Origin of the sequence: Bosea sp. ANAM02 (genome assembly GCF_011764485.1) — a bacterium.
Lineage (GTDB): Bacteria > Pseudomonadota > Alphaproteobacteria > Rhizobiales > Beijerinckiaceae > Allobosea.
Genome location: NZ_AP022848.1, coordinates 1 through 57099, shown reverse-complemented (window position 1 = coordinate 57099; position 57099 = coordinate 1). Strand labels below are relative to the sequence as shown.

Here is a 57099-nt window from a genome sequence, read left to right as displayed (position 1 = left end):
CTCCGGCAGGAAGAGCGGCAGCATGATCGAGGCGACGAAGAGGATCGAGAGCAGAGGCAGCCCGCGGACCGACTCGATCCCGACGACCGCGGCGATCCGGACGGCCGGCATCGTCGAGCGGCGGCCGAGTGCGAGCAGTATCCCGACCGGGAAAGCGATCCCGATCGCGACGACGGTGAGGATCAGCGTCACCGGCAGGCCGCCCCAAGCCGAGGTCGGCACCTCTTCGAAGCCGAGACCGCCACCCATCAGCCAGACGATCAGCGCCAGCGCCGCGATCCAGAGACCGAGCAGACGCGGCGTCCAGCTTGCCGGCCGGACCGACCAGCCAAGCAAGGCCAGGATCAGCAGGCAGACCAGGGCCGGCCGCCAGCGCTCGTCAACGGGGTAGATGCCGAACAGCAGCTGGCCCGATTTGGCGTAGATGAAGCTCCAGCAGGCTCCGGACGCGGCGCGGCAAGCGGCCGGGTCGGGGTTGAAGAGGACGGCGTCGAGCACCAGCCAGCGCAGCATCGGCGGCACGGCAACAGTGAGCATCGCGCCGAAAGCCAGCGTCAGGGCGGCATTCAAGCGCGACCCGAACAGGAGCCCGGCGGTCCTGTGCAGGGAGGCCAGGAGCGGTGCGGGCCAGGCCTGCGTCGGCACCGGAGCCTCGGAGAGAGGGAGCGAAATCGTCTTCACGGGTCAGCGTTCCACGATCGCGATGCGGCGGTTGTACCAATTGGCCGCGCTCGACAGGGTCAGGTTCAGGGCGAGGTAGACGCCCAGGATGATGAAGACGCCTTCGATCGAATGGCTGGACTTGCTGATGATGGTGTTCATCACGGCGAGGAAGTCCGGATAGCCGACCGCGATCGCCAACGTCGAATTCTTGACGACGTTGATGTACTGGCTGTTGAGCGGCGGCACGATCACCCGCAGCATTTGCGGGATCACGATCAGCCGCAGGATCTGCGCGCGGGATAGTCCGACCGAGCGACCGGCATCCAATTGCCCGGATCCGACTGATAGCACGCCGCCACGCACGATCTCGGCGATGAAGCCGGTTGTGTAGATCGTCAGGCCGATCAGGATCGTGCTGAGTTCTGGGGTCAGCTCCAGCCCGCCTCGGAAATTGGAACCGGCAAACACCGGCCAATCAATCGAGAAGCCGACATCAGCCATCCAAAGACCGAACAAAATCACGGCAGCCGCAGCCCAGCTGAGGGCGGAGCGAAATTTGCGCAGGCCACCTGCGAGCCGAGCAGCGAGGACGAGCAGGCCGGCAACGAGGATCAGGGCCACGCCCGCTGTTGCCATGCTGATGTGAAGGCTCGGGACCATGACGCCCCGCATCGAGGCGAAAACGCCGGGAACCGGGTTGAGCGCCTGCCCGACCGGCGGCAGGACCTTCCACCACAGCGAATAGAGGAAGATCAGCAGGACGATCGGCGGCGAGTTCCGCGCGATCTCGACCCAGACCCTGCATGTGCCGGCGGCGAGCGGATTGCTGCTCAGCCGGGTGACGCCGACGATCAGGCCCAGCACCGACGAGAAGACGATGACGAGCGCGGAAATGAAGACCGTGTTGGCGAGGCCGACGACGATGGCCCAGTAATACGGATCGCGCGATTTGTAGGAGAGGATCGCCTCGGAGATCACGATCCGGGACGGCATTGTCAGGAAGTCGAACCCGATCGGAATGCCGCGTGTCTGCAGATTCGTGAAGGTCGTGGTGACGAGCAGGCTCGCGGCGCCAATGACGGCCGCTACCAACAGGCATTGAATGACGATCGATCTCGTCCTGGCATCGCTGAGCATGCCGCTCTCCCCTTTCCGATTGGTCATCGAATGGGGGAGCGTTCGTCACACTCCCCCAGTAGCGCCTAATCCCAGGGGTATGGGTAATTCAGGCCGCCATCCTTCCAGAGCGCGTTCAGACCGCGATCAACCTTGAGGGGACTGCTCTTCCCGAGATTGTTGTCCCAGATCTCGGCGTAGTTCCCCATCTGCTTGACGACGTTGTAGACCCATTTGTCGTCGAGCCCGAGCGGCTTACCGAAGCCCGGCTCCTGGCCAAGCACCCGCTTGATCTCACTCGATCCGGATTTCAGCTTCTCGTCGATGTTCTTGGCGGTGATGCCGTGGAGCTCGGCCCAGAGCAGGGCATTGATTGTCCAGCGCGTGATGTCGAAGAGCTGATCGTCCCCGCGCCCGACCGCAACGCCGTTGGGCTCGGCGGCGTGTCCGACCTTGATGATGTCGAAGTCATCCGGGTTCTTGGCCACCGAGGCGCGTTGACCGGCGGCGGCCGTGCCATCGGTCACATAGGTGTCGCAGCGGCCGCCGAAGAAGGCGTCGCGCGCTTGGATCGTCGAGTCGAAGTAGACCTTCTTCATCGTGATCCCGTATTCTTCCTCGGTCTCTTCGATCGCCTTCTCGGTCAGGCTGCCGCCGCCTTGCAGGCACACCGTCTTGCCGGCGAGTTGCTTGGGATCGGTGATCTTGTCGGCCTTGCGCACGAGCAGGCCGTCGGTGTCGTAAAGCGTGATCCAGACGAAGCGCACCACCGTGTCGCGCGAGAGGGTGATGGTCGAGGTGCGCGAGAGCACGTCGATCTCGCCCGTCTGCAGCGCCGGGAAGCGCTGGCCGGCGTTGAGCGGGACGAAGCGGATCTTGTCCTTGTCGCCAAGGATCGCCGCCGCGAAGGTCCGGCAGATGTCGGAATCGAAGCCGCGATAATAGCCGTTCTCGTCGGGGCGTGAGAGGCCCGGCACGCCCTGGCTCGCACCGCAGCTCACATAACCGCGCTGCTTTATTTTGTTCACGACGCTCTGCGCGCCGGCATCGCCGACGCTCGCCGTCAGACCGGCGGCGGCGAGCGCCGCGCCGAGGAGCATTGTCAATCTTGTCATGGCTATCTTCGTTCCCCTGTTTGCAGTTCTTTTCAGTCATTCGGCCGCCGTTCGGCCCATCGACGCCGTTGCGAGTTCGGCAAACGGGAGGAAGGCCTGCTCCAAATCGCCGATCAGGTCGTCGAGCGCCTCCAACCCGATCGACAACCGCCAGACCGGCCCTGATGGCAGCCAGTCCAAGCTGGTCCGGCCCTTCCGCGGATCGTTGACCGCGATCAGCGAATGGACGCCGCCCCAGCTCGCACCGAGCTTGAACAGGCGCATCCTCTGGAGAACTTCGCGCTGCAGCGGCCCGAGCTCGGGTCTCAGCACAACCGAGAACACTGCAGCCGCCCCCGTAAAATCTCGCTTCCACACCGCATGCCCGGGGTGGTCCGACATGGCCGGGTGCAGGATCCGGACGACCTCCGGTCGCTGCGATAGCCAGGTCACGATTTCGGCTGCGCTCGCGGCGGCGTGACGCATGCGGACTGGCATGGTCATCAGGCCGCGCTCGCACAATGCACAATCTTCCGGTGAGACGCCGTAGCCCAGGAAGCGCGCGGTATCCTTCAGGCGCCGGAAGAGAGCTTCGTCGCGCACGGCTATCGAGCCCATCAGTAGGTCGCCATGACCGCCGGCATGCTTCGACAGCGCTTGCATGGCGATGTCGACGCCATGGGCCAGCGGCTTGAACAGCAGATGGGAAGCCCAGGTGTTGTCGGCTGCGACCAATGCGCCAGCCTTATGGGCAGTCGCCACGATCGCAGGCACATCCTGGACCTCGAACGTCGCAGATCCCGGCGACTCAACCCACACCAGCCGCGTCTGTTCGTCGAGCAGCTCCGCGATTCCGGCATCGAGCCGCGGATCATAGGATTGCGCCGTGATGCCAAGCGGCCCGAGGAAGCGCAGGATCATGTCCCGCGCCGGGCCATACAGCGTCTCCGGCATCAGGACCCGGTCACCGCTTTTGCAGACGCCCATGGTCGCCAGCGTCAGCGCCGCCATGCCAGATGGAACGACGAGCGCCCTCAATGCCCCTTCGAGCTGGGCGATATGGTCCTCGAGGAGCCGGCTCGTCGGCGTCCCGTAAAGCCCATAGCTAAAGCCGTCATAGACTCGCTCGGCACGGGTCTCGAACGCTTCGAGGTCGTCGAAGACAATCGTCGAGGCGCGCTCTACTGGCATTGCAACCGCCTGGAACGGCTGCTGCGAACGCGCGGGCGGATGGATGTGGGAGGTGTCGTCGGAATTCGTCATGGGCCGACGCTAGCTCGCCCAACATATTGCCATCTATGACCATTTCGATAGACTCGATCCGATTTTGATATGGTTTGCCGATGAATCTGCGCGACATCGACGTCTTCCACGCAATCATGACCAGCGGCGGAGCCGGAGCCGCAGCTGCCTTGCTGGATACGTCCCAGCCGGCGATCAGCCGCTCGCTCGCCAAGCTTGAGGCCGAGCTCGGCTTCAGCCTCTTCGACCGGATTCGAGGCCGACTGGTGCCGACCCGGGAAGCCCTGCTCTTCCACGCCGAGGTAAAGGCCAATTTGGTTGGCCTCGATCGCCTCAAGCTGCGGGCCGCCCAGATCAAGGAGGTCGGCGCCGGGACCATCCGCGTCGCGAGCCTCTCGGCGCTCGGACATGGCCTGGTCCCCCGAGCCATCACCGCGTTCTCGCGCAAGCACCCGCAGGTGCGGATCAGCTATCAGGTCCGCACCTCCAACGTCGTGCGCGACCTGGTGGCGTCCGGCAGCTTCGATATCGGCCTCGCGGCGGACGAGATCGACACCAACGGTGTCCTGCACAGCGTATTCACCACGCCGCGTGCCGTCTGCGTCATGCCGCAAGGACATCCGCTGGCGGGGCGGGACGTGATCACGCCAACCGATCTGAACGACGAGGGTTTCCTCGCGCTCGCGCCGGAGGATACGGCGCGGCTCGCCATGGACAGGATCTTCGCGGAACATGGTGTCCAGCCGCGGATCCTGGTTGAAACGCCCTATGGCGTAACCATCGCAATTCTGGCGGCGCAAGGGCTAGGACTTGGCCTTGTCAATCCCTTCATCATTGCCGACAAGATGATCCAGGGCATCACGGTTCGGCCGTTTGAGCCGGCAGTTCACTTTCGTGCGCTCCTGCTTAGACCGCCCGACGGCGTGAACTCTGGCCTCGTCTCGGAATTTATTTCTGAACTCTATGCAATCCGAAACGCATTCGGGGCCGATTAGGTCGACCCCCATCTCGTCGACGCGATAGTCGCACTCGCCGCGAAAAGCTCACCGCGAGAGCGCATTGAGAGCCCGCGTCGCCAAATCTAGCCAAGCCTGTTCTGCGAATTGGCCGGCATGCCATTCTCCAGAACAGCTCCCTTCATTTCTCGGGTGACATGGCGAAAACTCAACGCGAAAGCAAAAGCGATGAACATCAGCAGCAATAGCAGCACGAGACGATTTCGCCTGCGGACGGACGGATCGATCGCGACTGCCTGAGGACGTTGTTGTGGAGCTGGCATTTTGGGATCTCGGTGGGACTGGAAGCGATGGCTGATTAGCGAGTACCGATAGAACCGGTCGCAGAGGGCTCCGAAAGACTGCCGCCGTTGAATGGGTCCCTGAGAGCCGCTTCGGGCTGGCTAATCTCGACCCGTCCCGCGACCAGCGGCTGCATCCGCTCCGGCCCCATGTCCTTGAGCATCTTGCGGAAGCTCGAATGCATGCCGCCATCGAGATAGGCATAGCTCATGGCAGGTGCGCCACTCGCCACGAGCTCGGCCAGGCGTGATTTCTCACGGTCGAGGCGTTGGGAGACGAGCGGCTTGACGTCCGGGGCCAGTTCGTAAGGGGGGCAGCTTGCGCCAGGTTCGAATGGGCCAGCCCCATCATTCGGGTTGAAAACATAGCGCCGGCCGCAGAAGGCGAGGCTGGGCGGCTGGCGGGTGGCCTCGAAGTGGTCGTAACCTTCCTTGAGATTCTGCCAAAAGGCGAAATTCGGATCGGTACGATGGCGTGCCATGTTTTCGGCCGTCATACGAAAAGGCAGTGCCTGAACCTGGAAACTGCGCTGACCACCGGCAAAAGCCTCGCGAGCCAATCCAAATATCTCGGTCACCCCATCGTCGGTCATTGCGAAGCAGCCGGCCGAGGTGCAAGCCCCATGGACCATGAGCGCTGAGCCAGTGTAGCCCAGCGATCGTTCCAAGGCATTCGGATAACCGAGATCGAAGGAAAGGTAGTACTGCGAGCGCGGATTCATCAAATTCGCGGTCACGGCATAGAAGCCCTCGGGAGCCTGACGGTCGCCCTCGCGCTTCTTCGGTCCAAGCTTACCGGACCAGCGGCACATTGGATATGTCTTCAACAGGGCGTAGCGGCCACTTCGGTCGCGTTTCCAGACTTCGAGTTCGCTCTCCTGCTTGAAAATCCGGATCAGGATCGGGTCAGCCTGATTCATGCCCTTCGCGGACATCTCGGTAACGAGGCGCGCCGGAAGAGGCTGCAGATGGCGATTGTCCCCGCCTTCACCGACGACACAGCCGGACAGAAGTCCCATGGCCAATGCCGATACCAGCACGAAGCGAGATATGATCGATCGATGAAGGCAATGCATGCCGCGAACTCTGAAACCCGTTGGCTAATGAAAGCTGAAGAAGGCGATCGCCGCCTTCATACAACCTCTAGCCACATGAGGTTCAAGAGCCCGCCTTCAATGCCATCGGAAGCAGTATGGGCCTAGCTTCAAACTCACCGCTTCGAGGCTGCAGTAGCCGTCAACACCTCTGGCCGACCAACGACCCGGCCGAGGAACCGCCAGACATTCTGATCCTCTGCAGACTGGCGTCGGATGAACGTCAGACCCGAGCGTGACCAGGGCAGCACGTCATCGGTCTGATTGTCCAAAATGAATTCGCCGCGGTCGGTCACAACGGTCAAAACAGCGTGACCTCCTCCTTCCTTGTCGATCACGACAGTCGCGAGTAGCGCCGACATTGGCCATCCTCTGCGGATAAGATCGCGACGCTTCTCCAGGACATAGTCCTCGCAGTCGCCCTTGCCTGTCGTCGCATAGGTCCAGTTCTCGACGACGCCATATTGCTCCTGATCCGTCACCGGCGCGATCGCTTGATTGAACTGGAGGTTCACCGCCAAGAGTTCGCGCCAGCTACGTTCGTCCAATCGCTTGATGCTCTCCGCCGAGCGCGGAATGCGACAGTCGGTTGCATTGTCCCGACAGAACTGGGTCCATCCAATCGGTGCCTGAGAGCTTTCGCCAGCATGGAGATGCGCCAAACTGGTTCCGCTTGAAGCATTCGCGAATTTGGGAAGCCACGCCGCAGCGACGATCAAGCAAACAGAAAAGCTGAATTTCACCATCGACATGAGGCTCTCCTTACAGAGAACGCTCGTATCCGATGCGACTTGAATTCAGGAAAAATCCGAGTGCTGAATTACTGCAGTTTGATTCATCATCCGTTTATGGAAATCTCCACGTTGATAACCATAAACGGACCAACTATGCAGCCCTCGGGCGAACGATACAGGAGGCGTGCATGACGTCGAACGCAACGCGAAAATCACGAAACCGCGCGGTCGCGGCCGCGCTCATCACCTTGGCGGTGGTCTTTTACGCCGTCAGTCTGGTCCGAATGAACCAGACTGAAGATCGGCGCCATCGCGAGGATCCCAAGGCGCATTCGGCCGGCTCGCTTTAACCAACCCGTACGAGCGCGGATGTGAGGGGAACAGTGTGACGTTTTGCCCCTTCTTGCGGGATTGAACCTCAAGCGACTGGAGGTCCGATAGTCCCTGGTGGCGCCAGTTCCGGCGTCGATGATAGGGAACGAGGCAATGTCAGAGCCATCCCAGTCGGCACCCAAGCGAATGCTTTGCCCGACATGTCAGGTCAATCTCGTGATGAGCGAGCGGCAGGGCATCGAGATCGACTATTGCCCGCAATGCCGCGGTGTCTGGCTTGATCGCGGCGAGCTCGACAAGATTATCGAGCGGAGCGCGCGGGAATACACTCCGCCGCCGCAACCGGTACCGGATAACGTCGGAAGCCCAGGCGCATCTTTCCTTGCCCAACCTGGTAGCGGCCCATGGGGAGCCCTTTCTGGCGCGCCAACTCCTCCGCCATCCCATCCCGCTGGACAAAACTATCCGACAGGATACGGATCCGGCCACGGTGGATACGACGACCACGGCAGCGGTCATGGCGGACACGGCGGCGGCGGCTCACATGGCGGCCATGGTCGGCGCGGATTTCTCGGCCGGATATTCGACTGACCGGATAATCGTCTCGCTTCTGACGGTGTATCAAATGCCGGGCCGTGCGAGTTTTCGCACGGCCTCAAACGCGTTGGAGCATTGCGGTGCCAGCTTGGCGAGCATTGCTTCGGGCCCGACACCACCGGCCCAGTATTGCCAGAGCTGATCCAGGAGCCAGACCGGGTCTTGAACGGCCCGCCCTGCAAGTTGCGGGGCGGCGTTGGTCACACATTGCGTGACGTTTTGCGCGGCAGCCTGCGAGACACCCGCTGCCGTCAGCTTCCGCGTGATCGCGTCTTGCAGGGGGCTCAGCAGAAAAGTCGAGATCAGCAGCGCCAAGATCGATTGCAACGGCTACACTCCGCACTCTTTTTGGGTTCAAATTCGGCTGTCATGACCAGGTGCCTCGCGGTGCGCGCGGCTTTCGATCTGGATCGTCGTGTGCTGCAGGCCGAACTCACTGCCGAGCATCAGGCTGGCCGACGACAGGATCTCATCGGCTCGCTTCGTGTCCTCGGCGACCAGATGTCCACTCATGGCATCGAGGCCGGATGTCAGGGTCCAGACATGCAGATCGTGAACCTCAATCACGCCGGGTATCGACCGCAGTCGCTCCTCGAGGAGAGCGACATTCACTTCCGGGGGCGTCCCTTCCAGCAGGATGTGGATGGCCTGCCGCAGCAAGCCCCAGGTCCGAGGGACAATGAACAGGCCGATGCCCGCGCCAATGATCGGATCAATAAGGTTCCAACCCGTCACCATGACGACAGCGGCCGCAACGATAACGGCCAGAGAACCGAGCATATCGCTCAGCACCTCGAAATAGGCGCCCTTGACGTTGAGGCTTTCCGAGGAGCCGCCGGCGAGCAGCTTCATACTGATCAGATTGACGACAAGCCCGACCACGGCAACAGCGAGCATCGGTCCGCCGATGATCTGCGGCGGATTCCGGAAGCGCTCATAGGCCTCGAACAGGATGTAGACCGTAAGCAGAAGCAGCACGACCGCATTCAGCGTTGCGGAAAGCACCTCCGCGCGCACATAGCCGAAGGTTTTTTGCGGCGTCGCGGGACGCTCGGCGAAACGGATCGCGGTCAATGCCAGGGCAAGACCGCCGGCATCGGTCAGCATATGGGCCGCATCAGCGAGAAGCGCGAGACTTCCTGTCAGGAGGCCGCCGATCACTTCGGCTGCCATGAAGGCTGTCGTTAGGCCCAGAGCCAGAGCCAGACGCCGCTTGTGCCGGCCGGCCGCGGTTCCGGCAACTTGCGACCCGCCATGAGAATGTCCCGCGCCCATCCCGATCCCCAATATCCAAAACCAAGAACGATGAAGCTGCCGACCTAACGATCTTCGGTGGACTACGTTCTCTCTGTCGACGATTCACACCTGCATCCGAGTCAATTGTCGCGGTGCGGATGGATCAAGAATGATCGTCATGAGCAGGCTGACCGAAGTTTTCGACACGGACATCGGCTGTCACGCGCCCCGCACGAGCAAAGACGAACGAAACCGGGATCGTGCCGCCGGGTTCGATCTTCTGCTTCAACCCAACCAGTCTGATCTGGCGTTGATCGGGTTTCAGGCCCGTCTTGGTTTCGGGCGCCAGCACAATCTCGTCAATCTCGGTGTTCCGCGCTCTTGTGGCGCGATTGGCCACATTCTCAAACACTGCACTGGCCGCCACGGGCGTCTCGACAGCGATGAGCCGATCGATTGCCTTGCCGGTATTCTCGATGGTCACGTAGACCGGCAGCTCATCTCCGACGAGCGCCATCCCCCGCGTCCAGGGGTGGATGACCGATACGCCATTTGCCCGTGCTGCCGGTTCGATATGCGAGAGCCCTAGCAGCAAGAACGGACCGATGCCGATCAAGGCCAGGCCAACGGTTCGAGCGATGGCTTTGCCTGTGGGTGTTTCAACCCGCTCGGCATGCCCCAGGGCGCTGACGAACTGACGGATGGCAGCGCGGATCATTTCGCATGACCTTCCGCGCTCGATTTCGCGCGAACTCGATTTGACGCAGATAGCGACAGACTCGCCATCAAGATCAGCAAAACACCGCTGCTGATGGCGATGTCTGCCCCATTAAAGGTCGGCCAATGCCAATCGCCCCAGTGCAAATCGAGGAAATCCGTCACCGCGCCTTGGCGCCAGCGGTCCTGGGCGTTGCCCAGCGCGCCACCCGCAATCAAGGCCAGGCCGATCCGCTCGAAACGCGAGTGGCTCCGAACCGCCCAGACGAGCAAACCCACCGCCACCATGAGCTTGAAGGCGGCCAGGCCTGAGGGCCAAGCATCGAGCCAGTCGCTGCCAAAGCCAAAGCTGACACCGTAGTTGAAGCCCAGCCGCAGATTGAAGAATGGGGTCAACTCGATGATGCGCGGCGGCGTCATCACCTTTGTCAGAATCAGCCATTTGGTGAGCTGATCCAACGCTGCGGCGGCCGTCGCCCAGAACAGCACCTGGCCCAGACGTTTCGTTGTCGTCATCATCGGCCAGACTCCGATCGTGAAGAATAGGTACCAAGCCATCGCCGAACGCGGGCGCAATAGACCCGGTATGGCTCACCCAGGCTTTGAAGCAGGACCCGCTCCTCGATGCGGACCTGCAGCGTGATGGCCAAAAGGAGAGCAAGGGTGAGGATCGCCTGGATCAGGCTGGGCAAAACGAGGAATAGACCCAGAAAAAGCATCGCCTGTCCGAGAAAAACCGGATTGCGCGAGATGGCGAAGGGACCGCTATCGACAATGACACCGACCTCGCCTTCCGCCGCACCGATCCGCCATGAGTTCCCCATGTGGCGCTGCGCGATGATGGCAAGGCAAAAGCCGATAACGACCAGCATATGGCCAACGACATCGAACCACGTACCGCTGAGCCAGCTGGTCAATGGGTCGAGCCTGAACGGATTTCCGAGTGTCCCGAGCAATGGCCAGACGACTGCGCCGGCGAATGCGAGCTTGAACAACAGAGCTGGCACAGCCTGCGACTGCGCGCCCTTGCCGAACAGCCAGACCGATCGGTCTGATTTCCGCGCGAGCGTCGCAGAGAGCGCCAGCAAGCCGACGACGTAGGCAACGCCCATCAGATAACTGGCGATCTCCATGCCCGACATGGCGGATCAGGCCACGCGGCTCGCATTGAAGCGTAGAAGCCGAAGAGCATTGGCCGTCACGATCACCGTCGCGCCCGTATCCGCGAGAATTGCGACCCACAGTCCCGTGTAGCCGAGCACGCTGGTCACCAGAAAGACCGCTTTGAGCCCGAGCGCGATCGCGATATTGGTCCGGATATTCCCCATCGTCGCCCGCGCCAGGCGGATCATCGCTGGAACGTCACGCACCCGGCTTTTCAGGATCGCGCCGTCCGCGGTTTCAAGAGCGACATCGGTGCCCGAACCCATGGCGACGCCGAGGCTCGCAGCCGCGAGAGCAGGCGCGTCGTTGATTCCGTCGCCGACCATCATTACCGGCGTCTTGGCCGACAGCTCCCGGATCGCCGCGACCTTATCGTCTGGCATCAGCTCGGCTTTCGCTTCCATGCCGAGAGACGCAGCGATGGCATTGCCGGTCCGGGCGTTGTCACCAGTCAGCATGAGCGAACGAATTCCGAGTTCCTTGAGCTCTGCCACCGCCGCAGCGGCGTCGTCACGTGGCTCATCGCGTAACGCGATCAGTCCTGCGAGTGCTCCGTCGGCAATAACGGCCGCAACCGTCTTGCCGTCGCCTTCGAGGCTTTCGACTCTAGCTTTGGCTGTCTCGTCGAAGGCGGCACGGGAAACGGCGTGGCGCGGCGCCCCAACGAAGATGGAGACACCGTCAAGCGCACCCGTAACACCCTGGCCGGCGATCGCAGCTACGTCCTCAGCGGGACGAACGTTGATCGCATGCGCCTTTGCACGCTCAAGAATAGCCAGGGCCAGCGGGTGGCTCGACCCGGTCTCAACCGAGGCGGCCAATTCCACGACCCTGCGCTCTTCCTCGCCAATCGCGACGACTCCGGTCACCCGCGGAGTGCCGGCGGTCAAGGTACCCGTTTTGTCGAAGGCAACCACGCCCGTCTTGGCGGCGGCTTCGATGACGACGCCGCCTTTGAGCAGAAGCCCCTGCCGTGCCCCCGTGGACAGCGATGCGGCGATCGAGGCCGGCACTGAAATCACCAGCGCACAAGGGCACCCGATCAGCAGCAGCGCCAGCGCCCGATAGATCCACATGCCCCAATCGGCACCGAAGGCAAGCGGTGGCACGAGCGCGACCAGAACGGCGAGCCCGACGATGATGGGCATATAGACGCGGGAGAACCGGTCGATGAAGCGCTCCGTCGGCGCGCGTGCCTCCTGCGCCTCTTCCACGAGCCTGATGATACGGGCGATGGTATTGTCTTCAGCCGCCTTTGTGACGCGTACGCGCAGCGCCGCCTCGCGATTGACCGACCCCGCGAACACAGGTTCGCCGATACCCTTGGTCTTCGGCACCGATTCGCCGGTCACGGGGCTTTCGTCGATCCCGGAGACACCGTTGACGATCTCGCCATCGGCGGGAATGCGATCGCCCGGTCGGACGAGAACCGTCTGACCGATCGCAAGCGTCGCAGCATCGACCTGCCGCGTCCCACCATTCTCCTCGACAATTGCCGTCTTCGGCACCAGTTCGCCGAGCGCCCGGATCGAGTTGCGCGCCCGATCGGCTGCGACCCCCTCCAGGACCTCGCCGACGGCGAAGAGGAAGACGACGAGTGCAGCCTCCTCCGCCGCACCAATCAGCAACGCGCCTGTCGCTGCGATCGTCATCAACATCTCGATCGTGAAGGGCATTCCGGCCGCGACTGCTGCAAACGCGCGGCGCGCCACCGGAAGCAGGCCGATCACGCAGGCCGCGAAGAACAGCCAGTACGACGCATCGTGCCAGACGAGGCTCGCTCCCCAGGCTCCTGCCAGCAAGGCACCCGTCAGAAGGACCAAGCGGCCCTTGTTGGTCTGATACCAGGACATGCCCGCTGGCGTGACCTCGTGAACGTGGCCGGCCGCGCCATGCCCGTGATCGTGCCTCTCAGTCTGCCCTTTCTGATCGGCAAGGGCGGTCCCAGCGCGATCGTGTTGATGGGCGCCATGTGCATGGCCATGGCCCTTGCCGTGATCATGCGCGTGCTCATGTTTGTGGTCGTGCCCGCAGCAGGCCTGGCTCTGCGCCGGCAGGGAAGAGGTATCGGCTATCCTGGCCACCGAATAGCCAAGTCCCGCAACCCGCTTCTCGATCGCCTCGGCCTTCGTCTTCGTCTCGTCCAGCGTCAGTCTCAAGGTCTCAGACATCAGCGATAGATTGAGGCCGGTGACGCCCGGCATGTTCTCCACGGCGCCACGCACCTTGGCGACACAGCTCGCGCAATCCATGCCGCCGATCTTCCATGCGAGGGCATGGATCGATGTCGTATCGGCTGCAGGCGCCGTCTCCGCGGGGCGATGATCGTGATGATCATGCTGACGGTCGTGATCGTGGCCGCAGCCGCAATTTGCCGCCGCTTTACCTGCTTCCGCTTTCTCGCCTGGTGCGTTGGTCGCCATCGGGGAGGCCCCGAAACCGAGGCTCTTCACGCGCTTCTCGACCGTCTCGCGCGACGTGCGGGATTCATCGAGCGTCAGCTTCAGCGTCTCCGACATCAGCGAGAGGCTTACATCAGCAACCCCTGGCATCTTCTCGACGGCGCCACGCACCTTGGCCACGCAACTCGCGCAGTCCATGCCGCTGATCTTCCAGCTCAGCGGCTGACGCTTGCTCTCGCTGTTTGCGGCCATGAGTGCCTCCTACTGCTGCGGACAGAGAGAGCTCTCTGTACGACCTCTAGTGACTTCAGGTTCAAGCGAAATGTGAATCGATCTCGAAGAATTGCAGCACGGCCTGTTGGCGCGGTCGGGCGGTGTGGTGAGGCATGGCTTGTGAAATCCCCATCCTTGACACAAAGTGCCTTCATGCTATTGCAACTGAATTGCATTTACTTGGGGCGGTCGTTGTGAGTGGTTCAGAGATCACCGAATCCGGCTGGCGCAGGAAGCGCGGCGAGCCCTCAATGCTCGATGTGTTTCGCTCGATCACCGTCCATTCCGGCGCAACGCCCTGGCGCCGCTTTCTCGCCTTCCTCGGCCCGGGATATCTCGTCGCGGTTGGCTATATGGATCCCGGCAATTGGGCGACCTCGCTGGCGGGAGGGGCGCAGTTCGGCTACGCGCTGCTCGTCGTCGCGCTGATCTCCAACATCATGGCGATCATCCTGCAGTCTCTTTGCGCGCGGCTGGCCGTCTCGACCGGGCGCGACCTCGCCCAGGCTTGTCGTGATGCCTTTCCCCGCTCCGTTTCATGGCCGCTCTGGGCACTGGCGGAACTGGCGATCTGCGCCACCGATCTCGCCGAAGTGATCGGCACTGCTATAGCGCTCAACCTGCTGTTCGGCTTGCCGCTGGAAATCGGGGTCCTCGTCACGGCGCTCGACGTCTTCGTCATCCTGTGGTTGCAAACCAAGGGCTTTCGCTGGGTCGAAGCCTTCATCATCACGCTTCTCGGTGTCATCGCGATCAGCTTTGGCGTTCAAATCGGCCTTGCCGATCCAAACTGGGGCGAGGTGATCCGCGGTTTCGCGCCAACGACGGAGATCGTGAGCAACCCGCAGATGCTCTATCTTTCGCTCGGCATCATCGGCGCAACCGTAATGCCGCATAACCTCTATCTGCATTCTGGAATTGTGCAGACGCGCGCCTATGGCGAGAGCCTGCCGGAAAAGCGCGATGCATTGAAATGGGCTACGCTCGATTCGACGATTGCGCTGATGTTCGCGCTCACCATCAACGCCTCGATTCTGATCCTGGCGGCAGCCACCTTCCATAAGGGAGGTCAAACTGAAGTCGCCGAGTTGGGGCGCGCTCACGAACTGCTGGCACCGCTTCTTGGCGCGTCGATTGCTCCAGCTCTCTTTGCGATCGCCCTGCTGTGCTGCGGGCTGAACTCGACCGTGACGGCGACGATGGCCGGGCAGATCGTCATGGAGGGCTTTCTCGACATTAAGCTGCCAGCCTGGATGCGGCGGCTGGTGACACGGCTGGTGGCGATCGTTCCCGCGATCCTGGTTACCTGGCTCTACGGATCGGGCGAGACAGCGAAGCTTCTTATCCTGAGCCAGGTGATCCTTGGCCTTCAACTGCCATTCGCGATCGTCCCGCTCATCATGTTCACGGCCTCGAGAGCCAAGATGGGCGAACTGGTCGCCCCACGTTGGCTGACAATCGTCGCCAGTCTGGTCGCGGCCATCATTATCGTGCTCAATATCAAACTGCTGATCGACCTCGCGATCGGATGATCGCTGCTTATGGTCGCATTGCAGGAATGACGATCCATCGCTAGCCGAGGTATCGTGAGACGAAGAGCGATCCAGCACGTGACGCGAAGCCTGCTAGCGGTGGCGCTCGCCTATGCGCTGCTGCTGCAAGGCTCGCTCCTGCCAACGCAGGCAAGCGCCCGGCTCGCCATGGCGAGCGAGCTGCCCGCCGGCGTCCTGACGCTGTGCTCCGGCGAGCAGGTTCTCGGTGACGACACGCAGGACCCGCCCGCGCATCATCTTTCCGCGCAATCGTCCTGCTGCGCCTGGACGCTCTCCGTCGGACTCGACCCCTTCGCACCCCCTACCACCCCGGCGACAGGCGTCGTCTACCGAACCGAACGCTCGGCACGACTTGTCGGGGCCTTTGAGAAACTGCGCGAGCCTCCTTTCCGGGCGGTGACCGCACAGGGCTCACGCGCCCCGCCCCTCCTCGCTGCGTGATCCGCGCCGGCCCTGCCGGCATCTTCACCAATCGAGGACATGTTTCCATGAACCGTCTCGTCATGGGCGCCGTCGCGGCAGCCCTCTCATTCGCCCAGTTCCCCACCGTAGCATCCGCGCACGATTATGCAGTCGGCTCGCTCAAGATCGGACACCCCTGGGCCCGCGCGACGCCGCCTGCTGCTAAGGTCGGTGGCGGCTATCTGAAGATTGAGAACAGCGGCACGGCGCCGGATCGGCTGCTCGGCGGCACGACCGAAGCAGCGGCCCGCCTCGAAATTCATGAAAGTACCTTCACCGACGGCATCGCCCGGATGCGGGAAAAGACTGAGGGGGTTGCTGTTGGGCCCGGCGAAACCGTCGAGCTCAGGCCCAACGCCATCCACCTGATGTTGGTCGACCTGAAAGGACAGCTGAAGCAGGGCGACACGGTCAAGGCGAGCCTGCGCTTCGAGAGGGCCGGTCCGGTGGAGGTCGAATTCCAGGTCCAGGGCATCGGCGCGCAGCCTCAAGCCACTCCCGGCCACGCGACACATTGAGGCCCTCATGCCGATCCTGAAATGGGTTCGCTACGGCGCCTGGAGCGCGGTCGCCATCGTCTCATTCGTCTCGGCCGCCATTTTGCTTGGATGGTGGCGGGTGGAAGGCCCGGGACGGGCGGCTACGGTCGGGCAGAATGCGCCTGCAATCGGCGGACCGTTCACGCTGGTCAACCAGGCCGGCAAGACCGTGACCGACAGGGAATTCCGCGGCAAGCCGATGGCGGTGTTTTTTGGTTTCACGAATTGCCCTGAAGTCTGCCCGACGACTCTTGTCCAGATGGCCAATCTTACGAAGCAGATTGGCCCCAGCGCGGACCAGCTTCAGGTGCTATTGATCACCGTCGACCCCGAGCGTGATACGCCGGAACAACTCGCCTTGTATCTTCAGTCCTTCGATCCGCGCGTCGTTGGTTTGACCGGGTCGCGGGAGCAAGTTGATGCCGCGCTGAAGGCCTACAAGGGCTATGCAAAGAAAGTCCCGACAGACAACGGCTACACCATGGACCATTCGGCCTCGGTCTATCTGATGAGGGCGGACGGCAGCTTCCGAACCATGATCGACTATCACGAGGAGGACGCCTCGGCGCTGGCAAAGATCCGCATGGTGCTGGAATGAACGCTACCCGTCGCAGGTTGACCATCGCGGCCGTTCCGCTTTCGGTCGCAGTGGCTGCCGGCATGTTCCTGTTGTGGAGCCGGTCGGGCCCGACGATGACGTCCTCTGCCGCGATCGCGTTCGAGACGGCCGACGGGCGCAAACTGTCGTTGGCCGAGTTCCGTGGCCGTTTCGTTCTGCTCAACATCTGGGCCACATGGTGCCCGCCCTGCGTCAAGGAGATGCCGTCGCTCGATCGTCTGCAGGCGGCGATGGGCGCTGATACCTTCGAGGTCGTCGCCCTTTCGATCGACCGACAGGGCCTTGATGTGGTCCAGCCCTTCTTCAAGCGGACCGGCATCGCCAATCTCGCGATCTATCTCGATCGCGAGGCGCGCAGCATGTCGACGCTGAAGATCACCGGCCTGCCGACAACGCTGCTGATCGATCCTACCGGCCGCGAGATTGCGCGCTGGGCCGGGGCGAAGGAATGGGACCATGCGGCAAGCATCGCCGAAATTGAGGGCCACATCAAAAAGGTAACGCAGGCGGCGCAATGAGTGGGCTCGACTGCTTCTTGAACGGTCAACAGAGCGCGAGCAGGACCGGCCCGCATTGCCCGCTCGCGCGCTGCCGGGTTAGCGTCCCGCGATGATGTCCGCTCGCACATGGCAGGAGATGGGGCGCGGCCTGTTGGCCGCTGCTTGTGGTCTCGTGCTCCTCTTCCAGTTGATGGCGAGCGCTCTGGCCGGAAGCAGCCATCTCGCCGTGAAGTTCAATGCTGGCGAGATTTCGCTCACCGAGATCTGTGGCACGACGCCAGAGTCGAAAGGCGTTCCGGCGGCGGCCCACATCGAGGGCGTCAACACCTGCTGCGTCTGGGCCAAATCGGTTGCGCTGGCGCCGCTGATGCCGCCGAGCGTCTCCACAATGGTTGCTACGCGCACCGACGCTGCCACGGCTACCTTCATTCAGCGATCAGTTCCCTTCGCTGCGGCAGAGCCGGAAGGGCCGCCGAGGGCGACAGGACCGCCCCTTAACGGCTGAACGGTCAAGCCTCGCGCGAGGCTTGCGGCGACACGGCGCTCAATCCGTTCCGATCCGCCGATCCGGCCCTGCGCGACACCTCTCGCCCGGCCCAATCAGCGGCACGCGACCAGCTCATGTTTCGAGGTCCGAGCTTGATCGGCCCAACGACCAAATCCGGATGGCTCACGCTATCGACCGTCGTCATGGCGACGCTGGCCGCATCGACTGCCTATGTCGTGATTGGCGACGGGGCTCCGCGGGCCCGAAGTGGCAATACGCTTGCCATTCAACGGCTCGATGGCGGCCGCGAGACCCTCGCGGACTTTCGCGGTCGGGCCGTACTGCTGACGGTCTGGGCGACGTGGTGCTGGTCCTGCCGACAGGAGATGCCGGCGCTCGCGCGACTCCATCGTCAGTCGCAGGGGCGGCCTCTCGTGATCATCGCCCTCTCTGTCGACCGCGAGGGAGCGGAGATCGTCAAGCCGCTGATCGAGGAGCTCGGCGTTGCCGACCTCGCCGTTTATCTCGACCCGGAGGGCGGAGCGGTACGGCACTTCTCGATTTCCGGGCTTCCGACCACGATCCTGCTCGGGCCCGATGGCCTGGAGCGGCGTCGCTGGTACGGAGCCAGAGCCTGGGACGAAGCGGCCGCGACGCAGGAGATCGCGTCGCTGCTTGCGGACAAACCGGACAAGGTCGCCCCTTGATGGAAATCGCTAACATCAGCATCCTGGCAGCGTTCGCGGCCGGCGCGGTCTCGTTCCTGTCGCCTTGTGTGCTGCCGCTCGTTCCCGGCTATATCTCCTACATTGCCGGCGGCTCGGCAGCGATCGGCACGCGCTCGCGAGCCACGTCGCGGATCAACGCCCTCGCCATGAGTTTTTGGTTTGCGCTCGGCTTCTCGACGGTCTTCGTCATGCTCGGCGCAGGAGCAACGGCGCTCAGTCGGCTCCTGCTGGGCTACCGCTACGAAGCTGGTATCGTCGGCGGTGCGATCGTCGTCGTCTTCGGCATCTTCACAGCGGGGCTGGTGCGCCTTCCCTGGCTCGAACGGGAGCTGCGCTTCAATCCCTCGATCGCAGGCGGCCGGCCGATGGGAGCTTATCTGCTCGGCCTCGCCTTCGCCTTCGGGTGGACGCCCTGCATCGGTCCGGTTCTCGGCGCGATCCTGACAGTTGGCGCGACCGCTCCGACGCCGTCCACCGGCGTTGCGCTGCTGAGCATCTACTCGCTCGGCCTGGCACTACCCTTCCTCCTGACAGCCCTGTTCGCAGACGGCATCACGACTCAGCTGCGGCGGATGCGCGTCGCGGGGCGCCGCCTGCAGGTCGTCGCCGGAATCGCGATGATCCTGATGGGGCTCGCCATGATGTCCGGCCAGCTTTCCACGATGGCGTTCTGGCTTCTTGAAACCTTCCCAATTCTCGCAACGATCGGATGAAAGGAACAAATTTCCACATGACAAGCAGCGACATGGTCGCCAGCGGAAAGGACCGCTGGATCTATCTATTCATCGCCTGGATCCTTGCGGTCGTGGCGAGCCTCGGCGCACTCTTCATCGGCGAGGTCATCGGCCAGGCGCCTTGCAGCCTCTGCTGGCACCAGCGCGCCTTCATGTTTCCGCTGGCGGTTCTGCTCGCAGTGGCGAGTTTCCGTGGCGATACCGGCGCGTGGCGCTACGCACTGCCTCTCGCGGCCATCGGCATGCTGATCGCGGGATTCCACAGCCTGCTCTACGCCGGTCTGATTCCGGAAAACATCCAACCCTGTACCCAGGGACCGTCCTGCGCCAGCGCCGAGATGACGCTCTTCGGAACGCTGCCGTTGCCCGTTCTCTCGTTTGCGGCCTTCGTCGCGATCGCACTCGCGCTCATCGCCTCCAGAACAAGGGCCTCGTCATGAACCGCCGCGCTCTCGTCGTCTTCACCGGCATCGTCGCACTGGCGGTCTTTTCCGGCGCAACCGTCTTCTATCAGACCGAGCAAGCCAAACGCGCTCGCGTCATTGCTGCGACCCGCGCCGAGGCGCTGGTCCGGGATCACTCGCCCGTTATCGGCCCCGCTAATGCGCCTGTCACGATCGTCGAGTTCTTCGATCCGTCCTGCGAGGCTTGCCGTGCCTTCTATCCGCCGCTCAAGCAGATCCTGGCCCTGTTTCCCAACGACGCCCGGCTCGTCATCCGCTACGCGGCATTCCATGAAGGTTCGGACGTGGCGGTCAAGATCCTTGAGGCGGCGCGGCGTCAAGATAAGTTCGAGCCGGCCCTCCAGGCCCTCTTGGAATTCCAGCCTGAGTGGGCCGATCACGAAAAGCCCGATATCGAAAAGGCTTGGTCTCGGGTTCGGGAAGCTGGCCTTGATGTCGAGCGCGGCAAACGAGACGCCGCGCGGCCCGAGATCGATGCGACCCTTGAGAAGGATCTCGCCGACGTAAAGACCTTGGAGGTGACGCGGACACCGACCTTCTTTGTGAACGGCGAGCCTCTCACCGAGTTCGGCCCTCGACAGCTATACGAACTGGTCAAGCGCGAAGTCGAGAAAGCTCGAAAATAGACCTTCATAAATCGAAGACAGCACGGGATCGCGGAAACTGTCGCTGCGATCCCGCTTCTTTCGGGGTATGTTCTGAAAGAGCTGATGCATTCGGGCCGCTCAGCATCCCGCGTTTGCGGATCAGGCATAATACCGAAGCAGACCAAAAATTGGCATCAGCCGGTCTTCCCCTGGACCCATTTCTCACCGCTTGACGACGCGCGGATGCTTGTCTCGACGGGACGTGCCATTGCCACAGCCGGTTGCGCAGTTTTCATGACCTCGCTGAAGCGAGCCTTGGCATCCGACCAGTTCTGGATGAAGTCGAATAATTCTCGCAGCGCCGGCGCGATCTCGCGATAGGCTGCCAGAGCGGCAACGAGTGCGCCTAAGGACAATTGCCCTCTCACCACGAGGAAGCCGCCGATCGTGAAAAAGAAAAACGGCGTCAGGTTGGAGGTGTAATTGTAAAGGCCCTTGATGCGGCCCTTCAGATCGCTAATTTCGACCCGGATCGCCTCTAGCCTAGCGGTCATCAGCATTTGCCGACGCAAACGCGATCCGGCCGGCGAAGGCCGATTTTCAGCCAGTGAGACAACGGAGCCTGTCTCGGCATGATCGGTGACGAGAAGGCCCCCTAAAGCGCGCGTCGAGTGAACACGATCGCGCACCTTCCTGTTCAAGCGCTTCTGTAAGCGAGGAAGGAATGTGAGCTGAATCGGCAGCATCAGCAGGGCGGACAATGCCAATGCTGGATTCTGCATCATTAGGAACAGAATGCTGGTCAGAAGGGCGCCGCCCTGGATGACCGGCACAACAACAAGGCTTCCGCCGAAATAGCCAATCGGCTCAACTTCCTGAACAACGACCGCCGAGTAATGCGCGCGCTCCGCCGAGGTCGCGCCCATCTGCGCTGCAGTCCGCAAAACGCCAAGACGAAGCCGCCGCACCAACCGCTCGCTGACACGGCCCCGTATCCGCGTCGCCGTATACTTCACCAGGCCGTTCACCGACAAAGCCGCAAGGTAGCTCGCGCATAACGCAAACAGCAGGGTCATCCGATCCAGATGAACCCCGAAAAAGGTCATGGCCAGATGACCTTTTTCGTTGGGATCCGCCAACGCGTGATTGATGATGTGTTTGGGAATTTCGAGAAGCAACCAAGCGGTGGGTAACGTGAAAAGCGATATGATGACCAGCTTCAGCTGAGATCGCGCCGTGGAGCGCATGATATAGGCGTTCAAAGACGCATGCGCGCTCTCCGGCCGCGGATCGGCACCACGAATAGCGGCAGCGCGAAACCGGGCGCGGCGGCGGCGGAAACCGCGAAACCAGCGCAGGAGGCTGCTTATGGCAATCCAGATTGTCCACGCCGGCGCAATCACGAAAAGCAAAGTTGCAGCAATGTTGATCAGCCAATGCCCGTGAGGGTAATCGAGGCCGATCAACCGATGGACGAGATCATGCAGAAGGTTGAATGCGTATTGCACGCTGTCAGCAGCTCTAAAAGTGAACGCGCGGCATCATCCGAGGAAGCAGAGTCGCTCCTCGCCCCGGTCCGTTACAATGGACGCAGTGAGTTCCCGCCTCGTCAGCTGGGCGGAGCGCGCAACGTCTTGTAGAGTTCGATCACGCCGTCGCTGAAATCGGCGTCAGGATTCCGGTCGCAGAAATTCCGGAGGAATTCAGCCTGCTTAAGCAACGGCAGCAGCGCCGGCTCGAGGTCCAAATCTTCATCCTTGCCAGGAGGCGCCCGCAACAGGAGGCCGCTCATATAACCCTGAGCCCAGGCAAAGAAATTCTTCTCGACCTCTGGCTTGCCGTTCGTCTCTCGTGCGAAATATTGGCAACTGCTCGCGCCAATGCCGACGATCTTGACCATCTGAGCATTTGCCTGCCCCCACAGAAGGGGCAAAATCGAGACGCTCGTCAGAGCGATTGCCGTCAGCCCACGGCCAATAGAACGGCGCGCTACCATGTCGGTCTCTCCTGCCAGGCCGTCGTCTGCTTTATTCCGCACGCTTCGGACTGACCATGCAGCGGCTCTGAATGCAGACAACGCCGATAACCGTATTGGAGGCCGCGAGGCATTTGGCCTCGAAAGTGCGAACCTGCGGGTTCTCACCGGGCAGCTGGTTGACGGTCGCGCTTGGGCAACCTGCATCTAGAAGAACGCGCTGCAGCTCGCCATCACTTGCAACCGCTCCGGAGGAAAACTGGACTCCAGCAACGAAAGCCAGAGCCAAAGCGCCCCAGCAGCATCTTCTGAATTTGCTCGACAGCATCGAACTCAACCGAGCGGGCAAACGCCGGGGCGCTTGCCCGCTTCACGTCTTTACTTGGACTTCTGGAGCTTCGTGACGGTGAGTTGACCATTGACGCGATCGGCGTCGAACTTGATCTTGTCGCCCGCCTTCACCCCCTTAAGCATGGCCGCATCACCAGCACGGAACACCATGGTCATGCCATCCATATCGAGATTCTTGATGGGCCCGTGATTGATAGTGAGCTTGCCCTGGGCCTCGTCGACTTTGGTGATGGTGCCGTTGACCGACTGGGCGGCAGCCGGCAGCGCAACGATCAGGAAAGCCAGGGTGGCAGCAGTTTTCAGCATGGGAACACTCCTTTCGCTGAGTTATCGCCTACTTGACGATGATCTTGCCGGTCATGCCAGCTTCACGGTGACCGGGGATCAGACAGGAGAAATCGAACTCACCCGGCTTGGTGAAGGCCCAAACGATCTCGCCAGCCTTCTTCGGCGCGAGCCGCTTGGCGTTCGGATCATCGTGCTCCATGTCGGGGTTCTTCTGCATCTCGACGGCGTGCTTGAGGTTCTCCTCCAGGGTCGCCAGCACGAGTTCGTGGTCGAGCTCACCATTGTTGCGCAGCTGGAAACGGACCTGCTCGCCGCGACGGATCTCGATTCGGTCAGGAATGAAGGACATCTTCCCGTCCTTCTCGCTCATCACGACCTGAACGGGCCGAGACGGCTTCTTGGGGTCACCCGGCTTGCCATAGGCTACCTCACCATCGTGATGACCGGCGGCGCCGGGCCCAGCGAGCGCCGCGCCAGTGGATAGAACGAAAGCAAAGACTGCCAATTTCAGCACAGACGCTCTGTTCGTCATGGATAAGCTCCTTGAATGGCTTGCTTGGTGATTAGTGGTTCGAATGTCCGCCGGAACCGGCTCCCGGCAGAGGTTTTCCGTTCGGCCCAAGCGTCGGCTTGCGGGGATCTTTGACCCGCCAGTCGACAGATTGAACGCCGCTGTCGGGGCCCTTCGTACGAGGGGCCTCGGTAAGCTTCTCGCCCCTATACTCGTGCGCAACGGTGCCTTCCGGATGCTTAAACCAGCCGGGGTCCGTGTAATCGTTCTTCGCCAGCCCCTCGCGGACCTTCACCACCGAAAACATGCCGCCCATCTCGATCGGGCCAAACTGTCCGAACCCGGTCATCATCGGCAGAGTGTTGTCCGGGAGCGGCATTTCCATTGAGCCCATCTCGCCCATGCCGTTCGAGCCCATCGGCATGTAGCCGGGTGCGATCTTGGCGATCCGCTTGGCCAGATCCTTCTTGCCAACGCCGATATAAGTCTTCACCGAATGGCCCATGGCGTTCATCGTATGGTGCGATTTGTGGCAGTGGATCGCCCAGTCGCCGGGCTCGTCGGCGACAAAGTCGAAGGCGCGCATCTGGCCGACCGCGACGTCGATCGAGACCTCGTCCCAGGCCGCCGCTGGGTCGACCCAGCCACCATCGGTGCAGGAGACCTTGAACTCATAGCCGTGCATGTGGATCGGGTGGTTTGTCATAGTCAGGTTGCCGAAGCGGACCCGGACCTTGTCATTCTTGCCGACCACCAACGGGTCGATGCCTGGGAAGACCCGGCTATTCCAGCCCCACAGGTTGAAGTCGAGCATTGTGTTGACCTTCGGCACATAGGAGCCGGGCTCTATGTCGAAGGCGTTGAGCAGGAAGACGAAGTCACGGTCGACGCGGCGGAAGGCCGGGTCCTTCGGATGGACGACGAAGAAGCCCATCATACCCATCGCCATCTGGACCATCTCGTCCGAATGGGGGTGGTACATGAAGGTACCAGAGCGCCGGAGCTGGAACTCGTAAACGAAGGTTTTGCCCGGCGGGATATGCGGCTGCGTCAAGCCGCCGACGCCGTCCATGCCGTTGGGCAGGCGCTGGCCGTGCCAATGCACCGCCGTGTTCTCCGGCAGCTTGTTGGTGACGTAGATGCGAACCTTGTCGCCCTCGACCGCCTCGATCGTCGGCCCCGGCGACTGGCCGTTATAACCCCAGAGATAGGCCTTCATGCCGGGCGCCAGCTCGCGCACCACCGGCTCGGCGACGAGATGGAACTCCTTCCAGTCGCCGTTCATCCGCCAGGGCAGCGACCAGCCGTTGAGCGTCGCGACCGGCTGGTAGTCCGGCCCAGTCGTCGGCACCAGCGGCGCCTGCGTCGTTGCATCCTTCATAGTTGGAGCTTCGGGCACAGCCGCGAAGGCGCTGCGCCCCGAAACAGCGGTCGCTCCGGCCAGCACGAGCCCCGACGAACCGACGAAGCCTCTACGAGATAGGGATGTCATCTCTTGCAAATCCTTCAGTGGCCGCCGCCAGCTTCACCACCGCTCGCCGCCGCGACGGTGGCAGCGCCGCCGCCTCCGCTGCCGCCGCCGATCAGCGCGTGCTTGAAGTCGGTATGGGCGATCCAGAAGTCGCGCCGGGCATTGATCGCCGCGACATTCGAGAGGATGCGGTTGCGCGAATCCGTGATCAGATCCGTGACGTCGGTTAGCATGCCGCTGTACTGGAGCAGTGACTGATCCTGGATGATCTTGCGCAAAGGCAGCACGTTGTTCTGGTACTGGCGCGTGATGTCGTAGGTGGCGCGATAGGCGGTATAGGCTTCGCGCGCTTCCGAGCGAATATTGACCGCCTTCTCCGCCAGCTTGTTGGCAGCCTGCATGTAGGTCTGCTCGGCTAGCGCGACCTTCGACTGGCCGAAATCGTAGATCGGGATGTCGATCTCCAGCTCCAGCGTCTTGCTGCGGCTGGATTCCCGCTCGACATGACCGTCCTCGCCGATGATACGGCCGCGGTCATAGGTGCGGCGGCCAAGCAGGTCGATGTCGTTGACGAAGCGCGTGGCCTGGGTGAGCCCGAGCGACTTGGCGAGCGTGTCGAGTTCGCCCCGCGCAATCCTGAGATCGACGCGCTTGCGCAGCGCCTCGGCCTCGACCGCCTTGACCGATTGCAATCGCGGAAGCGGCGGCAAACTGCCGACCCGGAATTTAAGATCATCGCCCCAGAGCCCGAGCTGGCGGACGAGCCGCTCGCGCTCCTGACGCTGCAGCTGGCGCGCCTGCGCGAGCTGTACGGTTAGCTCAGCCTCGAAGGCGAATTCGCGGGCCTGGTCGATCTTATTGACCCCGCCCGATTCACCGAGCCGCTTGAAAAGCTCCGAAGCCGCATCGGCGGAAGCCTTGGCTTGCTGATAGAAGGCAACCTGCGCATCAGCCGCCGCCGCTCGATAGTACTGGCGGCGTGTATCGGCCGCGAGCTTGAGGACGGCCTCCGCAGTGCGCATTTGTGCCGTCTCGAAGCGGTCGCGGGCGATCTCCGCCCGGGCCGGCAGGGTAGCCAGTGTCAGCAGGCTGCCGACAATCTGGCGCTCGATCTCGACCTCGAAGCGGCCGGACAGCTTGGAGATGCCGAAGCGTGGATTGGGTGGCAAGCTGGCGGCGACCATCTGGGCCTCGGCCATGCCGAGTTCGTTGAAGGCAGCCTGCAGTCCGCGGTTGTTAAGCAGCGCGATCTGCACGGCAGTGTCCGCCGTTAGCGGCTTGCGTAGCAGCTGATCGACGCGCGCTTTCGCTGTGAGCGCCGCCTGATCGTCGCCGATCTTGGCTACGTCCTTGCCGATATCGGCATAGGTCGCCGTCTGCACAGTGGCCATGCCGCCATCGGTGGAGAAGCTCGCACAACCTCCCAGCAGCGCAGCCGCTCCGGCGAGCAGCCCGAAACGGAGCATGCGACGGGCATTCGATGTCGCTGGGGCGGTCAAGGCTGTCCTTTCCGGGGAAATATCAATCGCTGAAATGAATACGGCGGGCGACGTCATGACTTCGGGCCGACGTCACGGTTGAGTTCGCGCCAATCCTTTGGATCGGTCGGGCGGTATGTAGCGGCCCCGGCCGTCACACTGCGGTATTGGACGGCAGGGACGCGGACATTCTGGTCAGCCGGCTTGGCAAGATGTTCGGGAACGGGCGTTAGCGAACAGGCGCCTAACGCCAGCCCTATACCTGCCAGGAACGGCACCTTTACGAACGTCACGACTCGGCTCCCCGTGTTTCGACCACACAGAGGTAGCAGCGGCCTGCCGGCGGCGTCCGTTACAAATTGTATCAAAGCAACGCGGGCGACACCGGGACAAGCGCGCTATTGTGCAGTCACCGCAAGGTAAGAAGCGTCACCCTACCGACAGGGTTGTTCCGGGAAGCCGAGCAAAAGATGGATCGAGATCCAATCAAGAGCGTTGCCGACGATCATGGGCATATACTCGTCGTAGACGATGACCCGCAGATCAGGCTTCTGGTTTCGCGTTTCCTCCAACGCCATGGCTATCAAGTCACCGGAGCACCCGACGGGCGCATCATGATGGATATCCTGGCCCGCACGACCATCGATCTGATCGTGCTGGATCTGATGCTGCCGGGCCGGTCCGGGGTTGAGCTTTGCCGCGACGTTCGCATGGCGTCCCAGATTCCCATCGTCATGCTGACGGCCCGCAGCGAGGAGAGCGACCGAGTCATAGGCCTCGAGGGCGGTGCCGATGATTATGTGACCAAGCCATTCAGCCCGCGCGAATTGCTGGCGCGCATTCGAGCGGTCCTGCGTCGCTCTCGGACGGCGCGCAGCACCACCGAAACCCGCCGCTCCGAGATCGTCACGTTCGATGGCTGGTCGATGGATCTCCGCCGCAGAGAGCTGCAATCGCCTTCGGGAACACTGATCGATCTCTCAACCGGAGAGTTCGATCTTCTCGTCGCCTTTGCGGAGCACGCCAACCGCGTCCTGTCGCGGGAGGCGCTGATGCAGTTCGCAAAGGCCCGGAACAGCGGCGATCCGTTCGATCGGACCATTGACGTTCAGATCAGCCGGCTGCGGCGCAAGCTTGAAGCGGTTACGAACGGCGGTCAGCTCATCAAAACCGTCCGTGGCTCCGGTTACATGTTTGTGTCAGACGTCCACGTGCAAGGACAACCCGCTTGAAGAAGCTGGTCGAACGCCTCTTGCCCGACACGGTCGCCAGCCGCGCCATCATGGTGCTGGTGGCAGCGCTCCTCGCCTTTCATCTGCTCGGCTTCTGGGCTTATCGCGTCGGCGTCGAGAGCCTGGCGACCGCAGGGCGCGACCGTGGCCTCGCCGAGCATATCGTCTCGATTAAGCGAGCAATCGCCAGCGCCCCAGCCGGACAAGAGCGCGACCGAGCCGCGCACGATCTGTCGAGCGCCAGCCTTGAGGTCCATTGGAGCAGGGTCAGCCTCGTCCTCGGCACGGCGCCGAGGACGGAACGCACCACGATCATGGAGGCCCGGCTGAAAGAGCTGGCGCCCGAACTCGCAGCGGAGTCATTCCGAGTCGGTTTTGCGGATGATGGGGCGTTGGGGAGCAGAGATGCCGATGCCTACCGGCATATGATGCTGGTCTCGGTGCGGTTGGATGACGGCTCCTGGGTGAATTTCTCCTCCTCGGCTCTTGGAGCGAACCAGAATATCGACTGGAGTGTGATCGCGGTCACGATCTGCTTCGGCGTCGGAATCGTCGTCGTCGCGTTGCTGCTGCTGCGCTGGGCGACACGGCCGCTACGGGACCTCGCCATCGCGGCGGAGCGCTTCAGTCTCGACCAGGTGCCCCAGCCGCTTGCCGAAAACGGACCGATCGAGGTTCGCCGTGCCGCGCGGGCCTTCAACACCATGCGCGAGCGGATCCAGCGCCTCGTCACTGAGCGCATGCAGGCGATGGCAGCGGTCTCACATGATCTGCGAACTCCAATCACGCGCCTTAGGCTCCGCTCCGAATTGCTCGACGATGAAGCGACACGCGACCTGATCGATGCCGATCTCGGTGAGATGGAGGCGATGATCGACTCGACGCTGGAATATCTGCGCGGGGGCGTTTCCAGTGAAGTTATCCGACCGATTGACCTCGCTTCCGTTATCGAGACCATCGTCGATGATCATCTCGATCAGGGGCACCAGGTATCGCTGACCGGTCTCACCTCCGCTCCGGTACTTGGGCGCGTGCTCTCGCTGAAACGCGCCTTCTCCAATGTCATCGGCAATGCCGTCAAATATGGCCATACTGCCAGCGTCACGATTGCAGAGGCCGGAGACCAGATCGTCATCACCGTCGACGACAAAGGGCCCGGCATTCCGCAGCCTGATATGGAGCGCGTGTTTCACCCCTTTGTGCGGCTTGAAGAATCTCGCGGTCGCGAGACGGGTGGAACCGGCCTGGGGCTCACCATCGCGGCATCTGTGATCCAGACGCACGGTGGGCTCATCAGTTTGAAGAACCGCGCCAGTGGCGGTCTATGCGTTACACTCACCTTGTCGAAAGCGGGCCAGGGCAGGGTACTATCGGTCGATCACGCTAGCCAGACGCCAGCGCCGACGTTCCGACGAGCACTCCGCGGCTGAGATGGAGCCTCGCTTGGGTTGGCGCAGCCAGTACGGCGACAGCCGAGGAGCGTCCAGCCACCGTGCAGCATAGGGCTTTCGGTGGTCGAAGATTTGCGACCGCTGGGCGTCGCGCCGCTTGTACCTTACAAGGAGATAGGTGGCTACATTTACGATCGGGAAGAGGCGCCGCGAGCGCTCGGCGGGCTCGCGCTCGATCGCTGGTCAGCTGCCTGAGCTCCAATTCAACGAAGCGAGTTGGCGGGAGCGGCAGCTGTTCTTGGGGCGCCGATTTAGAGGAGATTCTCGTGCTCCAGTTTTCGGTTCGCGATGCGAAATCCCAGCTGTCCAAATTGATCGAGAAAGCTCTGGCAGGAGAGGACGTGGTCATCACTCGCCGCCACGTGCCCGTGGTCGCCCATCGCACCACGGGGCAAGCGGCGCTTTGGCGCACTCAAGGGAAAGGTCGCTATCGACGGGCGCTTCCACGACGCGCTGGTCGAGAATGAGCTTGGTGGTTGAGATATCGCCTGACACTGACTGGGTCGGTGCTTGGCGGTGATTTTACCGAGCTTTTTACGGTGCTTTTTTGGCCCGCTTCTGCTTACGCGCCAGCGCCCGCAGTTCGTGCACGCGCTGTCTGCTCGCATCGGCAAGTTGGACTTGATTGCGTTTGCCCTCTTGGGTGAGTGCAATCGCAACCTCCTTTTTCGGGGCCGGTTGCCTGTCAGCTTCCGGCGCTTGCGAAGACCGATCAGACATTCTCAGCCCAATACTTCTAGCTCCTGAACAGCCCCTATGGGGTTCTATACCGCTTCTGTCGAGCGGCGCGATCGAAGGTTTCTACCCGATCGCTTGGAGGTGGTCCCGGCCCGAGAGTTCTGGCCGATCGCGCCCAGGATGAATGGCATAAGGTCGCCCCCCCCTTTACCGCGAGGTGCTCGTAGCTATCAACAATCTGATCGAGGGTCGCCATTTGATCAGCTCCGCACGATCAAGCTTGCCGCACCAGCACAGCGATAAGGCAGCATGGTGCGGGCGATACAATGCCGATTTCGCGGCTATCTGCGCCGAGTTCGACAAACAGGTCCGCAACGCATCACACCACGGCGGCATGACATTCGACCAGGCGACAGGCTCCGTGCAGTACCGTGCTGGCAAGGGGCAACGGCGAGTTCAAACAACGGGATATGCGACCCACCTCGCCCGCTCATTCGCGTCTGTTCATCAGCTCTTGCTTTTATTCTGTCTGGAGATCGTGCTTGCAAACAGGTTCAGAACGCCCATCATCTTTTAGTCAGTGCCCAGATATTTTGCCGCCTTACGCGTTCTGAGCTGTTTGACGCCATCGCCTTCCTGCTCTGCGAGGTGCTTCTCAATGGCTTCGGTCGCCTCTAGCCGCTGAAAAAGGGAATACCGTCCATCGGTGCTCCTGAATCGCGGAACAATACCAGCCTTCTTGAGAGCCGTGGTCGCCGCATGAGGTGCGACCTTGCCAAGAAGCGGCGCCAGTTTGTTGGCGGCGACGAATTCATAGCGCAAGCGATCAATTTCACTTTTGGGAATGTAAGTTCGGTGGCCGACTTTTGCGGTGATGGCAATATGGCCGGTTGCCAACATGTCTGCTACCAATTTGGGATCCCATCGCAATTTAACGCTTAGTGCTTTTGCGGATAAGCATTGAGGGGGTATTTTTTTAACGTAGGTGGCAGATTTGATCTCATTGGTCGGATCTTGCATCCATAGTTGGATCGCTGGAAGCGCATCTTGCCGCAAAAAGAGTATCTTCTTGAATATCGGAGGCTTACAGAGCGGCTCGACGCCTTTATTGCTTAAAATTATAGTGATATGCTTGATATATTTTATCCCAGAAAGAAGAGAAAGTTCTGACAGCGTGATATATTTCTGCTTAAAGCGATCGATCTCTCCGGGCTGGAAAATCCAATTCTGCCCATGGAATTCTGCTCTGATGATGCCTTCCCGGATGTAGTTTGTTATGGCGGCAGCTGAGAGATTGGTTGCCTTCATAAAGTCAGCTGTTGTCTCTCCGGGCCAGCGCTTAATCCTGACCTGAGTACGTGAAGCGGAGATCGGTACCTGAAAGGCGCCGATGCCAGCGCCTCGTCCGCGTCTGACTAGCAATTTGCCATCAAAAATAAGACCCATGACATCCGCGAGCGAAGTGTAGTTGGATTGGGCGGCGATGCGCATCGACCTCCATTGCTTATCGGATGGGCCCAACGGGATGCATAGTGCTTCTAGCTTCGAGATGAGCTTCGTCGCGGCATCTCGCGGGAATAACCAAGAGTACGATCCAGTAAAATCTTCTGAATCGAAAAGTTTTCTGATGTATCCTTTTTGGATCAGATTTTTTAAGGAGCCCTTCGAAATTCTTAGTTCCTTGGCCAGATCATTGAGTAGCAAGTGTCCATCAAGTTGTTGAGCGATATATTTCACTATCGGAGGTGAGAAACCGGCCGTAGTTCCTCGTTCAACTCTGCGGGACTTGATGCCTACAGCGACCGCAATGCGCCTGAAGCGGGTCGGAGATATTCCACAGATCTCTGCAGACTCTACGAGCGTCAACGCAATTTTCGGCACGGCGACGCCGCCTACGTCGCCTCCTGTCTTGACGTGGACCCCGTTCCTCCGAGCATGCTTCACCATTTCGTCGCGCAGCACTTCTGCCAATGCGACAGAGGGCAAGCACTTCACCCATTCATTAAAAGCACCATAGGTCCGTAGTACGCCCCATTTTCCTTTTCGCGCGGACGCGCCTTCTCTTACACGATCAAGAAGTGGACCAACGGAGCCCGGCAACTCGGACACCACACGCATACCCGTGCTGAGAAGTTTGCAACGACCGACTACCCTGCGGAGTTCCTTGATGCTGGAATTCTCGTCCAAGTAAGCGGCGCCGAGGCGCTCCACCACTTTTGCGACGTTCGCCAGGTCGAAGCTATCAAGGTAGGAATTTCGCGGGCTATCTGGATCCTCGAAGCGCGCAAGGAGGTAATCGTCGAGGACACATTCTTCCGCTGGGACCGGGACGCCGTGCTTTCCCAGAAGGGAGTGGCCCTTGTCGCAACGTGTCATTGATCCGGCTAACCAATGTACACGCCGATCGCATTGTGGGCAGGTACTTTCCAGTTTCATGCGATGATGAGGACAGTGGGAGATGGCTAGGACATCCCACCAGTAGCGATGATGGATGTTCCAGTCGGCAGACCTTCCGCGCGCAGGGCTGCGGAGATCGGCTTGCCAGCAGCCCGGGCACCAGCGCCGGAATCGAGAATTCCAATCTTCGCGCCGGACAGTCTGGCCGGCGAACTCGATATGTTTTTTGCCCTTGAGGGGGATATCGTTTCCGACGAGGCCCTCTGGCTGGTGACCGATGTACACGTCCCATGCGGAGTTGGGCTGGCCATGAATTAGTTTGGTGAGGCCAACACCTTCGCGGCCCAGAAGCGAATTGTTCCAAACCCGGCCATTGATCGTGAACGCGCGATGCAGGAAGGCGACAGCAGTCTCTCCGGAGAGGACTGGCGGCTTGATTGTTAAGGTTCGCGATGGTGCGTCTGCGCGAACTGGAACGACCTTTACACCTGCCACGTCATTCGTCCCCGGTCCCTTTCAGAAGGGTGAGCCGCTCGAAAGCCGGCTCCGGCACTCTTGGGCAAGAAGTTATGTCGGGTACTAGAAAGGGATTTCGCAGTTTCCCGATCTGAAAGATCTCCTCGAAGACAACCGCGAGATGCCGTTCCCGGTCTATGAACTGCGCCTTTTGATTAATAGCAAGGAATGCGGCTTGCTTGACGAGCGCCATCATCCGGCCTGTAAAGCCATTGCTGGCGAGCATCATGCGCCTCAGCATGTCGGGCTCACTTAGGTCCGATGAGGTCTCAAACGGGAGTTTCGACTCCACGAGTTCCATAAACTTGGCTGCTTTCCGCAGCCCGCTCTGATCGTTTTTCAAAGGCTCGATCGCGATAACAGCTCGCCTGCGCAAGAGCTGCGAATCTTGGTTCAGAACCTGGATGGTCCACGGCATTCCAGATAGGACGAGCATGATCGGGCGCATTTCTGACCCTGGCTGGCGAAGCGGGTCGGCCGGATCCGGAATGGCTAGGTTCTTCAATGTCTCGACCAGGTTCCGCCTCTGATCCGCGCTGCTTTTCGCGAAGGCATGGTGAAACTCGTCGATCATAAGGACGGACACGTGCTGAGCGTCGAGCTGTGCACGGACCTCGGTCCAGATCTCGTGCTCGGTCGCCGATGCGCGAAGTCGCATGCCAGTCAGCCGATGGCAAATTTGGATGCCAAGCGTTTTGAGGGTGCAGGGGCTTGGCGCTTTCACGGCTATCAGGGGCCTCACCGGGCCGATCTCATCACGATATGGCTGCAGGCTCGGATGTTCTCGCAACCGGAGCAGAATGTGCGATTTGCCAGCGCCAGAAGGGGCTGCGATGACCATGCAGCGTGCTTCGAGCTCCTCGGCGGCATGCGGGGGAACCTCGTCGTCGACCTCCAGATCGCTGAGCATTTCGTCGAACCGCTTGCGCGTGCCCGTGACGATGTCCGTGTTGATCTTGATGCCGATCACCTGCGCCTTCATTAGCGCAGCCGCTACCTTTGCCGGGTCGCGCGGCGTCGCAAATCTTCTCCTGCGACCCGATGGAGAATTCGGAAGAGGGCTTTCGACAGCATGGGTCTCTTGCCCTTCTGCAAGCTCACTCATCATTCGGCGGTCCAATTGTCGAGATCATTGTCGTCGTCACCATCGGCGAGCGGCCCGGGAGCGGCAGTCGCGCGATGCGTCGAGGCGCGAGCAGTCGCCTCCACGGAAAAAGTCGCTCTTCGATGCTCGGCGCCCTGCAATGCTAGCTCGGCCGTTGGCGCGGAGCGTTCAAGCTCACCGATGACGACGCCAACCGCGTGCTCGTTCGGCTGGGAGGCGAGCGAGGAAACCTCGTCTTCCTTGCCAGCTTGCGCGCCAGAGGCGAGGTAGCCGACCGCCGGCATTTTTGGTGGTTTGATGAGGGCCTTGCGGCTGGGCGGTTTGGCCAGCGAACCCCGATCCGATGGCTCGCTCGGGTCTGGGGACACGTCGAACCATGGCGCATCGAGGTTCTCGCGAAACCAATCAGCATCGATCTGGGTGAGCTTCCTGGCCTTGGCGCCCTTCCTCTCTGCCTCGGCTCGCAGAAGCTTCATGGCGTTGATCAGGGTCTGGTGGGCGACCCGATCCCCATTAGCGGTCATTTTCCGCGCGAGTTTCACGGTGTCTTTCCACTCCGTCAGGGAAACACCCTCGGAAATGGAGGGATCTTCGCAAGGCACGGCCTCCCAACCGGTCTTCTCATCGACGAGAACCAGAATTTCGCCGACATTGTAGGGATCGATCTTGACCAGGAATTGCTGGCCGTAGTGGAAGCCGCGGCGTCTCCGGATCCCCTTGAGGCTCTCTGACTGATAATTAAGACCCAGGAATGTGATACCGGTCGAGCGGATCGTGCGATCCACCACCAGCGAGATGAGCGGTGAGAGATCGTCGGCGCTGGGGGGTAGCCTTACTCCCATGCCTGAGAGCTCGTTCCACTGCTGGAGCGGGGTCCGGCCGACAAGGCCGCCGTGCTGCCGATTGTGGTAGATATCGACCAGCCAGATGATGAACAGATCGTTCAGTTCCTGGAGAGTGAAGGCTGCGCGTTCTTCGCTTTCGTAATCCCCACGCTCGCGAACATCGCGGAAAGTCCGCCCTGGCAGATAGGCGCAGAAGTCACGAGCGACAGTGCCCAGCAGGCGTTCGACCTTACCCTTCAGATGGGGCTTTGCTCGCGGCATATAGCGCAGCTCCATCCGGAGCTGACCGGCCGCTGCGTTGATGGAACGCGAATGGAATTCCTTGCCGTTATCGAGCTTGAGAACCTGCGGGACGCCGAAAACCGGCCAGGTAGACGTGACCTGATGGCCCTCCAGATCCTTCGGCAATATTCCCATGCGAAGGCAGTTCATGACGGAGGTCCATGAAGGGCGCTCAAGCGTCAGGTAGTACCCCATGATCATGCGGGTCGTGGTGCAGACGGCGACCGTCAACCACGGACGGGCGGTCTTCTTTTTCTTGCCTCTGCCAACTTTGACCTCGTCCCCCGCCTCGTCGACGATCAGCACATCGAGCCAGGTGTGATCGATCTCGACGATCTCCAGCGGGTGCGTTGAAATCGGGGCCGCCTTGACGTGTCTGAATCGCTGTTCGGCGGCAGCCTTCCCCTCGCGATGGAATACCTTTTCGAACTCGCTGACATTCGCATCCACCCAACGCCTGACCGTCATCGCGTCGGGGATGGCCAACTCTGTAACGCGCGCCTTGTTGATCTCGTTGACGTCGTCCTGAATCATTAGAATCACGTGGCTGAGTGGAGGGCCCTCCAACAAAAGCCAATCTTCGCGGACTCGCCGCGCGATCATTTTCTCCACCTCGGGGTCCAGCTTAAAGCCGGTCCTGCCCTTGCGGTCGTTCAGCGGGACGAGAGCGACAATGTTACGTCCGGCCTTGCACCACCTGCGATGCCACTGCCGAAGAGCTGCCCCGCTGACCTTTTCCAAGGGAAGATACTGAGGCTCGATACCCTTTAACTCGGCATCGCGCCGGCGGCGCTCCTCAGCGGTCAACGCGGCGATCTTGGCGTAGTCAACCATGACTTTCTTGAACGTGCCGTCGGCGAAGAACGTGTCGCATGCCCGGACGTAATCGAGCCGCTTGATCGCCTCGTCCTGGTACCGGATATCGAAGGTGTCGATCTGGCGGTTGAGATTGTCGACGACCCCAATCGGCAATTTGGCCGAGACGGTCTCTACAACCTCGAACCTGCGTGGACGCGCGAAATACAGCCGCGCCACCTCGTCATGTGGGCGCGTTACCACAACGGGCATCTCACCAAGCGTCTGAAGGTTCAGGCCGATGTGATTGCGTCCCTTCACCCTGTGGAGGACGCCTTCGACCTTGACGACTGTACCTGGCTGCAGGCGGATTTGCGGTGTCATCGATCGTCTCTGATCAGGCGCGTCGAAGCAGGGCTTGGTCGTCCAGGGGGACGTGTGGGTGCACGGGAAGCAGCTCGCCTCGTGCAATCAGGCCTATGACCGCGCGATATGCGCGCCGGCCGAGCCCAGAAATCCTTCGCAGCTCGCGGATCGTGACCAAGCTGTCCACGCGATCGGTGGCTCGGCGGATCGTGAAGAGCTCCGAGTCATTCGTAATGAAAGTCCGCTCGCTCGCGAGCAGGCCGGCGTTGGCGACCGCGACCGCCCCCATCATCCGATCGGTCCAGACCTCAAACGCAGAATAGCCCGCGCCCAGGGAAGCCTCGCTGATGCCCATGAAGAACGAGGGCGGGAACTTAAGCACGCGGCGATGCGGTTTCACCTCGACGCAGATTTTTCGCCCATCGATGAGGGTGACCGAGAAATCGGGCGTATAGGTTCGCCAATCGATGCCATCGGTCCATGGAAACGACGCCGGTTCCTCCTGATACGATTCAACGAAAGGATCGCAGTCGATCAGCGCGATGAAGTCGCGGGCCAGCATTCCTTCATAGGCGACCATCCTGTGGCCCATCTTGGGCTTGGATGACGGGAACACGCCGGTGATGCAGTCTCTTCGTCCGGTGATGATTTTTCGGGATGGGGAAGGCTTGCCGACATGCCGCGAGACCACGGCGCCAGCGAAAATGCCCTCTGCATTTCGCGGCGTTCCGCGAGTGGAGTTCTGCGATCGCTTCTCGCTCAAAGCCAAATTCCCCACAGCCAAGCCGCCGAAGTCCATTCCTGCTTCGCAGTTGTTTCTGCGTTCAGCTGAGCCACCGCAATCTAGATGGCAGTGGTTTGGTCTATCGACGCGTATAAAATTCAACCCTCGCTTGTGGTGGATTGATAAATCCTTGCATCCCGAACGGGGCGCTCTGACACAAGGAGCTGTCGTTAAAAATTATCTACCAAATGTCTTGTCGACACGGAAATTATGCTTGTCCTAAATTTCAGCAAATCGGAAGGAATTACCGTATTCATTTACATTAGTCTTCGATATAATGTCGCAATCCGTAGAAGGGGACGAACATTACCAAGGGGAAGATGCCGATCGCAGATAGGAAAGAAGGCGATCTATGCCGTTTTCCGTCTCACCGAACGTTAGATCGACCGGCCGGTGATCGTCGAACAGGCGATTGGGACGCTGCATCCAACTTGCCGATCGCGCCGGATCGGCGGACTGAACCTTCAACCACGCGTGAATCTGAAGGAGCTTCGCGAGCCGGAACGAAGACTGGGCCGTCAATCCTTGGGGGATTCCGCGCCGCCAGGCCGTCATGACGTCAAGTCCAATGCCGCCCAGGGCGCGGCGTGCGTCTTCCTCGCTGAGACCCCAGTGCCCCATGAGCGCGACGGATGTCCGAACAAGGGCAACTTGTTCGGCGCGAGTGAGATGAAGTGGCGGCGCTTCCCGTTTCGATGAGGACACATGTGCCTCCTTCCAAACGGCGGTCTGCCGGCGCCATCAGTGCCTAGCGATTGGTCGGCTACGATCGGTGCGAACCGCGACGACCGCACGCTTCCCCAGTCGATACCAGCGGCTCACGGTTCGAGCGATCGAGCAATCCGGGCTCATCCAGATCAGCATGCTGGTGCTGATGAACCTGTCGCCGAGAATGGGATGTCCGGTCGCATCGCCAACCAAGATCATGGTCCCGGTTTCCGTATCCTCGGCGGGGATCCAATCTTCGAGAAGCACAGCGTCCTTGAGTTCGGACGGGCCAGGGCGCCAGCCCTCGATAAGCCGTGTCAAATCTGCCCGCGCGCGAGCCAGCCGTTCACAGGCCTGTTCCATGGAAGCCTCGATGTCCGGGGTCATTGTTCGATCTGGTTGGAGCAGGGCGCAGAGCCTGCCTCGGGAGTTGCGATGCAGACCAGTCTTCGCAGCCGCTCCGCCTCTGCTCTCTTCTGAACAACGCTCGTCAGCGCAATGACGGCTTCCAGGCGCGGGACATCCAGCTGCGCAGCAAGATCTGCAACAGCCTCGAGGAGAGCTATCGAAGGATGATCGATCTGGTCGTTGACGATCGGCATCATGCGGCCTCCGGTGCGGGATCCTCTACGGTGACAGCGTGATTGGGCGGTTCATCGCGGATCGTGCCCACGATGGCGCGAATATCGGCGCCCGACAGATACCCTCGACTGTTGAGCGCATTTGCCAGCGTCATCAGGGCTCGCTTCTGCGCCACTAATACCGCCGTCGCACGCTCGTCTCCCTCCAACAGGTGCTGTTTGACCGCGAGGAACAGAGCCGGTGAGATCGCGGCTGCTTCGCGATCATCGACGTACACCGGCCCCATCTGCCCGAGGCCTGATTGGGTTTCCACGAGAACCGCTAAGCGCGTCGCCTTCGCCAAATCCGATGATGCGGACATGCCTGCGCCGATCGACATTTGACCCAGCGCCACGCGCTCTGCGGCGCGACCAGCGAGGAGCATTGCTATGTGGTTTTGGAGGTAATCGAGCGTGAGGCTCCCCGTCATATCGGTACGGATGTCGATGCCACCGCCCGCAGCATGCACGGACGCACCCACTACGGTTCCGACGCCTAGCACCAGTCCGACAAGCGCGTGGCCTGCTTCGTGAACAGCAATCAGATTTCGGTCCTGGGCCGACAGTGGGGGATGCCGGGACGCAATCTCGGCTAGGAGACAATCGACGCTGAGTTCACGCTTCGCTCGGCGGGCCGTCCCCTTCGCGCGCTGCACAATCGCTTCGACATCAGCTCCGGTGGCGCCCTTGGCCGGCAGCGCCAACTGCATCAAGTCAGCGTCCGCCAACGTTTCGGGCCCAAGGTGAAATCTGAAAATCTGGGCAAGGTCGTCGGCGCTCGGCTTCGATATTTCGATAACACGATCAAGTCGGCCCGAGCGCTTGACAGCTGCATCGACCCGGTCAGGGAAGTTTGTGGCGGCGATGACCACCACACCCGGTCTTTGATCGATTCCAGCCAGCTGTTCGAGCAGCAAGTTGACGATCTGCGACCAGTACTCGACGTACTCGCCACGCAGCATGGCGCGATCGGAGATGCCATCTATCTCGTCGATCAGCAGGATGCATGGCGCCTGCTGACGAGCGCGCTGGAACACTTCGCGGATAGCCTGAAGGGTGCCGGAAAGATGCGAAGCCGCGTTCCATTGCGCGACCGAGGTTGCAATCAGCGGAACGCCCGCAGATTTCGCCAGTGCCTTCCCGAACTGCGTCTTCCCGGTTCCAGGGGCACCCGTCAGAAGCAGGCCCTTATGGTCGATCTCGGCCCATGAAAGCCGGCCGGATTTCAGTTCTGCAAGGTCGGCTGCAAGTTCGAGGCCCCAAATCTTCGCCTCACCGTAGCCGGCAAGGTCTTCCAGACGTGGTCCTGAAACCGGGTCCTGGGCCTTCGACCGAACAACGTGCTGCAACGAAGCGATGCAGTCGTCGGCCGTCATCCGACCGCGAAGCATCAGCGGTAGATCCTCGATGCCGACCTGTCGAAATGTCTCCTCGTCAAGCGGGGTGGTGGGGGCCTCGCCGGTCAGGAACTCGATCAGCAAGGCCAGTGCGCTCGTGTCAAGCACCGGAAGGCGGAGCCGATGCTCTGCGGTGCGGAGAAGTGCGCTGGGCAGATAGAGGTCCGGATCGGGTGCGATGCCAACGATTGGCAGGCGGTTCTGCAGGGCTATCGAGATGGCGCGGTTGCCCTTGTCCGGGCGGTGATCCTTCCGCGCACCATCGCGGGCGATCACGACTGCGGCGTCGCTCTTGCGCACGAAGAGATCGTCACCCTCGATCTCGATTAGCTTGGAGCCGTATGGGAAAACACAGAGGGAGAAAATCTCCTTCACCGTCTCGACGAGCGGCGGTGAGTTAGTCGCAATCGTGATGATAGGCGAACCTCGCCGCAATCTCTTCGACAAGCCGGGCTCGGCTTCGATTGCCCGTGCGGCCAATATCGCGATGGCCGCGAGATCCGGTCGAACCAGGTGCGAGAGGCTACCTCGCTGCGGGACGTCCTCGTCATCGTTGATGACGAAGCGTGAGTGTAGTTCCTGCCGGTCCTTCTCCTTCTCGATCAGTATGTTGAGATAGGCGCGAGCCAGACTATCGGACTCATGGGGTGTGTATGCAGACATGCGCGCTCCTCCGGCTGCTGCCCGGAATTGTGCAATCGCGTTTGAGACTACTGAGCGCTCTCAGGCTTGGTTTGCTAAAGCCAAAAGCGTTTCAGGAAGGCAGCTGAGCTCGTCAAACTCCTCATCGAGAAGTTCATTCGTGTGCCCAAGGCACGAACTCATGCGGGTCACCGACCTCAAGCAGCTTGCGCCGCTGAACTCGATCTTGCGCGATCTAATACCGAATCCCACAGACAAAACGGACGCCGAAATCCCGCGTCCGGCTCGCTGATTGCGGCGCCGTGAAGCCATACGGATCTCCAATACGTGAGCTATAGGCCAATCGCAGCGGCGGGTCGGCCTGACGTTCGAAGTCGGTTCGGGAGTCGAGCTGGGGCGACCGGTCTATGGGAGGTCACCTGATCAGGGCGCGGTCGGGCTCAGGCACCACGCATGAAGATCATTATATCAATGATAAAATGCTATCGGTAAATATTTAACGATTATGGTTAACGGACGCCTCTTGCCGTCTCGTCGAGCGTGAAGCAGCAGCAGCATCCGCCAGCGACTGATGAACGATCACGCCGATTGCTTTTTCTCCCAGCACGAACTGGGCGCCAGCCTTCTCCAGAGCAGACCGGATGCGACCGACGATCGGAGACTGGGGTTCGAGGAAGCCATTTTCGTAATCGTTGATCGTCTTTCGGGAAACGTCTGCCTTGCTCCATAGCCACGCCTGAGAGACGCCCAAGAGCGATCTAGCGGCTTGGCACAGGTAACCGGGCAATTGTGCGTCTGCGCTCATGGGCTGCATACGGTCGGGCTGAAGATCTCCTGGCTCCTCGGCAGATTGGTAGAACAACTTCATAGCGCTGCTGCGGCGCCAGGCTGGCTCCTCGGATCTGCCGTCAATGCGCCCTCTTGGGCCGGAGTTTGCGCTTGGCCTATCGTGCAAGTTGCTGCCCTTGGCTTGCGCTCGCCCGATTTTTTAGGGCGCGATCGTTCCAAGATGCCAAAGCTCAGTCCTTACGTCGAGGCTGGAGCCGTAGAAGGACCGCGCGCCCAATCCTACTGCAGTGGACGGTCTTGGCCGAGCGGCTTCCCGTGGCGGCAACGAAGGACCGCGGTCTCAATCCTGAATTGCGCTTTTGTCGCATAGATTCCTCTGGGTATTACCCTCTAGGTTGGCGCAACTGGATGCTGGGGGGATCATCCGCTTTGAATGCCTTCTTTTACGCTGCTCGAACTGGCAGGCCGGATAATGCCAGAGCAGGCTGACCACTCTGCCCCGTCAGGTTTCGGCGCAGCATTCAGCACCGATCGGAATATTCAGCAGATCGGGTTTCATCACCGCGATGCCATCCGCCTGCTGTTCATCCTTGTGGTCGGCAGTGAGGAGACTGAAGACGGCGAGCGCATTTTTCGCGGCGAGAAGCGCGCGATGGCGATGGATTTCCTCGTACGATATCCAGACTATCTCGCTGACGAATTGCTCAACCGATACGAGCGTGAGAGGGACCTCGCCAGCCTCCAGGCCGCGAGGCAGATATTCGAGCGGGACGAGCCGGATGTCCGTACCGTTGCGATGGTTCGCTGGCGCCGGGGTGCATTCCAGAACATCGAGATGCCACTCTCGATCCTAACGGCTCATGGGCTTGTCCGCGCGCTGAAGCAAACGGCAGGGCACAAACGTCACGATTTCATCGTGACACAGGCCGCGTTGGCATTCGTCGCGAAGATCGAACGCGAACAACCGACTCTGACTTGGTATCGCGATCGCGTGCAGTTGGTCATGACGCTCGCGGGCTTCCGCAGCGGTTCCAGCCTGAAGGACGATCAGTACCTCCATCCTGAATATCGCGGCGCGCCTCACGGCACCGAAATCCCGTCGATCAAGGGACGCGTCCTCACCAGGCTCGATTCCTTAAGGTGGCGCGGATGAATCATCAGGTCACAGCAGCGGACTGGGTTGACGCCATTGCCGACAAGTCCTCGCTTCCTGCCAGCACGGTGCAGGAGACCCTCGACCGATATGGCATCGAGCCGCAATCGACGCTGCCGCGACGGAAGCATTTGCGTATCCGGTCGGTCAGACTTCAGGGCGTCAAGGAAGGAACAGCCGAGAACGGTCCCTTCGACAGCACGTTCCGCTTCGGACAGGGCTTGTGGGCTATTCTGTCGGATCAAAACTCGCGCGGAAAATCCACACTGCTCGGCGTGATCCAAGGTGGCATACGCGGAGATCTGCCTGACCGCGTGAAGCCTGACATCTGGCGTTGGTTGAGCCATGTCGAGGTGGTCTTCCAGGCCAACGAGATCGGGCATCGGCTAGTCATCAGCAAGAAATCTGGCGACGAGCGAAGGGAGGGGCAGGCGCAGTTTGCTCGCGAAGAGGGTGAAACCTGGTTCCCGCTATACGAGGGACCAATAGGCGATCCGCTTGAGCGGGCTATGGAAGATGCAATGCTGGCGGAGTTCGGCTTTGCAAGATTCCATGCTCACAATGACCGGGACGGGAGCCATACCCATGGCTGGCCGGCGATCGCCGCCGCACTTTTTGTCAATGGACCAGGAAAGGCGATCTTTGGAGAGGTCCTGATCGACGCGATCCCGCTGCGGCTCCTGCAGATGTTCATGGGACTTCCATGGGTCAGCACCTACACGGCAGCGTCGACGGCACTGAAGCGAGTTCGAGCTAGCAAATCCGAACGTGCGCCGCTCAACAAGGGCCTCATGGACAGGTTGGCGGCGCGCCTCAAAACGGTGGAGGACGCGCTAGAGGAGAAGCGCGGCCAGGTTCGGCCGGATATCGATCGCAGTGCCATCCGGGCCCAGATCCTCGTCCTGGACGGAGAGCTGATTGGGCTCCGACAGGCGGCGGAACGCGCTCGGGATCAGTGCGCGAACCAGGACAGGCAATGGCAGGGCGCCAAGGCGCTCCTGGCGGAAACGAGGCGATCTTTGCAGCAGCTGACGGATGACCGGAATGCCGGGCTAGTTTTCCGCTCATTGCGGCCGGTCTGCTGCCCATCCTGCGACGCCGGCATCGATTTGAATCGCCATGAGAGCGCAAGCAAAGAAGCGATTTGCGCGCTGTGCGGCACCGAAGACCGTGACCAGGAAGATGAAAGCGGCATTCGCATCAGCGATCTCGAAGACGATGTGAAGGATGCCACGTCCCAGGTCGATCTTTTGAAGGATGCCTTCGACCAAGCGAAAGACAACGAGAAGGCGGCTGTTCAGGCTGTTTCGACGGCCGCGGGTAGGCTGAAGTTGCTGGAAAAGGACCTGTCATCTGAGGCTGAGGCCGATCTCGAACTGGAGATTCGCGGCCTGGAAGCACAGAAAGCCGAGCTCCAGGGTCTTATAGCGGGTGAGGATGAGGTCGAGCCTGACCCAAGCGACAAAACTGCTGACGACGAGGTCGTCTTGAAAGCTGCGGAAGAGATCACCAAGGAGCTCTACGATGGCCTGGCTCGCGACATTCTTCGGGAGGTGTCTGAAGAGATCACACGCCTATCCAAGCTGTTCGGCGTGCAAAATCTCGAAAGCATGGAATGGGGCACTGGCGGAGCGCTTCGCATCATCCAAGGCGCTACGCAGACGAGCTTCGGCAAACTTTCGCCTGGTGAAAACCTGCGCGTGAGAATTGCGGCCGCGCTGGCGATCATAGAGGTTTCGCGCCGCCGCATGTATGGTCGCCACCCGGGACTTCTTATCCTCGATAGCCCGGCTTCTCAGGAAATGAGCCCCGGTGATTTTGCGACCCTCCTGTCCTCCGTACAGGAGGCAATCGAGAATGCCGACGACATCCAGATCATAGTCGGCGCTGTCGCTCGTCCGCAGCTGCTCCAGGTTGTCCCTCGCGACCATACAACCCACGCTCAAGACCAACGATTCCTCTTCTGACGGCCGCGACCGTGGCAACCGACGCTCTCCTTGACGGGCTTCTGATCGCAGGAGCCCGGTTCGACTTCGGCAACTCCTCGGCCGACGATGTCGCATTGGCGTTGAGTGCGCGTACCGGCAAGGTGGAGGAGGCGGAGCTGTTCGCGGCTCTCGCATCCCACCCTCGCGCCGACCTGACAGAGAAGGCTTTGCTGACAGCAATCCAGATGACTGACGTTCTCCCCATGATGGAGATCGCGTCATGGCTTGGTCGTGGAGGGCTGATCGCTCCATCTAGCCGCAAGGCGGTCGGCGAGGCCTTTCGAAAGCGCGCGGCGAATGTGTCGGATCACTACGGGGTGCGCTCGCAGGCACTCAAGGCGGCAATGATCCTCGCCCAAAGCGAAGCCGGATTGAGGTTGCGCCTGCAAGCCGATCTCATCAGCCTCGAAGCAACCGATGACGGCAACTATCTGCGCCATGCAGCGCGTATCGCAGGCGCAATCCACGCACACACCCCCCTTGAGGAATTGAGGGAGCTCCTGACGCGTCTCGTGAACGTCGAGGAGGCGATGGACGAAGCGCTTTTCGAACTTGGCCTCGACGCTCTTCGTGCTGGCATGGAGGCAACGACTCCGGAAGCCGCCCTATCGGGATTTAGTCAGGCGCAACTCTTCTTCGAGCGCGCGGAACAGGCCTCCGAGAGCCGCATTGATGCCAAGCTCTACAGAAGCTGCCTCGACGTGCTGGTCGATTTCCACACTGGTCAGGATGGCGATCTGGCCACCTACGTCGATGCGATCCAGCATGCCGCGTTCGAGTACGCGGCCTATCTGATGCGATCAGATCGCGATGCGGAGACGGGCTCATGGCTGTCGGTCAAGGATAGCGAGCGCGTCCACTGGTCGTCGCTCGCGCTGCGGCTTGAAAGCTTGGTGAGCAAGCTGTCCCGCTCCGCCTGGATCAGCATTGCTGCCACCTTGGAGGACGAGCTCCTTTCGATCTACACCGCCAGTCGGAGCATGTTTCGACGGAACACTGCTGGCGGCCTCGAGGAGTTGCTGCGGCCGCGGATCGTCGGCAGCATGCAAAAGGAGCTCCGCTCTCTCGATATTCTGGAACTATGGATCGCCGAGAACTCGTCGTCTGACTTGCTGCCGGATGCAGACGCGCTCCGAGAGCTGGTCACCCGCGCCCGAGAAGACCTCGTTTCACACCGCCCTTCGGGGGCGGTGGTCGGCAGCTCACCGACCGCCGCCATCATTGAGCGCCTTCCGGCGAGCGAACAGGCGACGATCGTTGCGCGGATCGAGGCGGACGCCCTATCGATCTTGAATGAGACAGCATCCCGGAGCTGCATTGAGGTTCTGGAGGCCGCAACCGCCGGGCTCATGGAGAATGGCGACTACGCAAAGCACGAGGACGCTCGGAGGTTCTTTGACGTAGTCCTACTGCATACGACCCGCTTCCTCGTCGCGCGTCACGATTTAAGTGTCGCGACCTTTCCCTTGGTTGCCTACCTGTTCAACCGCAACACAGATAACCCTCCGCTGGAAGCAGATCTCCAGCACGACTTCATCAATTTCCTCATGGGCTCGGCGCTTGCGCAGATTTGCATCCCAGAAGCGAGGGATTTGGGCGGAGGGCGGGTCGATGTCCTGTTCACATTCCGGTGGATGAAAACCACCGCCGAGCTCAAACGATCGTTCCCCAAACGGTCATCGGATCAGCTCGTCGACGAGTACGGACCCCAAGCGATCGCTTATCAGAGCACCAATGTCAGCTTTGCCATTCTGATGGTGCTCGAACTTTTCGACAGGAAGGGCGCCCAGCCCGACATCCGGGATCAGATCTCAGTTCACCATCGAACCGTGGCGGACAGTTCGATCGAGAAGACGGTCGTGCTGTTCCGCGTCCAGGGCAAGCGTCACACACCGTCCGACCTGGGCAAGTCGGCTTTGACGGCGCCGGTGGCGTCCGCTTAGACCCTGTACCTTAGGAACATCAACAACGCCCGCTTCGCCAATTGCTAGCGGTTTTGCTGAGCAATCGAAGATTCGCAAACGCAGCAAGCTCTCCAATCAAAAAAGCGGAGTCCGAAGGGTTTCCCCGGCCTCCGCTGAACTATGCGTTGGATAATTTTCGCCGCCCACTCGATCCCATGGTTGTCGCAATTTAACCTTCGCCGATTGAAGGGGTTGAGCATCGGCTTGAGTCATGGTTCTGTGATCATCGAGTCACGGTTCTACTGTGTAGAGTCACTCTTTACTGTGAAATAACATCATGCGATGACGGTCAGATATCGACCGTCGCGTTCAGCGCATTGGTCTGGATGAACTCGCGCCGCGGCTCGACCACATCACCCATCAGCTTGACGAAGAGATCGTCGGCTTCGTCGTTCTGGTCGTTCTTGACGCGCAGCAGCGAGCGCACGTCGCGGTCGAGCGTCGTCTCCCAGAGCTGGTCCGGATTCATCTCGCCGAGGCCTTTGTAGCGCTGCAGCGAGACGCCCTTCTTGCCGATGGCAGAGACCGCGTCGAACAGGTCGCTCGGGCCGTTGACGGTGAAGTCGTCGCCTTTGCGCGCGAGCACGCCGGGCTTGGCATAGGCTTCCTGAAGCGAGGCCGCCGCCGCGTGAAGCTTGCGGGCTTCCGCACTGGCGAGCAGGCCGGCATCGATCGTCGCCGCCTGCTTCACGCCGCGGATCATCCGCGAGAACACGAAGCCGCCCTCGCTGACCTTGCCCTCCCAGCCGCGCTCGAGCTCGTCCGAGACCGCGTCGAGCCGGCGGGCGATCGTAGCCGCCGCCTCGGTCGCCTTGGCTTCGTCATCCTCGCTGATCGGGTGCAGCACGCCGGCGATCGCCATCTGCTCGACGATGCGGCGGTCATAGCGCGAATGGAGCTGGGCCAGCGCGTTGCGGACGTTGCGGGCTTCTTCGATCAGGGCACGCAGGTCGGCGCCGCCGCGCTCGACGCCCTCGCTGGTGCGGAAGGTGGCGCCGTCCAGCGTCGAGTCGACGAGGTATTCCTCCAGCGCCCGCTCGTCCTTGAGATAGACATGGCTCTTGCCGCGGCTCGCCTTGTAGAGAGGCGGCTGGGCAATGAAGAGATGGCCGGCATCGATCAATTCCGGCATCTGCCGGTAGAAGAAGGTCAGCAGCAGGGTCCGGATATGGGCGCCGTCGACGTCGGCGTCGGTCATGATGATGATCTTGTGGTAACGCAGCTTGGCGAGATTGAAGCCGCCTTGCTCCGCATCCGCCCGGCCGATGCCGGCGCCGAGCGCCGTAATCAGCGTTCCCACCTGATCCGACGAGAGCATCTTGTCGAAGCGCGCGCGCTCGACGTTCAGAATCTTGCCGCGCAGGGGCAGCACGGCCTGGTATTCGCGGGCGCGGCCCTGCTTGGCGGAGCCGCCGGCCGAGTCACCCTCGACGATGAAGAGTTCGGACTTGGCGGGGTCGCGCTCCTGGCAATCGGCCAGCTTGCCCGGGAGCGAGGCGATATCGAGCGCGCCCTTGCGGCGGGTGAGATCGCGCGCCTTGCGGGCGGCCTCGCGGGCGGCGGCGGCTTCCGCCACCTTGCCGACGATGGTCCTTGCCTCGCCCGGATGCTCCTCCAGCCATTCCGACAGCGCCTGGTTGACGACGTTCTCGACGACCGGGCGGACTTCGGACGAGACCAGCTTGTCCTTGGTCTGCGAGGAGAACTTCGGATCGGGCACCTTGACCGAGACGATCGCGGTCAGGCCCTCGCGGCAATCGTCGCCGGTGAGCGAGACCTTCTCCTTCTTGGAGATGCCGGAGCTTTCGGCATAGCCGGTGATCTGGCGCGTAAGCGCGGCGCGGAAGCCAGCGAGATGGGTGCCGCCGTCGCGCTGCGGGATGTTGTTGGTGAAGCAGAGCACGTTCTCGTGGTAGCTGTCGTTCCACCACAGCGCGACATCGACTGTGATGCCGTCCTTCTCCGAGGTCAGCATGATCGGCTTCTCGATCACGGCCGACTTGGCCCGGTCGAGATAGCGCACGAAGGCCTCGACGCCGCCCTCGTACATCAGCTCCTCGCGCACGATTTCGGCATGGCGCGCATCGGTCAGGATGATGCGCACGCCCGAGTTCAGGAAGGCGAGCTCGCGCAGGCGGTGCTCCAGCGTCTTGTAGTCGAACTCCACCATGGTGAAGGTCTCCTGCGAGGGCAGGAAGGTCACCTCGGTGCCGCGCTTGTCGCCCTGCGGGCCGACGACGGCGAGCGGGGCGACCGCGTCGCCGTGGCGGAACTCCATGTAGTGCTCGCTGCCGCCGCGCCAGATGCGCAGCTTGAGCGAGACCGAGAGCGCGTTGACGACGGAGACGCCGACGCCGTGCAGGCCGCCCGAGACCTTGTAGGAGTTCTGGTCGAACTTACCGCCGGCATGGAGCTGGGTCATGATGACCTCGGCCGCCGAGATGCCTTCCTCGCTGTGGATATCGGTGGGGATGCCGCGTCCGTTGTCGCTGACGGTGACCGATCCGTCGGCATTCAGCGTCACCGTGACGAGGTCGGCATGGCCGGCGAGCGCCTCGTCGATCGCGTTGTCGACGACCTCGTAGACCATGTGATGCAGGCCGGAGCCGTCATCGGTGTCGCCGATATACATGCCGGGCCGCTTGCGCACCGCGTCCAGGCCCTTGAGAACCTTGATGGAATCGGCGCCGTAGTCTTCGGGCTGGGCGCTGAGGGCGGCGTCGGTCATGAAATGGTTCCTGAGCGGGCGAGCGAGCGCCCGCGATGATCCTGATTCGAAACGACAATATAGGGTGAGACGATGGCTTTTTCACGCGCCTACGCGTGCGTGCGCGTGGAGGCGTGTTCTGTCGCCGTCTTCCCAGCTTGCCGTCATGCTCGGGCTTGACCCGAGCATCTCATGCCGATGGAGGCTCCGGTCTCCTTCCGGGGCGAGATTCTCGGGTCTGCGCTTCGCTGCGCCCGAGAATGACGGCTGCAGAAGGCAGCCCGCCTACCCCCGGAACTCCGAGATCGCCTCGACGAAGGCCTCGCCGTACTGCGCGAGCTTGCGCTCGCCGACGCCTTCGATCGCCCGCATCTCCTCCAGCCCGAGCGGCCGCTCGCGCGCCATCGCGATCAGGGTCCGGTCGGTGAAGATGATATAGGCCGCGACGCCCTCCTCGCGGGCGATCTGGAGCCGGAGCTTGCGCAGATGCTCGAACAGGCCGGCCGTGCCCTCGTCGAGCCCGTCGGCGCGGGCCGCATCGCGCTCGGAACGGCGGGAGCGCCGCTCCGCGAAGGGATCGGCCCTGAGCGCGATCTCCTCGCGGCCGAACAGGATGTCCTCGCCCTTGGGCGTCAGGCGGAAGCCGCCATGCTCGACGCTGGCCTCGGCGAGCGCGCCGGCCGCGAAGAGCTTGCGCGTCAGCCCCATCCAGGCGGCCTTCGGCTTGTCGGCGCCGACGCCGAAAGTCTTCAGGCCGTCATGGTTCTGGCGGCGGATGACCTCGGTCGTGGTCCCGGTGAGGATATCGGCGAGATGGCCGGCGCCGAAGCGCTCGCCGGAGCGGATCACTGCCGAGAGCAGCTTGCGCGCATCGAGCGTCGCGTCCTGCAGGGCCGGCGCCTCGGTGCCGCAGAGATCGCAGCGGAACGGCGCGTTGCCATGCCGGCAGGGCGGCGTCTCCTCGCCGAAATAGGCGAGCAGCGCGCTGCGCCGGCACAAAGCGTTCTCGCAGAGATCGATCATCGCGTTGAGGCGCTTGTGCTCGATGCGCCGGCGCTCGTCGTCGATCTGCTTCTCGTCGATCTGGCGGCGCCGGAGCGACATGTCGTCGACGCCGTAGAGGGTCAACGTATCCGCGGGCAGCCCGTCGCGCCCGGCGCGGCCGATCTCCTGGTAATAGCCCTCGATCGAGCCGGGCATGTCGGCATGGACGACGAAGCGGACATCCGGCTTGTTGATGCCCATGCCGAAGGCGATGGTGGCGCAGACGACGACGCCGTCCTCCTGCAGGAAGATGTCCTGGTTGCGGTTGCGCGTCTCCTGTTCGAGCCCGGCATGATAGGGCAGGGCGTTCCAGCCCTTCTCGCTGAGTGCCGTGGCGAGGCGCTCGGTCTTGCTGCGCGACGAGCAGTAGACGATGCCGGAGCCGTTGCGGTGGCGGCGCAGGAAATCGTCGATCTGGCGGCGCGGCTGCTCCTTCGGCGCGAAGGCGAGCTTCAGGTTCGGCCGGTCGAAGGAATGCACCACCATCCGCGGCGGCTGCGGGAACAATTGCTGGGCGATATCGGCCTGGGTCTGCCGGTCGGCGGTGGCGGTCAGCGCCGTGACGGGCACGCCGCCCAAAGCCTCGCGCGTCTTGGCGAGGAGACGATATTCCGGGCGGAAATCATGCCCCCATTGCGAGACGCAATGCGCCTCGTCGATGGCGAGCCGGGTCACGCCGAGGCGCTTCAGACGCGACACCAGGCCCTCGCCCGCCAGACGCTCGGGCGAGACGAAGAGCAGGCGCAAATCGCCGGAATTCAGCTTGTCCCAGGCCTGCGCCGCCTCGTCCTCGGTATTCATCGAGTTGAGCGAGGCGGCCGGGACGCCGGCCCGGACGAGCTGGCCGACCTGGTCGCGCATCAGGGCGATCAGCGGCGAGACGACCAGCGTCAGTCCGCCCGCGACCAGCGCCGGGAGCTGGTAGCACATCGACTTGCCGGAGCCGGTCGGCATCACCGCGAAGACATCCTCGCCGGCGAGCGCGGCCGCGATCACCTCCCACTGGCCGGGGCGGAAATCGTCATAGCCCCAGACCGATTTGAGAATCGCGCGGGCGTCTGATTCGCGGGATGGCGACATGGACAAGGGGTGTGCCGCAGCCGGCGGCGCTTGGCCAGCCTTTAGAGCCCAAGGCCTGTATCGATGTCCCTCGGAAACACGCGGCCATCCCGGGCCTGACCCGGGATCCATTCCGGAACGCTGCCGATCGAGGTTCAGGCATGGATCCCGGATCTCCGCTGCGCTGCGTCCGGGATGACGGCGCGGAGGTTTGACGGGTTTCAGATGCTGATGGCCAGCAGATGAACCACCGCGGTCACCGCGAAAACTGCCGCGATCAGCTTCGACGGCCAGGGTTTGAGGTCGAACCAGATGAATTGCAGCGTAAGCCGTAAGCCCCAGAAGGCGGCCCCCACCAACGGCAGAACGGGATGCACATTGCCCTGCCCGGCCTGCCAGATCAGGGTCGCGCCATAGGCGAGGAAGACGAAGATCAGCATCGCGTTGAGCGTCTGCGTGATCGCCGTGTTCAGGCTGCCCGAGGGCGCGAGCCGCTCCGGCCAGCCGAACAGCTTTCGGAACGCGGCATGGAACAGCGCGAAGCCGAGATCGATGAGTCCCGCCGCCAGCGCCAAGACCGTTCAGCTCCGCGTCGCGATCGCGGCGGCAGCGCCCGCCATCACGCCGCCGGTCGCGCGGTTGATCCAGCGCATCGCGCGCGGGCTCGCGACGAGCCGCCGCGCCCGGTCGGCCGCATAGGCATAGGCCATCAGCGTCCCCGTGATGATCGGGGCGATCAGCGCGGCGACCTCGACGAAGGCGAGCGTGCTCATCGCGTTGAGATCGATGACCAGCGGCAGGATCGACAGGAAGAAGACCATGACCTTGGGATTGCCGAGCGTCAGCGCGATGCCGCCGAGGAAAAGGCGCATGCCTTCGCCGCGCGCGGCGGTCGACGGCTTCGGTGCCTCGGCCGGAGCTGTCCAGGCCTTCCAGGTGAGATAGAGCAGATAGGCGCAGCCGGCATATTTGATCGCGACGAAGACGCCGTGGAAGCTCTGCATCAGCACGCTCAGGCCCAGCGCCGTGAGCGTGAACCAGACGAGATCGCCCGCGACGATGCCGGCGAGGAAGGGCAGCGAACGCCGGAAACCCGAGGACAGCGAGCGCGCGACCAGGGCCGCGATCGCCGGGCCGGGCGAGGCGACGGCGAGGAAATAAACGCCGGCGAACAGGGCAAGGCTGGCGATGTCCATGCGGGACTCCCAATATCTGGAGCGTGCTGATTCTGCGCGGAACCACATCGTCATCCCGGGCTTGACCCGGGATCCATGCCGGAGCACTTCCGAAGAAGGCTCAGGCCTGGATCCCGGATCTCCGCTTCGCTCCGTCCGGGATGACGGCGTGGTTCCCGCGTAAAATCCGGCAGAGTTTAGCAGCAACAGGCTGGTTCCGTCCCATCGCAAGCCGTGGCCTGACCGATCAATCGAGCGGATCGATCCGCCCCGGCGTGACCGCGAAGCGCTGCGCGCCGGCCGGCAGGTCGCCGAACAGGGCGGCGTCGGCCCCGGTCATCCAGACCTGGCAGCCGAGCCCGGTCAGCCCCTCGTAGAGCGCCCCACGCCGACGCGGATCGAGATGGGCGGCGATCTCGTCGAGCAGAACGAGCGGGGCGATGCCGCTCATCGCCGCGACCAGCCTGGCATGGGCGAGGACGAGCCCGATCAAGAGCGCCTTCTGCTCGCCGGTCGAGCCCTGGCCTGCGGGTATGTCCTTCGGTCCGTGCCGGACCTCCAGATCGGAGGCCTGTGGCCCCGCGAGCGTGCGCCCGGCTGCGCGGTCGCGCTGGCGGCCCTGGCGCAGCAGGTCGCGATAGGCGTCCTCGGCATCGACAGCCGGCAGGCGCGCGACCAGCGCGTCGATCTCGCCGGAGAGCGCGATATCGGCGAAGGGGAAGGGCGAGGTCTCGTCGCGCGTCTCGGCGATGATGGCGGAGAGCCGCGCCACGGTCTCGGCCCGGGCTGCCGCGACCGCGACGCCGAGCTCGGCGACCTCGCGCTCGACCGCGTCGAGCCATTGGCTCTGATGGGGGCTCTCCTCGAGGATGCGGTTGCGCGAGCGCAAGGCACGTTCCAGCGCGTTCGAGCGCGCGGCATGGCTCGGGTCGATCGCCAGCACGAGCCGGTCGAGGAAGCGGCGCCGGTCGCCGGCAGCGCTCCGGAACAGCCCGTCGAGATCGGGCGTCAGCCAGACCACGCGCAGATAATCGCTGAAGGCAAGCGCCGAGCCGACAGTGGCGCCGTCGATGCGGGCGAGCCTTGGCCGGCGCCCTTCCGGGTCGAGCGGTCCCAGCCCGATGCCGAGCCGGCCCGCCTCGTCGGCGAGCGTGATCGAGGCGGCGAAGGAGCCGTCGCCGCCCTGCCGGGCCATCGCCGTGATCTCGGCGCGGCGTAAGCCCCGCCCCGGCGTGAACAGCGAGAGCGCTTCGAGGATATTGGTCTTGCCGGCTCCGTTCTCGCCCGCCAGCGCAACGATCTGGCCCTCGACCGGGAGATCGAGGGCCTCGTAGGAACGGAAGTCCTGCAGGATCAGGCGCGCAACGGCCGTCACGGAACGGACAACTCCTCCGGGCCGATGCGATCCGGCCGCGTTACGGTCTTGGCGGAACCTCCGCCGTCATTCCGGGGCGGGCCGAAGGCACGAGCCCGGAACCCAGAACCGATGCCCTCCGATGAAAATGCTGACTCCTTACCGCCCTCTCCGCTAGCGTCAGCGGTTCTGGGTTCCGGGCTCAAGCGCTGTGCGCTTGCCCCGGAATGACGGCAGAGTTCCGTCAGAGAACGACAGATGCGCCCGATCAGACGCGCATCGGCATCAGCACATAGAGCGCGGAGGCCCCTTCGCGATCCTGGATCACGGTCGGCGACCCCGGATCGGCGAGCTTGAGCAGGGCGGTGTCGCCGTCGAGCTGCGCGGCGATATCCATCAGGTAGCGGGCGTTGAAGCCGATATCGAGCGGGCTCGCCTCGTAATCGACCTCGATCTCCTCGGTCGCCGAGCCCGAATCCGGGTTTGTGACGGAGAGCGTCATGCGCCCATCCGCCATCGAGAGCTTCACGGCGCGGCCGCGCTCCGACGAGATCGTCGAGACGCGGTCGACCGACGCGGCGAAATCGCCCTTGTCGACGGTCAGGCGCTTGTCGTTGCCGCTGGGAATGACGCGCTGGTAGTCCGGGAAGGTGCCGTCGATCAGCTTCGAGGTCAGCACGACGCTCGCGGTGGCGACGCGGATCTTCGAGCCGGAGAGCTCGACTGCGACCTCGCTCTCGCCGTCTTCCAGCAGTTTCTGGATCTCGGCGACCGCCTTGCGCGGCACGATCACGCCGGGCATGCCGACCGAGCCCTTCGGCGCGGCGGTGTCGACGCGGGCGAGACGGTGACCGTCGGTCGCGACGGCGCGCAGGACCGGGTGGCCATCGACATCGATCGTGTGCAGGTAGATGCCGTTGAGATAGTAGCGCGTCTCCTCGGTCGAGATCGCGAACTGGGTCTTGTCGATCAGGCGCTTGAGCTCGCCGGCCGGCAGCACGAAGCGATGCGCCATGTCGCCCGCGGTGATGTCCGGGAAATCGCTCTCGGGCAGGGTTTGGAGCTGGAAGCGCGAGCGGCCGGAGCGCAGCACGAGGCCGCTATCGCCGGTGGTCTCCAGCGAGACCTGTGCGCCGTCGGGCAGCTTGCGGACGATGTCGTAGAGGGTATGGGCCGGAACGGTCGTGGCGCCGGGCTCGGCCGCGTCCGCAGGGATCGTCTCCACCACCTCGATATCGAGATCGGTCGCCTTCAGCCGCAGGCCGGTCTCGGAGGCCGAGAGCAGCAGGTTCGACAGGATCGGGATCGTGTTGCGGCGCTCCACCACGCGATGGACGTGGCCGAGCGACTTGAGCAGCGTGGAACGTTCGACCGTGACCTTCATGATTGTCTAGTCTTCTGGCGCTGGCCGCCCGCGCATCGCTGCGCGAGCCGAATGAGTGGCCGGCGACATTGCCGGACGCCGGGCAGGCGCGCAAGGCCTGCCCACTCCGGCAACCACAACCATTTGACGGCGCAATCTTCTTCCAGCCGTCATGCTCGCCCTTGTGGCGAGCATCCACGTCTTGAACACGAGTTTCGACCAGCTCAGGCGTGGATGGTCGGGACAAGCCCGACCATGACGGAGAGCATCGTGTTCGTGGTCTCTGGGTGCTGGCCTGCGGCCTGCCCGGAACGACCGCGGGTTCGCGGACGAAATCAGCGCGCCTCTCGGCCGCTCACTCCTGCAGCATGCGCTTCAGCAGGTCGACCTCGTCATGCAGCGAGCGGTCCTCGCTGATCGCCTTCTCGATCTTGCGCACGGCGTGCAGCACCGTGGTGTGGTCGCGCCCGCCGAAACGGCGGCCGATCTCGGGCAGCGAGCGCGGCGTCAGCGCCTTCGACAGATACATCGCGATCTGGCGCGGCTTCACCACGGCCGCGGTACGGCGTTCCGAGAGAATGTCGGCGCGGCTGACATTGTAGCGCGTCGCGACGAGCTTCTGGATGTCCTCGATCTTGACGCGCCGCGGCTCGCGGGTGCGGACGAGGTCGCGGATCGCCGCTTCCGCCGTCTCCAGCGTCACGAGCTGGCCCGACAGCGTCGCATGGGCGAGCAGGCGGTTGGCGGCGCCGTCGAGATCGCGGCCATTGGTCGCGACGACGCGCGAGACATAGGCGACGACATCGGGGCTGACCTGGAAATTCGGATGCGCGGTCTGCAGCGCCTCAAGGCGGCTGGAGAGGATCGTCGCGCGCAACGCCTCGTCGAGTTCTCCCACTTCGACCACGAGCCCGCCGCCGAGCCGCGAGCGGATGCGCTCGTCGAGCGCTTCCAGTTCGCCTGCGAGCCGGTCGCCGGCGACGACGATCTGCTTGCCGGCGTCGAGCAAGGCGTTGATCGTGTGGCCGAATTCCTGCTGGATCGACTTGCCCTGGATGAACTGAACGTCGTCGACGACGAGCAGGTCGATGCCGCGCAGCTTCTCCTTGAAGGCGAGCGCCGTCTGCGATTTCAGCGCCGCGACGAAGCCGTACATGAAGCGGTCGGCGGTGAAATAGGCGACGCGCTTGCCCTGGCGGCGCGCTTCCTGGGCGATCGCCTGCAGGAGATGCGTCTTGCCGAGGCCGACGCCGGCATGGAGATAGAGCGGGTTATAGGGGCTCTGGCCGGCGGGTGCGGCGGCGATGCGCTCGGCCGCGGCGAAGGCGAGCTGGTTCGACTTGCCGACGACGAAGCTCTGGAAGCTCATGCGCCGGTCGAGCGCGGTACCGCAGGCATCGACGAGATCGTTCTCGCCGGCCTGGGGCAGGCTGACCGCGGCGGGACGGCCAGCCTCGGCCGGAGCGGGGCTCGCCACGGTCACGGGGCGGCTGCGCAAAGCCTCGATCTGCGGCTGGGCGGCGGGATCGCGCGACACGGTGCGCACCGAGAGCAGCACGCCGTTCGGTGCCGGCAGCTCGGCCATGCAGTTCACCCGCAGGCGCTCGGTATAATGCGCCTCGAGCCAGCTCTTCAGGAAGCGGGTGGGTACGGTGAGATAGGCGACGCCCTCGACGATGCCGGCGATCTCCAGCCGGCCGAACCAGCTCGAGAACACGTCCTCGCCGAGCTCCGCCCGCAGGCGCCGGCGCACGCGCTCCCAGGCGTCCTGGATCGAGACCTCCCCGCCCTGGACCACGGCGGTCTCTTCCGCGGCGATCGTCACCACCACCGGCGTCGTCTCGACCATGTCCCCGAAATCCTGCCGCTCGAACATCAATCGCCCCGTTCTTTGAAAATGCCCGCACTGAGAGCTCGGCGGCCGCTTCCTGACCGTCGTCCCGGTGCTTTTGTCTGGTCAAAATGGTTCCGGTCCC

General features: G+C 62.3%; 51 protein-coding genes and 1 pseudogene (1 of these 52 only partly in view). 16 read left to right on the top strand and 36 right to left on the bottom strand.

Going from position 1 to position 57099, the window contains the following annotated elements:
• From OCUBac02_RS00260 to OCUBac02_RS00245, 4 genes are all read right to left on the bottom strand, one after another.
• Positions 1–681 carry the 5' portion of an amino acid ABC transporter permease gene (locus OCUBac02_RS00260; protein WP_173043006.1) on the bottom strand. Its footprint begins 423 nt before the window's first position, so 681 of the gene's 1104 nt are visible here — the first part of the coding sequence; its start codon is at positions 679–681; the stop codon falls past the left edge of the window.
• 3 nt (positions 682–684) lie between these two features.
• Positions 685–1800 carry an amino acid ABC transporter permease gene (locus OCUBac02_RS00255; RefSeq protein ID WP_173043005.1) on the bottom strand — a complete coding sequence of 372 codons (1116 nt, stop codon included), beginning with the start codon at positions 1798–1800 and terminating at the stop codon, positions 685–687.
• Between the two features lie 65 nt (positions 1801–1865).
• Positions 1866–2894, bottom strand: a complete 1029-nt coding sequence (locus OCUBac02_RS00250; protein ID WP_173043004.1) for a transporter substrate-binding domain-containing protein — start codon at positions 2892–2894, stop codon at positions 1866–1868.
• A gap of 36 nt (positions 2895–2930) precedes the next feature.
• The gene (locus OCUBac02_RS00245; protein WP_173043003.1) at positions 2931–4136 is read right to left on the bottom strand and encodes a trans-sulfuration enzyme family protein; all 1206 of its coding nucleotides are present in this window, start codon (positions 4134–4136) and stop codon (positions 2931–2933) included.
• A gap of 80 nt (positions 4137–4216) precedes the next feature.
• On the opposite strand from OCUBac02_RS00245, the gene OCUBac02_RS00240 reads away from it, so the two are divergent.
• The gene (locus OCUBac02_RS00240) at positions 4217–5110 is read left to right on the top strand and encodes a LysR substrate-binding domain-containing protein (protein WP_173043002.1); all 894 of its coding nucleotides are present in this window, start codon (positions 4217–4219) and stop codon (positions 5108–5110) included.
• An 86-nt stretch (positions 5111–5196) separates the two neighbouring features.
• On the opposite strand, the gene OCUBac02_RS00235 is transcribed toward OCUBac02_RS00240, so the two are convergent.
• From OCUBac02_RS00235 to OCUBac02_RS00225, 3 genes are all read right to left on the bottom strand, one after another.
• Complete coding sequence (locus tag OCUBac02_RS00235) at positions 5197–5394, bottom strand: hypothetical protein (RefSeq protein WP_173043001.1); 198 nt, start codon at positions 5392–5394, stop codon at positions 5197–5199.
• Between the two features lie 35 nt (positions 5395–5429).
• A complete protein-coding gene (locus tag OCUBac02_RS00230) occupies positions 5430–6488 on the bottom strand; it encodes a L,D-transpeptidase family protein (RefSeq protein WP_173043000.1) in 1059 nt (352 codons plus the stop codon).
• A gap of 134 nt (positions 6489–6622) precedes the next feature.
• Positions 6623–7258, bottom strand: coding sequence for a transglutaminase-like cysteine peptidase (locus tag OCUBac02_RS00225; protein WP_244639044.1), 636 nt, complete (start codon positions 7256–7258; stop codon positions 6623–6625).
• A gap of 468 nt (positions 7259–7726) precedes the next feature.
• On the opposite strand from OCUBac02_RS00225, the pseudogene OCUBac02_RS27580 reads away from it, so the two are divergent.
• Positions 7727–7909, top strand: a pseudogene (locus tag OCUBac02_RS27580) (TFIIB-type zinc ribbon-containing protein); the annotation flags it as partial.
• Positions 7910–8194: 285 nt separating this feature from the next.
• On the opposite strand, the gene OCUBac02_RS00215 reads toward OCUBac02_RS27580, so the two are convergent.
• The 6 genes from OCUBac02_RS00215 to OCUBac02_RS00190 form a co-directional block, all read right to left on the bottom strand.
• Entirely contained in the window at positions 8195–8497 is a 303-nt protein-coding gene (locus OCUBac02_RS00215; protein WP_173042998.1) for a hypothetical protein, read from the bottom strand.
• A 27-nt stretch (positions 8498–8524) separates the two neighbouring features.
• Positions 8525–9445, bottom strand: coding sequence for a cation diffusion facilitator family transporter (locus tag OCUBac02_RS00210; RefSeq protein ID WP_173042997.1), 921 nt, complete (start codon positions 9443–9445; stop codon positions 8525–8527).
• Between the two features lie 124 nt (positions 9446–9569).
• A complete protein-coding gene (locus tag OCUBac02_RS00205) occupies positions 9570–10124 on the bottom strand; it encodes a copper chaperone PCu(A)C (RefSeq protein WP_173042996.1) in 555 nt (184 codons plus the stop codon).
• On the bottom strand, positions 10121–10642 hold the full coding sequence (gene lspA, locus OCUBac02_RS00200) for a signal peptidase II (RefSeq protein WP_244639042.1): 522 nt from the start codon (positions 10640–10642) through the stop codon (positions 10121–10123). Before lspA ends, OCUBac02_RS00205 begins: the two co-directional genes overlap by 4 nt.
• Positions 10639–11265 (bottom strand): methyltransferase family protein, encoded by a 627-nt coding sequence (locus OCUBac02_RS00195; RefSeq protein ID WP_173042995.1) that lies wholly within the window; start codon positions 11263–11265, stop codon positions 10639–10641. The genes lspA and OCUBac02_RS00195 overlap by 4 nt, the downstream gene beginning before the upstream one ends.
• Positions 11266–11271: 6 nt before the next feature.
• Complete coding sequence (locus tag OCUBac02_RS00190; protein ID WP_173042994.1) at positions 11272–13941, bottom strand: heavy metal translocating P-type ATPase; 2670 nt, start codon at positions 13939–13941, stop codon at positions 11272–11274.
• 134 nt (positions 13942–14075) lie between these two features.
• On the opposite strand from OCUBac02_RS00190, the gene OCUBac02_RS00185 reads away from it, so the two are divergent.
• The 5 genes from OCUBac02_RS00185 (at position 14076) to OCUBac02_RS00165 (ending at position 17653) form a co-directional block, all read left to right on the top strand.
• A complete protein-coding gene (locus OCUBac02_RS00185) occupies positions 14076–15494 on the top strand; it encodes an Nramp family divalent metal transporter (RefSeq protein WP_173042993.1) in 1419 nt (472 codons plus the stop codon).
• Between the two features lie 78 nt (positions 15495–15572).
• Positions 15573–15956, top strand: a complete 384-nt coding sequence (locus OCUBac02_RS00180) for a hypothetical protein (protein ID WP_173042992.1) — start codon at positions 15573–15575, stop codon at positions 15954–15956.
• A gap of 47 nt (positions 15957–16003) precedes the next feature.
• Positions 16004–16495 (top strand): copper chaperone PCu(A)C, encoded by a 492-nt coding sequence (locus tag OCUBac02_RS00175; RefSeq protein WP_173042991.1) that lies wholly within the window; start codon positions 16004–16006, stop codon positions 16493–16495.
• A 7-nt stretch (positions 16496–16502) separates the two neighbouring features.
• Positions 16503–17114, top strand: a complete 612-nt coding sequence (locus OCUBac02_RS00170; RefSeq protein ID WP_173042990.1) for an SCO family protein — start codon at positions 16503–16505, stop codon at positions 17112–17114.
• Entirely contained in the window at positions 17111–17653 is a 543-nt protein-coding gene (locus tag OCUBac02_RS00165) for a TlpA disulfide reductase family protein (RefSeq protein WP_173042989.1), read from the top strand. The genes OCUBac02_RS00170 and OCUBac02_RS00165 overlap by 4 nt, the downstream gene beginning before the upstream one ends.
• A gap of 78 nt (positions 17654–17731) precedes the next feature.
• Here OCUBac02_RS00165 and OCUBac02_RS00160 read toward each other — a convergent pair whose 3' ends face one another.
• Positions 17732–18064 carry a hypothetical protein gene (locus OCUBac02_RS00160; RefSeq protein WP_173042988.1) on the bottom strand — a complete coding sequence of 111 codons (333 nt, stop codon included), beginning with the start codon at positions 18062–18064 and terminating at the stop codon, positions 17732–17734.
• Between the two features lie 261 nt (positions 18065–18325).
• Here OCUBac02_RS00160 and OCUBac02_RS00155 point away from each other — a divergent pair, with 261 nt between their 5' ends.
• Genes OCUBac02_RS00155 through OCUBac02_RS00140 form a run of 4 tightly spaced genes read left to right on the top strand, consistent with a single transcriptional unit; the run spans position 18326 to position 20674 of the window.
• Positions 18326–18829, top strand: coding sequence for a TlpA family protein disulfide reductase (locus tag OCUBac02_RS00155; RefSeq protein WP_173042987.1), 504 nt, complete (start codon positions 18326–18328; stop codon positions 18827–18829).
• The gene (locus OCUBac02_RS00150) at positions 18829–19563 is read left to right on the top strand and encodes a cytochrome c biogenesis CcdA family protein (RefSeq protein ID WP_173049183.1); all 735 of its coding nucleotides are present in this window, start codon (positions 18829–18831) and stop codon (positions 19561–19563) included. The genes OCUBac02_RS00155 and OCUBac02_RS00150 overlap by 1 nt, the downstream gene beginning before the upstream one ends.
• Positions 19564–19580: 17 nt before the next feature.
• On the top strand, positions 19581–20024 hold the full coding sequence (locus OCUBac02_RS00145; protein ID WP_244639040.1) for a disulfide bond formation protein B: 444 nt from the start codon (positions 19581–19583) through the stop codon (positions 20022–20024).
• Entirely contained in the window at positions 20021–20674 is a 654-nt protein-coding gene (locus OCUBac02_RS00140) for a DsbA family protein (RefSeq protein ID WP_173042986.1), read from the top strand. The genes OCUBac02_RS00145 and OCUBac02_RS00140 overlap by 4 nt, the downstream gene beginning before the upstream one ends.
• 155 nt (positions 20675–20829) lie before the next feature.
• Here the strand turns inward: OCUBac02_RS00140 and OCUBac02_RS00135 are convergent, their stop codons facing one another.
• The 6 genes from OCUBac02_RS00135 to OCUBac02_RS00110 all read right to left on the bottom strand — a co-directional run bounded on the left by OCUBac02_RS00135 (position 20830) and on the right by OCUBac02_RS00110 (position 26697).
• Positions 20830–22143: a multidrug ABC transporter ATPase gene (locus tag OCUBac02_RS00135; protein WP_197933294.1), complete on the bottom strand. Its 1314-nt coding sequence runs from the start codon at positions 22141–22143 to the stop codon at positions 20830–20832.
• Positions 22144–22244: 101 nt separating this feature from the next.
• Complete coding sequence (locus tag OCUBac02_RS00130; protein ID WP_244639039.1) at positions 22245–22631, bottom strand: hypothetical protein; 387 nt, start codon at positions 22629–22631, stop codon at positions 22245–22247.
• Positions 22632–22988: 357 nt separating this feature from the next.
• Positions 22989–23267, bottom strand: a complete 279-nt coding sequence (locus OCUBac02_RS00125) for a copper-binding protein (RefSeq protein ID WP_173042985.1) — start codon at positions 23265–23267, stop codon at positions 22989–22991.
• Positions 23268–23295: 28 nt separating this feature from the next.
• Entirely contained in the window at positions 23296–23781 is a 486-nt protein-coding gene (locus OCUBac02_RS00120) for a cupredoxin domain-containing protein (RefSeq protein ID WP_173042984.1), read from the bottom strand.
• Between the two features lie 31 nt (positions 23782–23812).
• Complete coding sequence (locus OCUBac02_RS00115; protein ID WP_173042983.1) at positions 23813–25252, bottom strand: multicopper oxidase family protein; 1440 nt, start codon at positions 25250–25252, stop codon at positions 23813–23815.
• Between the two features lie 14 nt (positions 25253–25266).
• Positions 25267–26697 (bottom strand): TolC family protein, encoded by a 1431-nt coding sequence (locus OCUBac02_RS00110; protein ID WP_173042982.1) that lies wholly within the window; start codon positions 26695–26697, stop codon positions 25267–25269.
• Between the two features lie 482 nt (positions 26698–27179).
• Here OCUBac02_RS00110 and OCUBac02_RS00105 point away from each other — a divergent pair, with 482 nt between their 5' ends.
• Together OCUBac02_RS00105 and OCUBac02_RS00100 are read left to right on the top strand one after the other, a co-directional pair.
• Positions 27180–27941: a response regulator gene (locus OCUBac02_RS00105; protein WP_173042981.1), complete on the top strand. Its 762-nt coding sequence runs from the start codon at positions 27180–27182 to the stop codon at positions 27939–27941.
• A complete protein-coding gene (locus OCUBac02_RS00100) occupies positions 27938–29371 on the top strand; it encodes an ATP-binding protein (RefSeq protein WP_173042980.1) in 1434 nt (477 codons plus the stop codon). The genes OCUBac02_RS00105 and OCUBac02_RS00100 overlap by 4 nt, the downstream gene beginning before the upstream one ends.
• A 1272-nt stretch (positions 29372–30643) precedes the next feature.
• Here OCUBac02_RS00100 and OCUBac02_RS00095 read toward each other — a convergent pair.
• The 9 genes from OCUBac02_RS00095 to OCUBac02_RS00055 all read right to left on the bottom strand — a co-directional run bounded on the left by OCUBac02_RS00095 (position 30644) and on the right by OCUBac02_RS00055 (position 41395).
• Positions 30644–32962, bottom strand: a complete 2319-nt coding sequence (locus OCUBac02_RS00095) for a TniQ family protein (RefSeq protein ID WP_173042979.1) — start codon at positions 32960–32962, stop codon at positions 30644–30646.
• 1 nt (position 32963) lies between these two features.
• Positions 32964–33965 carry a TniB family NTP-binding protein gene (locus tag OCUBac02_RS00090; protein ID WP_173042978.1) on the bottom strand — a complete coding sequence of 334 codons (1002 nt, stop codon included), beginning with the start codon at positions 33963–33965 and terminating at the stop codon, positions 32964–32966.
• Positions 33966–34087: 122 nt separating this feature from the next.
• Complete coding sequence (locus OCUBac02_RS00085; protein ID WP_173042977.1) at positions 34088–36394, bottom strand: Mu transposase C-terminal domain-containing protein; 2307 nt, start codon at positions 36392–36394, stop codon at positions 34088–34090.
• A gap of 13 nt (positions 36395–36407) precedes the next feature.
• Positions 36408–37175, bottom strand: coding sequence for a TnsA endonuclease N-terminal domain-containing protein (locus tag OCUBac02_RS00080; RefSeq protein WP_244639038.1), 768 nt, complete (start codon positions 37173–37175; stop codon positions 36408–36410).
• A gap of 291 nt (positions 37176–37466) precedes the next feature.
• Positions 37467–37865, bottom strand: a complete 399-nt coding sequence (locus OCUBac02_RS00075) for an antitoxin Xre/MbcA/ParS toxin-binding domain-containing protein (protein ID WP_173042976.1) — start codon at positions 37863–37865, stop codon at positions 37467–37469.
• A 36-nt stretch (positions 37866–37901) separates the two neighbouring features.
• The gene (locus OCUBac02_RS00070; RefSeq protein WP_244639037.1) at positions 37902–38255 is read right to left on the bottom strand and encodes a DUF6634 family protein; all 354 of its coding nucleotides are present in this window, start codon (positions 38253–38255) and stop codon (positions 37902–37904) included.
• Positions 38252–38473 carry a hypothetical protein gene (locus OCUBac02_RS00065; RefSeq protein ID WP_173042975.1) on the bottom strand — a complete coding sequence of 74 codons (222 nt, stop codon included), beginning with the start codon at positions 38471–38473 and terminating at the stop codon, positions 38252–38254. Before OCUBac02_RS00065 ends, OCUBac02_RS00070 begins: the two co-directional genes overlap by 4 nt.
• The gene (locus OCUBac02_RS00060; RefSeq protein WP_173042974.1) at positions 38470–40548 is read right to left on the bottom strand and encodes an AAA family ATPase; all 2079 of its coding nucleotides are present in this window, start codon (positions 40546–40548) and stop codon (positions 38470–38472) included. The genes OCUBac02_RS00065 and OCUBac02_RS00060 overlap by 4 nt, the downstream gene beginning before the upstream one ends.
• Before the next feature lie 475 nt (positions 40549–41023).
• A complete protein-coding gene (locus OCUBac02_RS00055) occupies positions 41024–41395 on the bottom strand; it encodes a transcriptional regulator (protein ID WP_173042973.1) in 372 nt (123 codons plus the stop codon).
• 354 nt (positions 41396–41749) lie between these two features.
• Between OCUBac02_RS00055 and OCUBac02_RS00050 the strand changes: the two genes are divergently transcribed.
• The 3 genes from OCUBac02_RS00050 to OCUBac02_RS00040 are packed head-to-tail and all read left to right on the top strand — an operon-like array spanning position 41750 to position 46400.
• Positions 41750–42469: a hypothetical protein gene (locus tag OCUBac02_RS00050; RefSeq protein WP_244639036.1), complete on the top strand. Its 720-nt coding sequence runs from the start codon at positions 41750–41752 to the stop codon at positions 42467–42469.
• Positions 42466–44436 (top strand): coiled-coil domain-containing protein, encoded by a 1971-nt coding sequence (locus OCUBac02_RS00045; RefSeq protein ID WP_173042972.1) that lies wholly within the window; start codon positions 42466–42468, stop codon positions 44434–44436. Before OCUBac02_RS00050 ends, OCUBac02_RS00045 begins: the two co-directional genes overlap by 4 nt.
• Before the next feature lie 11 nt (positions 44437–44447).
• Positions 44448–46400 (top strand): hypothetical protein, encoded by a 1953-nt coding sequence (locus tag OCUBac02_RS00040; RefSeq protein ID WP_173042971.1) that lies wholly within the window; start codon positions 44448–44450, stop codon positions 46398–46400.
• A gap of 310 nt (positions 46401–46710) precedes the next feature.
• Here OCUBac02_RS00040 and gyrB read toward each other — a convergent pair whose 3' ends face one another.
• From gyrB to dnaA, 7 genes are all read right to left on the bottom strand, one after another.
• Positions 46711–49149 carry a DNA topoisomerase (ATP-hydrolyzing) subunit B gene (gene gyrB / locus OCUBac02_RS00035; protein ID WP_173042970.1) on the bottom strand — a complete coding sequence of 813 codons (2439 nt, stop codon included), beginning with the start codon at positions 49147–49149 and terminating at the stop codon, positions 46711–46713.
• A 264-nt stretch (positions 49150–49413) separates the two neighbouring features.
• A complete protein-coding gene (gene recQ / locus OCUBac02_RS00030) occupies positions 49414–51252 on the bottom strand; it encodes a DNA helicase RecQ (protein ID WP_047573760.1) in 1839 nt (612 codons plus the stop codon).
• 200 nt (positions 51253–51452) lie between these two features.
• Positions 51453–51806, bottom strand: a complete 354-nt coding sequence (locus OCUBac02_RS00025; RefSeq protein WP_173042969.1) for a hypothetical protein — start codon at positions 51804–51806, stop codon at positions 51453–51455.
• Between the two features lie 6 nt (positions 51807–51812).
• A complete protein-coding gene (locus OCUBac02_RS00020) occupies positions 51813–52427 on the bottom strand; it encodes a LysE family translocator (RefSeq protein ID WP_173042968.1) in 615 nt (204 codons plus the stop codon).
• Between the two features lie 226 nt (positions 52428–52653).
• Positions 52654–53781, bottom strand: coding sequence for a DNA replication/repair protein RecF (gene recF, locus OCUBac02_RS00015; RefSeq protein ID WP_173042967.1), 1128 nt, complete (start codon positions 53779–53781; stop codon positions 52654–52656).
• A 247-nt stretch (positions 53782–54028) separates the two neighbouring features.
• Positions 54029–55144, bottom strand: coding sequence for a DNA polymerase III subunit beta (gene dnaN, locus OCUBac02_RS00010; RefSeq protein WP_047580428.1), 1116 nt, complete (start codon positions 55142–55144; stop codon positions 54029–54031).
• A gap of 334 nt (positions 55145–55478) precedes the next feature.
• Positions 55479–56999 (bottom strand): chromosomal replication initiator protein DnaA, encoded by a 1521-nt coding sequence (gene dnaA / locus OCUBac02_RS00005; protein ID WP_244639035.1) that lies wholly within the window; start codon positions 56997–56999, stop codon positions 55479–55481.
• Between the last annotated feature and the right edge of the window lie 100 nt (positions 57000–57099).

Bases quoted from the DNA above. Each gene is read 5' to 3' on its own strand.
- OCUBac02_RS00225 (WP_244639044.1), bottom strand. From the start codon at position 7,258: ATGTCGATGGTGAAATTCAGCTTTTCTGTTTGCTTGATCGTCGCTGCG.
- OCUBac02_RS00145 (WP_244639040.1), top strand. From the start codon at position 19,581: ATGACAAGCAGCGACATGGTCGCCAGCGGAAAGGACCGCTGGATCTAT.
- lspA (WP_244639042.1), bottom strand. From the start codon at position 10,642: ATGATGACGACAACGAAACGTCTGGGCCAGGTGCTGTTCTGGGCGACG.
- OCUBac02_RS00055 (WP_173042973.1), bottom strand. From the start codon at position 41,395: ATGAAGTTGTTCTACCAATCTGCCGAGGAGCCAGGAGATCTTCAGCCC.
- OCUBac02_RS00070 (WP_244639037.1), bottom strand. From the start codon at position 38,255: ATGACCCCGGACATCGAGGCTTCCATGGAACAGGCCTGTGAACGGCTG.
- OCUBac02_RS00245 (WP_173043003.1), bottom strand. From the start codon at position 4,136: ATGACGAATTCCGACGACACCTCCCACATCCATCCGCCCGCGCGTTCG.
- dnaN (WP_047580428.1), bottom strand. From the start codon at position 55,144: ATGAAGGTCACGGTCGAACGTTCCACGCTGCTCAAGTCGCTCGGCCAC.
- OCUBac02_RS00090 (WP_173042978.1), bottom strand. From the start codon at position 33,965: ATGAAGGCGCAGGTGATCGGCATCAAGATCAACACGGACATCGTCACG.
- dnaA (WP_244639035.1), bottom strand. From the start codon at position 56,999: ATGTTCGAGCGGCAGGATTTCGGGGACATGGTCGAGACGACGCCGGTG.
- OCUBac02_RS00065 (WP_173042975.1), bottom strand. From the start codon at position 38,473: ATGATGCCGATCGTCAACGACCAGATCGATCATCCTTCGATAGCTCTC.
- OCUBac02_RS00050 (WP_244639036.1), top strand. From the start codon at position 41,750: ATGCCTTCTTTTACGCTGCTCGAACTGGCAGGCCGGATAATGCCAGAG.
- OCUBac02_RS00155 (WP_173042987.1), top strand. From the start codon at position 18,326: ATGGCGACGCTGGCCGCATCGACTGCCTATGTCGTGATTGGCGACGGG.
- OCUBac02_RS00210 (WP_173042997.1), bottom strand. From the start codon at position 9,445: ATGGGCGCGGGACATTCTCATGGCGGGTCGCAAGTTGCCGGAACCGCG.
- OCUBac02_RS00110 (WP_173042982.1), bottom strand. From the start codon at position 26,697: ATGCTCCGTTTCGGGCTGCTCGCCGGAGCGGCTGCGCTGCTGGGAGGT.
- OCUBac02_RS00205 (WP_173042996.1), bottom strand. From the start codon at position 10,124: ATGATCCGCGCTGCCATCCGTCAGTTCGTCAGCGCCCTGGGGCATGCC.
- OCUBac02_RS00045 (WP_173042972.1), top strand. From the start codon at position 42,466: ATGAATCATCAGGTCACAGCAGCGGACTGGGTTGACGCCATTGCCGAC.
- OCUBac02_RS00020 (WP_173042968.1), bottom strand. From the start codon at position 52,427: ATGGACATCGCCAGCCTTGCCCTGTTCGCCGGCGTTTATTTCCTCGCC.
- OCUBac02_RS00105 (WP_173042981.1), top strand. From the start codon at position 27,180: ATGGATCGAGATCCAATCAAGAGCGTTGCCGACGATCATGGGCATATA.
- OCUBac02_RS00140 (WP_173042986.1), top strand. From the start codon at position 20,021: ATGAACCGCCGCGCTCTCGTCGTCTTCACCGGCATCGTCGCACTGGCG.
- OCUBac02_RS00160 (WP_173042988.1), bottom strand. From the start codon at position 18,064: ATGAAGGTAGCCGTGGCAGCGTCGGTGCGCGTAGCAACCATTGTGGAG.
- OCUBac02_RS00060 (WP_173042974.1), bottom strand. From the start codon at position 40,548: ATGTCTGCATACACACCCCATGAGTCCGATAGTCTGGCTCGCGCCTAT.
- OCUBac02_RS00125 (WP_173042985.1), bottom strand. From the start codon at position 23,267: ATGCTGAAAACTGCTGCCACCCTGGCTTTCCTGATCGTTGCGCTGCCG.
- OCUBac02_RS00175 (WP_173042991.1), top strand. From the start codon at position 16,004: ATGAACCGTCTCGTCATGGGCGCCGTCGCGGCAGCCCTCTCATTCGCC.
- OCUBac02_RS00115 (WP_173042983.1), bottom strand. From the start codon at position 25,252: ATGACATCCCTATCTCGTAGAGGCTTCGTCGGTTCGTCGGGGCTCGTG.
- OCUBac02_RS00255 (WP_173043005.1), bottom strand. From the start codon at position 1,800: ATGCTCAGCGATGCCAGGACGAGATCGATCGTCATTCAATGCCTGTTG.
- OCUBac02_RS00165 (WP_173042989.1), top strand. From the start codon at position 17,111: ATGAACGCTACCCGTCGCAGGTTGACCATCGCGGCCGTTCCGCTTTCG.
- OCUBac02_RS00085 (WP_173042977.1), bottom strand. From the start codon at position 36,394: ATGACACCGCAAATCCGCCTGCAGCCAGGTACAGTCGTCAAGGTCGAA.
- OCUBac02_RS00170 (WP_173042990.1), top strand. From the start codon at position 16,503: ATGCCGATCCTGAAATGGGTTCGCTACGGCGCCTGGAGCGCGGTCGCC.
- OCUBac02_RS00130 (WP_244639039.1), bottom strand. From the start codon at position 22,631: ATGGTAGCGCGCCGTTCTATTGGCCGTGGGCTGACGGCAATCGCTCTG.
- gyrB (WP_173042970.1), bottom strand. From the start codon at position 49,149: ATGACCGACGCCGCCCTCAGCGCCCAGCCCGAAGACTACGGCGCCGAT.
- OCUBac02_RS00080 (WP_244639038.1), bottom strand. From the start codon at position 37,175: ATGGACTTCGGCGGCTTGGCTGTGGGGAATTTGGCTTTGAGCGAGAAG.
- OCUBac02_RS00150 (WP_173049183.1), top strand. From the start codon at position 18,829: ATGGAAATCGCTAACATCAGCATCCTGGCAGCGTTCGCGGCCGGCGCG.
- recQ (WP_047573760.1), bottom strand. From the start codon at position 51,252: ATGTCGCCATCCCGCGAATCAGACGCCCGCGCGATTCTCAAATCGGTC.
- OCUBac02_RS00230 (WP_173043000.1), bottom strand. From the start codon at position 6,488: ATGCATTGCCTTCATCGATCGATCATATCTCGCTTCGTGCTGGTATCG.
- OCUBac02_RS00250 (WP_173043004.1), bottom strand. From the start codon at position 2,894: ATGACAAGATTGACAATGCTCCTCGGCGCGGCGCTCGCCGCCGCCGGT.
- OCUBac02_RS00120 (WP_173042984.1), bottom strand. From the start codon at position 23,781: ATGACGAACAGAGCGTCTGTGCTGAAATTGGCAGTCTTTGCTTTCGTT.
- OCUBac02_RS00185 (WP_173042993.1), top strand. From the start codon at position 14,076: ATGGCTTGTGAAATCCCCATCCTTGACACAAAGTGCCTTCATGCTATT.
- OCUBac02_RS00190 (WP_173042994.1), bottom strand. From the start codon at position 13,941: ATGGCCGCAAACAGCGAGAGCAAGCGTCAGCCGCTGAGCTGGAAGATC.
- OCUBac02_RS00240 (WP_173043002.1), top strand. From the start codon at position 4,217: ATGAATCTGCGCGACATCGACGTCTTCCACGCAATCATGACCAGCGGC.
- OCUBac02_RS00235 (WP_173043001.1), bottom strand. From the start codon at position 5,394: ATGCCAGCTCCACAACAACGTCCTCAGGCAGTCGCGATCGATCCGTCC.
- OCUBac02_RS00195 (WP_173042995.1), bottom strand. From the start codon at position 11,265: ATGTCGGGCATGGAGATCGCCAGTTATCTGATGGGCGTTGCCTACGTC.